53 protein-coding genes and 2 pseudogenes (2 of these 55 running past the window's edge) are annotated in these 56,016 nt (G+C 71.1%); 24 read left to right on the top strand and 31 right to left on the bottom strand.

All coding sequences use genetic code 11. From position 1 onward, the window contains the following. From IEY17_RS11320 to IEY17_RS11305, 4 genes are all read right to left on the bottom strand, one after another. Window positions 1–498, bottom strand: partial view of a pentapeptide repeat-containing protein gene (locus IEY17_RS11320; RefSeq protein ID WP_373289870.1) — the 5' portion only. It extends 342 nt beyond the left edge of the window; only the first 498 of its 840 coding nucleotides appear in the window; the start codon lies at window positions 496–498; its stop codon lies off the left edge, out of view. Window positions 499–731: 233 nt separating this feature from the next. Then, window positions 732–1,310 (bottom strand): isopentenyl-diphosphate Delta-isomerase, encoded by a 579-nt coding sequence (gene idi / locus IEY17_RS11315; RefSeq protein ID WP_188987286.1) that lies wholly within the window; start codon window positions 1,308–1,310, stop codon window positions 732–734. Window positions 1,311–1,438: 128 nt separating this feature from the next. Then, window positions 1,439–2,419 carry a zinc-binding dehydrogenase gene (locus tag IEY17_RS11310; protein ID WP_188987285.1) on the bottom strand — a complete coding sequence of 327 codons (981 nt, stop codon included), beginning with the start codon at window positions 2,417–2,419 and terminating at the stop codon, window positions 1,439–1,441. Between the two features lie 133 nt (window positions 2,420–2,552). Next, entirely contained in the window at window positions 2,553–2,858 is a 306-nt protein-coding gene (locus IEY17_RS11305) for a hypothetical protein (RefSeq protein ID WP_188987284.1), read from the bottom strand. A 187-nt stretch (window positions 2,859–3,045) separates the two neighbouring features. Between IEY17_RS11305 and IEY17_RS11300 the strand changes: the two genes are divergently transcribed. Beyond that, a complete protein-coding gene (locus IEY17_RS11300; RefSeq protein ID WP_188987283.1) occupies window positions 3,046–3,513 on the top strand; it encodes an Imm1 family immunity protein in 468 nt (155 codons plus the stop codon). Window positions 3,514–3,739: 226 nt separating this feature from the next. Here the strand turns inward: IEY17_RS11300 and IEY17_RS11295 are convergent, their stop codons facing one another. Both IEY17_RS11295 and IEY17_RS11290 read right to left on the bottom strand, forming a co-directional pair. Continuing rightward, a complete protein-coding gene (locus IEY17_RS11295) occupies window positions 3,740–4,963 on the bottom strand; it encodes an MFS transporter (RefSeq protein WP_188987282.1) in 1,224 nt (407 codons plus the stop codon). Between the two features lie 249 nt (window positions 4,964–5,212). Further along, window positions 5,213–6,550 (bottom strand): NupC/NupG family nucleoside CNT transporter, encoded by a 1,338-nt coding sequence (locus tag IEY17_RS11290; RefSeq protein WP_229680038.1) that lies wholly within the window; start codon window positions 6,548–6,550, stop codon window positions 5,213–5,215. A 227-nt stretch (window positions 6,551–6,777) separates the two neighbouring features. Here IEY17_RS11290 and IEY17_RS11285 point away from each other — a divergent pair, with 227 nt between their 5' ends. After that, window positions 6,778–7,749 (top strand): M28 family metallopeptidase, encoded by a 972-nt coding sequence (locus IEY17_RS11285; RefSeq protein WP_188987281.1) that lies wholly within the window; start codon window positions 6,778–6,780, stop codon window positions 7,747–7,749. 80 nt (window positions 7,750–7,829) lie between these two features. Here the strand turns inward: IEY17_RS11285 and IEY17_RS11280 are convergent, their stop codons facing one another. Continuing rightward, complete coding sequence (locus IEY17_RS11280; RefSeq protein ID WP_188987280.1) at window positions 7,830–8,633, bottom strand: SAM-dependent methyltransferase; 804 nt, start codon at window positions 8,631–8,633, stop codon at window positions 7,830–7,832. Window positions 8,634–8,769: 136 nt separating this feature from the next. On the opposite strand from IEY17_RS11280, the gene IEY17_RS11275 reads away from it, so the two are divergent. Both IEY17_RS11275 and IEY17_RS11270 read left to right on the top strand, forming a co-directional pair. Continuing rightward, a complete protein-coding gene (locus IEY17_RS11275; RefSeq protein ID WP_188987341.1) occupies window positions 8,770–9,303 on the top strand; it encodes a GNAT family N-acetyltransferase in 534 nt (177 codons plus the stop codon). A gap of 372 nt (window positions 9,304–9,675) precedes the next feature. Then, the gene (locus IEY17_RS11270; RefSeq protein WP_188987279.1) at window positions 9,676–10,470 is read left to right on the top strand and encodes an SGNH/GDSL hydrolase family protein; all 795 of its coding nucleotides are present in this window, start codon (window positions 9,676–9,678) and stop codon (window positions 10,468–10,470) included. Here IEY17_RS11270 and IEY17_RS11265 read toward each other — a convergent pair. The 6 genes and pseudogenes from IEY17_RS11265 to efeU form a co-directional block, all read right to left on the bottom strand. Next, the gene (locus IEY17_RS11265; RefSeq protein WP_188987278.1) at window positions 10,460–11,179 is read right to left on the bottom strand and encodes a Mut7-C RNAse domain-containing protein; all 720 of its coding nucleotides are present in this window, start codon (window positions 11,177–11,179) and stop codon (window positions 10,460–10,462) included. The genes IEY17_RS11270 and IEY17_RS11265 overlap by 11 nt on opposite strands. 194 nt (window positions 11,180–11,373) lie before the next feature. Then, window positions 11,374–12,843 carry an amino acid permease gene (locus IEY17_RS11260; protein ID WP_188987277.1) on the bottom strand — a complete coding sequence of 490 codons (1,470 nt, stop codon included), beginning with the start codon at window positions 12,841–12,843 and terminating at the stop codon, window positions 11,374–11,376. Window positions 12,844–13,087: 244 nt separating this feature from the next. Beyond that, a complete protein-coding gene (locus tag IEY17_RS11255; protein ID WP_188987276.1) occupies window positions 13,088–14,239 on the bottom strand; it encodes a cation:proton antiporter in 1,152 nt (383 codons plus the stop codon). A gap of 3 nt (window positions 14,240–14,242) precedes the next feature. Beyond that, window positions 14,243–14,722: a cation:proton antiporter regulatory subunit gene (locus IEY17_RS11250; protein WP_188987275.1), complete on the bottom strand. Its 480-nt coding sequence runs from the start codon at window positions 14,720–14,722 to the stop codon at window positions 14,243–14,245. Between the two features lie 204 nt (window positions 14,723–14,926). Further along, window positions 14,927–15,271, bottom strand: a pseudogene (locus IEY17_RS11245) (cupredoxin domain-containing protein); the annotation flags it as partial. A 17-nt stretch (window positions 15,272–15,288) separates the two neighbouring features. Further along, a complete protein-coding gene (gene efeU / locus IEY17_RS11240) occupies window positions 15,289–16,134 on the bottom strand; it encodes an iron uptake transporter permease EfeU (RefSeq protein ID WP_188987273.1) in 846 nt (281 codons plus the stop codon). A gap of 552 nt (window positions 16,135–16,686) precedes the next feature. Between efeU and IEY17_RS11235 the strand changes: the two genes are divergently transcribed. From IEY17_RS11235 to IEY17_RS11220, 4 genes are all read left to right on the top strand, one after another. Beyond that, entirely contained in the window at window positions 16,687–16,941 is a 255-nt protein-coding gene (locus IEY17_RS11235; protein WP_188987272.1) for an acetyl-CoA carboxylase, read from the top strand. A gap of 57 nt (window positions 16,942–16,998) precedes the next feature. Next, the gene (locus IEY17_RS11230) at window positions 16,999–18,078 is read left to right on the top strand and encodes a J domain-containing protein (RefSeq protein WP_188987271.1); all 1,080 of its coding nucleotides are present in this window, start codon (window positions 16,999–17,001) and stop codon (window positions 18,076–18,078) included. A gap of 89 nt (window positions 18,079–18,167) precedes the next feature. Further along, window positions 18,168–18,572: a DoxX family protein gene (locus tag IEY17_RS11225; protein WP_188987270.1), complete on the top strand. Its 405-nt coding sequence runs from the start codon at window positions 18,168–18,170 to the stop codon at window positions 18,570–18,572. 307 nt (window positions 18,573–18,879) lie between these two features. Beyond that, on the top strand, window positions 18,880–19,047 hold the full coding sequence (locus IEY17_RS11220) for a hypothetical protein (RefSeq protein ID WP_188987269.1): 168 nt from the start codon (window positions 18,880–18,882) through the stop codon (window positions 19,045–19,047). A gap of 368 nt (window positions 19,048–19,415) precedes the next feature. Here the strand turns inward: IEY17_RS11220 and IEY17_RS11215 are convergent, their stop codons facing one another. From IEY17_RS11215 to IEY17_RS11200, 4 genes are all read right to left on the bottom strand, one after another. Next, window positions 19,416–20,582: an NAD(P)/FAD-dependent oxidoreductase gene (locus IEY17_RS11215; RefSeq protein ID WP_188987268.1), complete on the bottom strand. Its 1,167-nt coding sequence runs from the start codon at window positions 20,580–20,582 to the stop codon at window positions 19,416–19,418. Continuing rightward, window positions 20,579–22,012, bottom strand: a complete 1,434-nt coding sequence (locus IEY17_RS11210) for a sodium:solute symporter family protein (protein ID WP_188987267.1) — start codon at window positions 22,010–22,012, stop codon at window positions 20,579–20,581. The genes IEY17_RS11215 and IEY17_RS11210 overlap by 4 nt, the downstream gene beginning before the upstream one ends. 230 nt (window positions 22,013–22,242) lie before the next feature. After that, on the bottom strand, window positions 22,243–23,376 hold the full coding sequence (solA, locus tag IEY17_RS11205) for an N-methyl-L-tryptophan oxidase (protein WP_188987266.1): 1,134 nt from the start codon (window positions 23,374–23,376) through the stop codon (window positions 22,243–22,245). A gap of 53 nt (window positions 23,377–23,429) precedes the next feature. Beyond that, complete coding sequence (locus IEY17_RS11200; RefSeq protein WP_188987265.1) at window positions 23,430–24,143, bottom strand: GntR family transcriptional regulator; 714 nt, start codon at window positions 24,141–24,143, stop codon at window positions 23,430–23,432. A 46-nt stretch (window positions 24,144–24,189) separates the two neighbouring features. Here IEY17_RS11200 and IEY17_RS25345 point away from each other — a divergent pair, with 46 nt between their 5' ends. Then, the gene (locus IEY17_RS25345) at window positions 24,190–24,927 is read left to right on the top strand and encodes a CoA transferase (protein ID WP_308423974.1); all 738 of its coding nucleotides are present in this window, start codon (window positions 24,190–24,192) and stop codon (window positions 24,925–24,927) included. A 150-nt stretch (window positions 24,928–25,077) separates the two neighbouring features. Continuing rightward, complete coding sequence (locus IEY17_RS11190; RefSeq protein ID WP_188987264.1) at window positions 25,078–26,403, top strand: MFS transporter; 1,326 nt, start codon at window positions 25,078–25,080, stop codon at window positions 26,401–26,403. Between the two features lie 174 nt (window positions 26,404–26,577). Here IEY17_RS11190 and proS read toward each other — a convergent pair whose 3' ends face one another. From proS to IEY17_RS26070, 3 genes are all read right to left on the bottom strand, one after another. After that, window positions 26,578–28,017: a proline--tRNA ligase gene (proS, locus tag IEY17_RS11185; RefSeq protein ID WP_188987263.1), complete on the bottom strand. Its 1,440-nt coding sequence runs from the start codon at window positions 28,015–28,017 to the stop codon at window positions 26,578–26,580. Between the two features lie 101 nt (window positions 28,018–28,118). Next, window positions 28,119–29,258: a C45 family autoproteolytic acyltransferase/hydrolase gene (locus tag IEY17_RS11180; protein WP_188987262.1), complete on the bottom strand. Its 1,140-nt coding sequence runs from the start codon at window positions 29,256–29,258 to the stop codon at window positions 28,119–28,121. Window positions 29,259–29,335: 77 nt separating this feature from the next. Then, a complete protein-coding gene (locus IEY17_RS26070) occupies window positions 29,336–29,434 on the bottom strand; it encodes a UxaA family hydrolase (protein ID WP_229680037.1) in 99 nt (32 codons plus the stop codon). A gap of 217 nt (window positions 29,435–29,651) precedes the next feature. Between IEY17_RS26070 and IEY17_RS11165 the strand changes: the two genes are divergently transcribed. Continuing rightward, window positions 29,652–30,791 carry an FAD-dependent monooxygenase gene (locus tag IEY17_RS11165; RefSeq protein WP_188987261.1) on the top strand — a complete coding sequence of 380 codons (1,140 nt, stop codon included), beginning with the start codon at window positions 29,652–29,654 and terminating at the stop codon, window positions 30,789–30,791. 114 nt (window positions 30,792–30,905) lie between these two features. Here the strand turns inward: IEY17_RS11165 and IEY17_RS11160 are convergent, their stop codons facing one another. The 5 genes from IEY17_RS11160 to IEY17_RS11140 form a co-directional block, all read right to left on the bottom strand. After that, window positions 30,906–31,742 carry a dienelactone hydrolase family protein gene (locus tag IEY17_RS11160; RefSeq protein WP_229680036.1) on the bottom strand — a complete coding sequence of 279 codons (837 nt, stop codon included), beginning with the start codon at window positions 31,740–31,742 and terminating at the stop codon, window positions 30,906–30,908. Between the two features lie 156 nt (window positions 31,743–31,898). Further along, a complete protein-coding gene (locus IEY17_RS11155; RefSeq protein WP_188987260.1) occupies window positions 31,899–32,342 on the bottom strand; it encodes a GyrI-like domain-containing protein in 444 nt (147 codons plus the stop codon). 200 nt (window positions 32,343–32,542) lie between these two features. Beyond that, entirely contained in the window at window positions 32,543–33,031 is a 489-nt protein-coding gene (locus tag IEY17_RS11150; protein WP_188987259.1) for a SixA phosphatase family protein, read from the bottom strand. A 31-nt stretch (window positions 33,032–33,062) separates the two neighbouring features. Then, window positions 33,063–33,332, bottom strand: coding sequence for a hypothetical protein (locus IEY17_RS26065; protein ID WP_373289868.1), 270 nt, complete (start codon window positions 33,330–33,332; stop codon window positions 33,063–33,065). Window positions 33,333–33,459: 127 nt separating this feature from the next. Continuing rightward, the gene (locus IEY17_RS11140; RefSeq protein ID WP_188987258.1) at window positions 33,460–34,860 is read right to left on the bottom strand and encodes an Nramp family divalent metal transporter; all 1,401 of its coding nucleotides are present in this window, start codon (window positions 34,858–34,860) and stop codon (window positions 33,460–33,462) included. A 324-nt stretch (window positions 34,861–35,184) separates the two neighbouring features. Here IEY17_RS11140 and IEY17_RS11135 point away from each other — a divergent pair, with 324 nt between their 5' ends. From IEY17_RS11135 to IEY17_RS11115, 5 genes are all read left to right on the top strand, one after another. After that, on the top strand, window positions 35,185–35,628 hold the full coding sequence (locus tag IEY17_RS11135; RefSeq protein WP_188987257.1) for a DUF4383 domain-containing protein: 444 nt from the start codon (window positions 35,185–35,187) through the stop codon (window positions 35,626–35,628). Window positions 35,629–35,687: 59 nt separating this feature from the next. Then, a complete protein-coding gene (locus IEY17_RS11130) occupies window positions 35,688–35,879 on the top strand; it encodes a hypothetical protein (RefSeq protein ID WP_188987256.1) in 192 nt (63 codons plus the stop codon). A gap of 92 nt (window positions 35,880–35,971) precedes the next feature. Next, window positions 35,972–38,335: a xanthine dehydrogenase family protein molybdopterin-binding subunit gene (locus IEY17_RS11125; RefSeq protein WP_188987255.1), complete on the top strand. Its 2,364-nt coding sequence runs from the start codon at window positions 35,972–35,974 to the stop codon at window positions 38,333–38,335. A gap of 164 nt (window positions 38,336–38,499) precedes the next feature. Further along, window positions 38,500–38,973, top strand: a complete 474-nt coding sequence (locus IEY17_RS11120) for a carboxymuconolactone decarboxylase family protein (RefSeq protein ID WP_188987254.1) — start codon at window positions 38,500–38,502, stop codon at window positions 38,971–38,973. A gap of 146 nt (window positions 38,974–39,119) precedes the next feature. Further along, window positions 39,120–39,935, top strand: coding sequence for an alpha/beta fold hydrolase (locus IEY17_RS11115; protein ID WP_188987253.1), 816 nt, complete (start codon window positions 39,120–39,122; stop codon window positions 39,933–39,935). Window positions 39,936–39,941: 6 nt separating this feature from the next. Here IEY17_RS11115 and IEY17_RS11110 read toward each other — a convergent pair whose 3' ends face one another. Further along, a complete protein-coding gene (locus tag IEY17_RS11110; protein ID WP_188987252.1) occupies window positions 39,942–42,890 on the bottom strand; it encodes a GH116 family glycosyl hydrolase in 2,949 nt (982 codons plus the stop codon). Window positions 42,891–43,124: 234 nt separating this feature from the next. Between IEY17_RS11110 and IEY17_RS11105 the strand changes: the two genes are divergently transcribed. Then, window positions 43,125–44,462 carry an MFS transporter gene (locus IEY17_RS11105; RefSeq protein ID WP_188987251.1) on the top strand — a complete coding sequence of 446 codons (1,338 nt, stop codon included), beginning with the start codon at window positions 43,125–43,127 and terminating at the stop codon, window positions 44,460–44,462. Window positions 44,463–44,599: 137 nt separating this feature from the next. Here IEY17_RS11105 and IEY17_RS11100 read toward each other — a convergent pair whose 3' ends face one another. Then, entirely contained in the window at window positions 44,600–45,079 is a 480-nt protein-coding gene (locus IEY17_RS11100; protein WP_188987250.1) for an NUDIX hydrolase, read from the bottom strand. Between the two features lie 52 nt (window positions 45,080–45,131). Between IEY17_RS11100 and IEY17_RS11095 the strand changes: the two are divergent. After that, window positions 45,132–46,182, top strand: a pseudogene (locus IEY17_RS11095) (DNA polymerase IV). A gap of 16 nt (window positions 46,183–46,198) precedes the next feature. Here the strand turns inward: IEY17_RS11095 and IEY17_RS11090 are convergent. Beyond that, window positions 46,199–47,053 (bottom strand): helix-turn-helix transcriptional regulator, encoded by an 855-nt coding sequence (locus IEY17_RS11090; RefSeq protein ID WP_188987249.1) that lies wholly within the window; start codon window positions 47,051–47,053, stop codon window positions 46,199–46,201. A 101-nt stretch (window positions 47,054–47,154) separates the two neighbouring features. Between IEY17_RS11090 and IEY17_RS11085 the strand changes: the two genes are divergently transcribed. Beyond that, window positions 47,155–47,919, top strand: a complete 765-nt coding sequence (locus tag IEY17_RS11085) for an SDR family oxidoreductase (protein ID WP_188987248.1) — start codon at window positions 47,155–47,157, stop codon at window positions 47,917–47,919. Here IEY17_RS11085 and IEY17_RS11080 read toward each other — a convergent pair. Further along, the gene (locus tag IEY17_RS11080) at window positions 47,916–48,539 is read right to left on the bottom strand and encodes a TetR/AcrR family transcriptional regulator (RefSeq protein WP_188987247.1); all 624 of its coding nucleotides are present in this window, start codon (window positions 48,537–48,539) and stop codon (window positions 47,916–47,918) included. The genes IEY17_RS11085 and IEY17_RS11080 overlap by 4 nt on opposite strands. Before the next feature lie 110 nt (window positions 48,540–48,649). On the opposite strand from IEY17_RS11080, the gene IEY17_RS11075 reads away from it, so the two are divergent. The 3 genes from IEY17_RS11075 (at window position 48,650) to IEY17_RS11065 (ending at window position 52,310) form a co-directional block, all read left to right on the top strand. Continuing rightward, window positions 48,650–49,453 carry an oxygenase MpaB family protein gene (locus IEY17_RS11075; RefSeq protein WP_188987339.1) on the top strand — a complete coding sequence of 268 codons (804 nt, stop codon included), beginning with the start codon at window positions 48,650–48,652 and terminating at the stop codon, window positions 49,451–49,453. 195 nt (window positions 49,454–49,648) lie between these two features. After that, the gene (locus IEY17_RS11070; RefSeq protein WP_188987246.1) at window positions 49,649–51,364 is read left to right on the top strand and encodes a TIGR03767 family metallophosphoesterase; all 1,716 of its coding nucleotides are present in this window, start codon (window positions 49,649–49,651) and stop codon (window positions 51,362–51,364) included. Window positions 51,365–51,431: 67 nt separating this feature from the next. Then, complete coding sequence (locus tag IEY17_RS11065) at window positions 51,432–52,310, top strand: universal stress protein (protein ID WP_188987245.1); 879 nt, start codon at window positions 51,432–51,434, stop codon at window positions 52,308–52,310. A 251-nt stretch (window positions 52,311–52,561) separates the two neighbouring features. Here the strand turns inward: IEY17_RS11065 and IEY17_RS11060 are convergent, their stop codons facing one another. After that, window positions 52,562–53,335, bottom strand: a complete 774-nt coding sequence (locus IEY17_RS11060) for a maleylpyruvate isomerase family mycothiol-dependent enzyme (protein WP_229680035.1) — start codon at window positions 53,333–53,335, stop codon at window positions 52,562–52,564. Window positions 53,336–53,584: 249 nt separating this feature from the next. Here IEY17_RS11060 and IEY17_RS11055 point away from each other — a divergent pair, with 249 nt between their 5' ends. Then, window positions 53,585–53,782: a hypothetical protein gene (locus IEY17_RS11055; RefSeq protein ID WP_188987244.1), complete on the top strand. Its 198-nt coding sequence runs from the start codon at window positions 53,585–53,587 to the stop codon at window positions 53,780–53,782. 3 nt (window positions 53,783–53,785) lie between these two features. Here the strand turns inward: IEY17_RS11055 and IEY17_RS11050 are convergent, their stop codons facing one another. Beyond that, entirely contained in the window at window positions 53,786–55,078 is a 1,293-nt protein-coding gene (locus IEY17_RS11050) for a flavin monoamine oxidase family protein (protein WP_308423973.1), read from the bottom strand. Between the two features lie 193 nt (window positions 55,079–55,271). Here IEY17_RS11050 and IEY17_RS11045 point away from each other — a divergent pair, with 193 nt between their 5' ends. Further along, window positions 55,272–56,016, top strand: the 5' portion of a protein-coding gene (locus IEY17_RS11045; protein WP_188987242.1) for an LLM class flavin-dependent oxidoreductase. 173 nt of this gene lie beyond the right edge of the window; 745 of the gene's 918 nt are visible here — the first part of the coding sequence; its start codon is at window positions 55,272–55,274; the stop codon falls past the right edge of the window.

The following is a 56,016-nucleotide window of genomic DNA, read 5'->3' as shown; positions in this document are numbered from 1 at the left end:
GCTCACGCGGCCCAGCAGCTGCCCGACCTCCTGCCGGTATGCCGCGCCGTCGAAGGACTCCAGCTCCGCCGCGGGCGCCGACACCAGCCGCGCCGTGCGTTCCAGCGCGGCCGACACCTCATCGCGCAGCGGGCCCCGGGGCAGCAGCTCCAGGCTCTCGGTGAGGTACCAGCGCAGTTCCTGCAACTGCCGCATCACCGTGAACACCGCGAACATCGACGGCGCCAGGCCGGGTTCGTCGCGCCACGTCCGACCGCCGAAGGTGACCTGGGTGACCTGTTGGCCCGCGCCGAAGCAGTCGAACACCACGCAGCCGAGGAAACCGCGGTCGCGCAGCCGGTCGTGGATGCCGCAGCGGAAGTCCGCCAGCAGGTTGCGGCACGGCTGTCCGGCGGGTTTGTCGACCGCGAAGTCCGCGGAAGCGGTGAACGCGGGCACCACGCAGCACAGCCCCGCGCAGCGGCCGCAGTCCGCCCGCAGGTCCTGACGCCCCGGCATCGGGTCGCCCCGGTCGGACATTGGCCTTCCCTTCCGTCGAACCCCACCCAGGCCAGGGACAGCGCCCGGCCCGGCGCGCGGGTGGTCGCGTTCCTGGTGCGGGCGCAGATCGCCAGCCTGCCACATGCGCGGTTCGGTCGCCGGGTCCTGACGCGCACCTGCGGTGCCGGGCCGGATGACGCCCGTGCGCGATCCCCCTGGAGATCGCGCAGTGCGCGTCCTCTTGGGACTTCTCAGTCCAGGTGTGCGGCTGGGGGCAGGTCCTCGCGTGCGCCACGGGGCCACTGCGCCGGTTCCGGGCCCAGCTCGGACAGCTGGCGGACCTGCAGCGCGCACCACGGGGACACCTCCGCCGAGCCGGCGAGCACCTCGGCGCTGAACTCCTTCCAGTCCACCCAGCGGGTCTCGGCGACCTCGTCCGGGTTGGGCTGCGGGGTGGCGTCGGTGAAGGCCGCGAACACCGGGCACTTCTCGTTCTCCACCACGCCGTTGTCCATCACCGCGCGGTACTGGAAGCCCGGCAGGGCCAGTTCCAGGGCGTGCACGGTCAGCCCGAGCTCCTCGCCGAGCCGCCGGGTGATCGCCGCACGCATGTCCTCGCCGGGCGCGGGGTGGCCGCAGCAGGTGTTGGTCCACACCCCCGGCCAGGTGCGCTTGTGGTGGGCGCGTTGGGTGAGCAGGAACTCGCCGCGGTCGTTGAACACGTAGCACGAGAACGCCAGGTGCAGTGGCGTGTCCTCGTGGTGCACGACTGCCTTGTCCTCGACACCGATCGCCTGGCCGGCGTCGTCGAGCAGAACGACCTGTTCCACCGGGTGTACCTCCACGTCCTGCTGGACCTCCGACCGGGTCGGAACCCTACGACAAACCGGGCGGCGGCCGCCAGCCGACCTTGATCACCTTCCGCACCAGGCTAGGCGAGCACCGCCCGTTCGGCACGTCACGGTATGAGCACGACCTTGCCGTAGGTCTCCCGGTTCTCCAGCGCCGCGTGCGCCTTCGCGGCGTCGGCCAGCGCGAACGGCGGGTTCACCAGCGGGAGCAGGCTGCCGTCGGCCAGCGCGGCCAGCGCCTGATCCTCCAACGCGCGCATGCCTCCCGGCACCTTCAGCAGGTTCGGCCCAAGGGCTGTGGTGGCGGTCACCGACCGGGCCACCAGATCGTCGGAGGTGAACCGGTGCTCGCCGAACTCCCTGCCGTACAGCACGATCCGCCCACCCGGCCCGAGCAGGTCGAACGCCGCCCGTCCGGAGGCGCCGCCAGCCCCGTCGAGCACCAGGCTCACCGCACGGCCGTCAAGCGCGGACCGCACCTGCTCACCCCAGTCGGGCCGGGTGTAGTCCACCGCGACGTCGGCGCCGAGACTCCGCACCTTCTCGACCTTGGTAAGGCCACCGGCGGCGCCGACGACGGTGGCACCGTTGTTGCGGGCGTGCTGGACCAGGAGGGCGCCGAGGCCACCGGCGGCGGAGGTGACGAGCACGACGTCGTCGGCGGAGACCTGGGCGATGCGCGCGATGGCCATCGCGGTGCGGCCGGTGCCGATCATCGCCACCGCGGCGGCGAGGTCGGTCCCCTCCGGCAGCACCTGAACCGCCTCGACGTCGCGCACCGCGAGCTCGGCGTAGCCGCCGCTGGTGGGCCCCAGGTGCGCGACCACGCGCCGGCCGAGCCACTCGGCGGCGACGCCCGCGCCGAGTTCGTCCACGATGCCCGAGACCTCGCGGCCGGGCGTCATCGGCAGCTCCGGGAGCGGGAAGGGCCCGCCGTCGATGCCCTGCCGGATCGTCGTGTCGATCACGTGGACCCCGCTGGCGGCGACTCTGATCCGCACCTGCCCGGGCCCGGGATGCGGGTCGGGCACCTCCTCGTAGCGGAGGACCTCGGCCGGACCGAACTCGTGCTGCCGGATGGCGAACATGCCGTGACTCCCGTCGTCGTACCGCGCGCTGACCTGCGCACACGCTAGAAGTTTGAGCATGCTGGAGGTCAAGGGTGTCGAAATCAGCGGGGCCGCCCGGTGTTTGCCGGACGGCCCCGTGCGCGTCACGCGTTCAGCGCCCTTCGTCTTCCCAGGGGTTCTGCCAGCCCTGCTCCTGCCAGTTCGGCTGCAGCCAGGACTCGCTCTCGTCCGGGGTCTGGGTGACCCACCAGCCGTTCTGGCAGACGCGTCCCTCCGGGTCGATGTCGCCTTCCTGGTACTCGCCGAACCCGGTCGTCTCGCCGTTGGGGCCCTGGCCCCAGCTCGTGTAGTAGTAGCGGCACCCCTGCTGGGGTTCCGCCGACGCCAACGGCGTGACCACGAGTCCGGCACCCAGCACGCACATCCCCGCGAGCGCGGCGCGCATCAGCTTGCCCATTGATGTCTCTCCTCTCGATCTCACGGCCGCGGACGCGGCCACCATGGGGCCTACTGAGCGCGGACGGGAGGTGCAGGACCAGTGCGCTGAACGACTGACACTCCGACGAGTGCCCGGCGGGGCCGCAGCAGTGTTGTTCGGCTGGTGAAGCCACCCAACCGATCGTGATTCGAGGAGAAGCGAGACCATGAACCACAGCGGTGACGCCGGGATTGTGGTGACCGGCATCCTGGGCCGGGAATGGCGCTACGCCCGCACGCCCGATGAGATCCGCGACCTGGTGGAGGCGATCGTCAGCGAGAAGCCCCGCCAGTTCTCCCAGGTCTACGTCTGGGATCGCCCGTGCCGTCAGTCCAAGGACGGCACGATCAACGAGTTCCCGGACCACCGTCTGCGGGTGACCACCTACAGCCAGGACGGGTGGGGCGCGGTGAACTGGATGCACCCCGGCGCTCCGGACGGCGCCTTGGCCGACTCGCGCAACCCGGACGCTACGGAGGACACCCCGCCACTGCTGTCCGATCCCGAGGGCGACCTGTGGTTCCCCGCTTCGGCGTCCCTGCCGCTGGAGAAGGTGCGCGAAGCGGTTGCCGAGTACTGCCGCACCGGTGCACGGCCGACGTGCGTGCAGTGGCAGCCCGGCGAGTGGTCCTGAACCGGGCCTCTCGCAACAGGCCCCGCTTCAGGTGCATCCACCCGGGCTTCGACGGCCTCGCCGTAGTGGTCGCGCCACTGCTCGGGATTGGGATCTGGGGTGATGCCGGCCGTCGGGTTGATCTCGTCCGGCCAACACGGCAGTCACCAGCGGGGCGCCCTCGGGGCGCAGGAGCACCTGGCGCTCACGCCCGGCCGGGTCGCGGCGGTGTTGTCTGGCTTCGGGTTCAGCGCCTTTCGCCGATCAGTGCGGCCGTGGTGGGGGTTTCGTGTTTGCCGGACATGAAGCGCAGGTCCGTGGCCAGTAGTCCGGCGGAGATCAGGCACAGTGCCGCGCCGACCGCGAACGGGGCGTGCTGGGAACCGAGCCATTCGGCGATGTGCCCGACCAGGGTGGCCGCGGCGGCGCCGCCCAGCCAGCGGCAGAAGTTGTAGCCCGCGCTGGCCACCGGGCGCGGCGCGTTGCTGACGCTCATTGCGGAGCCGGTGAACAGCGTGTTGAGCAGGCCGGACGCCAGGCCGCTGAGGATCACCGCGACGACCACGACGGGCTTGGAGCCGATGGCCATCACCCCCAGCAGCATCGCGTAGATCAGCACGGCGAGCACGGTGCCACCGACCTCGCCGAGGCGGGCGGCGACCCGGGGTGCGAGGGTGACCCCGGCGACCGCGACGCACACGCCCCAGCCGAAGAACACCAGGCCGACCGCGATCGCGCCGAATTCCAGCACGAACGGCGACCAGGCCAGGACGATGAAGAACGCCGCCGTGTAGCAGGCCGAGCCCAGCGAGGTGCGCAGCAGGCCGCCGTGCCCGAGTGCCCGCAGCGGGTCGAGCAGCCGGACCTTCGGGCGCGCGGCGCGGTCGGTGTCCCTGGGCAGGAACCCGGCGGCGAGGACCAGGGCGATCGCCATCAGCACGGCCGTTCCGGCGAACGGTCCGCGCCAGGAGATGGTGCCCAGCAGAGCGCCCAGCAGCGGTCCGGTGGACAGGCCGATGCCCAGCGCCGCCTCGTAGAGCAGGATGGCGGCCTGTTGCCCACCGCTTGCTGCGCCGACGATCACCGACAGCGCGGTGGCGATGAAGAACGCGTTGCCGAGCCCCCACACCGCGCGCAGCGCGACGAGCTGGCCGATGGTGCCGGCCAGTGCGCAGACCAGGGTGGACAGCACGATGAGCACCAGGCCGGTGACCACGGTGCGTTTGGGCCCGAAGCGGGCGCTGAACGCGCCGGTGATCAGCATCGCCACCACCTGGACGCCCAGGTAGGACGCGAACAGCAGGGTGACCTGCTCGGGACCGGCATGCAGGGACTCGGCGATGGACAGCAGGATCGGGTCCACCAGTCCGATGCCCATGAAGGCGATCACCGCCGCGAACGCGGTGATCCACACCGCCTTGGGCTGTCCCCTGAAAACGTCGAGTAACCGAATGTCGTGCCCGGCGCTCATCGGCCGCCATCTCCTCGCTGCGACGGAAGCAGTTCGTTTGCGATACTAACAATTAGTGCTTAGCGCACCAAACGAACCCACGGCAGCGAACCGGGCACCCCCGATGCCGAAGATCACTCTCAGATGTCGGAGACCCCCAGCAGGTGCTCCCCGCCGGCCCGACTTCCACATTTGCCTGAACCTGGGGCCCGGCTTCCGAACTTGCCTGAATCTGGGCTCCCGGCGGGGACGTCAGGCCGGGGGAGGGCGTCAGACCAGGATTCCGGCGATGGTGGCGCTGAGGAGGTTCGCCAGCGTTCCCGCCAGGATCGCTCGGATGCCGTCGCGGGCGATCCAGCCGCGGCGGGACGGGACCAGGCCGCCCAGGCCACCGAGCAGGATCGCCAGCGAACCGAGGTTGGCGAAGCCAGTGAGGGCGAAGGTGATGATCGTCGCGCTCTTCTCGCTGAACTGCCCGATCTGCGGGCCGAAGTCGGCGAACGCCACGAACTCGTTGATCACCAGCTTCTCGCCGACGAAACCGCCTGCGGCGACCGCCTCGTCCCACGGCACGCCGATCACCCACATCAGCGGCGAGAACGCGTAGCCGAGGATCTGCTGCAGCGTCAGGTCGGGCATCCCGAACAGCCCGCCGATCCCGCCGACGAGCAGGTTGACCAGCGCGATCAGCGACACGAACGCGAACAGCATCGCGCCGACGTTCAGCGCGAGCCTGAGCCCGTCGGAGGCGCCGGTGGCGGCGGCGTCGATGACGTTGCGCGGCTTGGGTTCCACGTCCTCGGAACGCTCGGCCGCCACGGCGGCCGGTGTGCCCTGTCTGGACGGCTCGCCCGCGGTGGCCGGCGACGCGTCATCTGGCGGATCGATCGCGACCGCCTCCCCTCGATCCGACGTCGCGGCGGTCTCCGCCTCGCCGGCCGGGGCGGCATCGGTCCGCTCGGTCTCCGGCATCACGATCTTGGCCATCAGCAGCCCCGCCGGTGCGGCCATGAAGCTGGCCGCGATCAGGTTGTCCAGCTTCGCGCCGAGCATGGAGTAGCCGACCATCACGGTGCCCGCCACGGTGGCCAGCCCGCCGACCATCACCGCGAAGAACTCCGAGCGCGTCATGCTCGCCAGATACGGGCGGATCACCAACGGGGACTCGGTCTGGCCGAGGAAGATGTTGGCGGTCGCGTTCAGCGACTCGGCCCGCGTGGTGCCCAGCACCTTCTGCAGACCGCCGCCGATGATCCGCACCACCCACTGCAGGATGTTCCAGTGGTAGAGCACGGCGGTCAGCGATGACACGAAGATGATGATCGGCAGCACCTGGAAGGCCACCACGGTGCCCTGGGACGGCAGGATCGGGCCGACCAGGAACTCGATGCCCTCCTTGGAGGAGTCGATCACCCGCTGCACCCCGCCGGCGACCGCGGCCAGGGCCTGCCTGCCCATGTCCCAGCGCAGCACGACGAACGCGAAGACGATCTGGATGGCCAGCGCGCCGAGCACGGTGCGGAGGCTGATCGCGCGTCTGTTGGTCGACATCGCGAACGCGAGCAGCAGCACCACCAGCATGCCGCCGATGCCCCACAGGACCTGCACCTGAACCCTCCCTCGACTCCGCCGTCCCCGCGGCGTGCTCCATCGATCCCGGGGATGCTCGCATGCAGCTCAGCGGGGCCGCGCAACGGCCTTCCGGATGTGATCGAGGTCTCGCGCCGAACCGGGAAAAACGGGACGGCGACTTCCCGTCAAAGCACCCACGAGTCGATCTCGTCTCGTTACGTTCCGCTCACGCGTCGGGGGCGGAACGACGAGAGGTGCGTGGCATGCGGAACCGATCACTCCTGGCGACCGCGGCGGCGATGGCGGTGGTGTCCGGCCTGCTGCTGCCGACGACGGCGGCGACGGCCGAGCCGGTCACCGGGATCGCGGCGGTGCAGGAGCACTTGCGGGAGCTGCAGCGGATCGCCGAGGCCAACGGCGGCAACCGGGCGGTCGGCCAGCCCGGGTACAAGGCGTCGCTGGACTACGTCAAGGCCCAGCTCGACGCGGCCGGGTTCACCACCCAGGTGCAGGAGTTCAACGACCTCGGCGTCATCACCTACAACCTGCTGGCCGAAACGCCGGGCGGGGACGCCAACCGCGTGGTGATGTTCGGCGCCCACCTGGACAGCGTCAGCAGGGGCCCGGGCATCAACGACAACGGCACCGGGGCGGCAGCGATCCTGCAGGCGGCCCTGGACTACGCGGGCAGCGGCGCGACGCCGAAGAACAAGCTGCGCTTCGCGTTCTGGGGCGCGGAGGAGGAAGGGCTGGTCGGTTCCACGCACTACGTGCGGACGCTGCCCGACGCGGAGAGGCAGAAGATCGTCGCCTACCTGAACTTCGACATGGTGGGGTCGCCGAACGCGGGCTACTTCACCTACGACGGCGACGATTCCGACGGCGAGGGAGCGGGCCCGGGGCCGGAGGGGTCGGCGCAGATCGAGAAGCTGCTCAACGATGCGCTGGCCGCGGCGGGGGTGCAGACCGAGGGCACCGACTTCGACGGCCGCTCGGACTACGGCCCGTTCATCGAGGCCGGCATCCCGGCGGGTGGCACGTTCACCGGTGCCGAGCAGGTCAAGACCGCGGAGCAGGCGCAGAAGTGGGGCGGCCAGGCGGGCGAGGCGTTCGACCCGTGCTACCACCGGGCGTGCGACACGGTGGACAACGTGGACACCCGAGCCCTGGACCGCAACCTGCAGGCGATCGCGGAGGCGGTGAAGGTCTACGCGGAGCAGTTCCCGCAGCCGTAGCGGTTCGTGCTGCGCGCCGAACGCGTGGAGGAGAAAAGGCGACGGTGGGGCGTGCGTGCGCCGCACGCCCCACGCATCCCTCAGGGCTTGGTGGCGACGCCGCCGAAGAAGATGTGGTCCTGCGGGTTCACCGGGGTGGCGCCGTCCGGGCGCCACTCGGGCACGAACACCGCGCCCGGCTCCACGAGCTCGAACTCGCCGAACAGGCTGGTGATCCATTCCGGCGACCGGGCCACCGCGGGATTGCTGCTCGTTGCGTACAGGGCCTCCAACGCGCGCATTTCGTCGGGGCGGGCGGCGGCGGTGGCGTGGGTGATCGCCAGGGCGCTGCCCGGGCACACCCGTTCGCGGTAGGCGCGCACGATCTCCGCCGGCTGCCGGGCGTCCGGAATGAAGTGCAGCAGCGCCAGCATGAGGACCATCACCGGCTGTTCGAAGTCGATGAGGCCGAGGGTCACCGGGTGATCCAGCACGGCCTCCGGGGTGCACAGGTCGGCCTGCACGATCGCGGCCCGGTCGTTGCCGCTGAGGATGAGTTCGCTGTGCGCCGTGGCGACCGGATCGTTGTCGACGTACACCACGGAGGCCGACGGGTCCACCGCGTGCACCACCTCGTGCACGTTGCCCACGGTCGGTATGCCCGAACCGAGATCCAGGAACTGGCGAATCCCCGCCTTTAGCCCGAACAACACGGCGCGGCGTAGAAATGACCGGTTTGCCCGGCAGGCCGCGCCGACACCAGGGAAAACCTCCTCGGCCTGCCTGGCGAACCGGCGGTCCACCTCGAAGTTGTGCGCCCCGCCGAGGAACGCGTCGTAGGCACGCGCAGCGCTGGGTTTGGTGATGTCGACGTTGTCCGGCACCCAGTCGAGTCGTTGGGCCATTGCACACCCTCCCGATCCGATCAACAGCGGACCGTGACCCTAACCGAGGGCGGTGCCGAACCAAAGCGCAGCCCGCGAATTCCCCGGGCGCAGAACGAGTCGCGCGCCCGCGCCGGACATTGCCAGGATGGCTGTCATGACCGAGGTGCGCACCGCGCATACCGCAGACCTGGACGACGCGGCGATCAAGGCAGCGCGGAACCTGCTATGGGACGTGTTCGACGACGACATGACCGAGCACGACTGGGAACACGCCCTGGGCGGTATTCACGCCCTGGCCTGGAACGGTGATGATCTCGTCGGCCACGCGTCGGTGATCCAGCGGCGCCTGCTGCACGGGGGGCGGTGGCTGCGCACCGGTTACGTCGAGGCGGTGGCGGTCCGCGCGGACCACCGGCGGCAGGGCATCGCGGGCACGATGATGGCGGAGCTGGAGCGGGTGATCCGCCGCGCGTACGACCTGGGCGCTCTCGGGGCCAGCGACGAGGGAGCGGCGTTCTACGCGTCGCGGGGCTGGCAGCGCTGGCAGGGCAGGACCTACGCCCTGAGCCCCGCAGGCATCCAGCGCACGGAGGATGAGGACGACTGCATCTACGTCCTCCCGACCGCGGTCCCGCTGGACCTCGCGGGCGATCTCACCTGCGACTGGCGCGACGGCGACGCCTGGTGACCCAAACACGCCGCCTGGCCGTCGATGTCGCCGCGGTCGTGCGCGCCGTCGAGGCTGGGCGGTTCAGGCGCTGACCCCGTTCGCGCCTTCGGGTCGCGGTTCCACCTCACCGTGATCACGTCGAAACGCGGGCCGGCCGGGCCGGGCCGCATTGGGCTGTCCGGCGTACCGGCGCTGTGGCCGAACAGTGCATCCCGGAGTAGTCCACTGTGGCTGGACCACAATTCCCGAAAACCGGCCAAAAGGCGGATTTCGCGGAATCGCTCGCCATGCCGTTTTTCGGTGTTACTGGCGGGTATTCGCCAAATTGACCGCAGTTGCGCGCATTCCTCCTTCAATGGTGACGCCTTTCACTCTTTGATCGGAGGAAGCATGCGCTTACGGCACAATGTCGGTGCCGCCGTGGCACTGGCGATGGCGAGCACGGCCCTGGCCGCTCCGGCTTTCGCCGCGCCCGCCGCCGAGAACTACGCGGCGATGGGCGACTCGTACGCATCCGGGGTCGGCACCCGGGAGTACTTCGACGACAGCGGGGACTGCAAACGCAGTCCCAAGGCATACGCCCAGTTGTGGGCCGATTCCCACGACGTCTCCAGCTTCGCCTTCGTCGCCTGTTCCGGGGCCGTCACCGACGACGTCAACTCCGGACAGCTCGACCAGCTCAGCGCCGACACCACGCTGGTCACCATCTCCATCGGCGGCAACGACATCGGTTTCTCCAGCGTCATCCGAGACTGCCTGCTGGGCACCGACTCCAGCTGTGACTCGGCGGTCAGCGCGGGCGAGGAGAAGGCCCGCAACGAGCTGCCCGGCAAGCTCGACACCACCTACGCCAACATCCGCCAGGCCGCACCGAACGCCAAGGTCGTGGTGGTCGGCTACCCGCGCATCAACGAGATGGGCAGCTGCGGCATCCCCGGCTACACCGAGGCCAAGCGCCAGCGCATCAACGAAGGCGCCGACGTGCTGGCCGAGGTGATCGCCGACCGCGCCGCGGCCGCCGGGTTCACCTACGCCGACACCCGCGACGCGTTCGCCGGGCACGGCGTGTGCGCCTCCGACGAGTGGATCAACGGTCCGAGCAACCCGCTGATCGAGTCCTTCCACCCGGACGTCGACGGCCACGCCAAGGCGTTCCTGCCGGTGCTCAACGACATCACCGGCTGATGCCCGGGTGGGCGCGGCGCGCGGCCTGGATGATCCGGTCGATCCGCCGGGCGTGCGCGCCGCGCCAGTACACCCGGGCGCACGAAGCGCAGCGCGCGTACTCCTCGTAGTGGCGCCGGGTGCCCGCCTCGATCTCGTCCAGAACGTCCTGTTTGGACATCGGAACGAGGGTGCCGTTGCAGGCGGTGCAGCGGGTCCACGGGGCCAGCGGCGGCGCGAAGCGGCTGACCACGTCGACCAGTTGCTCCGCCGGGTCCGCGCCTCGCACGTAGGCGCCCGCCCACAGCGCGCGGCGGCGCAGTATGCCCCGGTCCTGCGTCAGCAGTACCCGCCGTTCCCGCTCGGCCTGCGCGATCAGCTCGTCGTCGTCGGCGTCGTTGCGGTACGCGGTGTCGACCCCGAGCAGCCGCAGTCGGCGGGCCAGCTTCCCGAGGTGTACATCCAGCACGAAGCGCGACGGTAGCGGCTGCGGACGCGCGACCGGTGCGATGTCGATCGCCGCGCCGGGGCGGGGCTGGTGGGAGGCGGCCGCGGCGACTCCGTCGACCCGGAACCCGCCCACCTCGGTCAGCGGCACGCCCAGCGACTCGGCGAGGTGCCCGAGCGTCGCGGTGCCGTCGTGGCGCAGCTCGAACTGCCCGACCCGGTGCGACACGGCGACGAAGAACCACAGCTCCGGGTCGAGGCGCACCTGCACCGTCGAGGCCACCTGCTCATGGTCGCCCCTGCCCGACAGCAGTGCGCCCCGCGCCGGTGGACCGACGCGGGGCGACTACGCCGATCCGGGCACTTCCCCTACCCGGAACGGCCGTGCGTGACGGGTGCTCACGCAGTAACCATGCTAGACCATACGTTCGAACGGGCGCCAGGGGTTCAGCCGAGCGCCGCGACCCTTCGCCTGCCCTACGGGCGGGTGGTGTCGAGTTCGGCGGGGGACGGCTGGGCCAGGCGGGACTTCTTGATGCCGTAGGTGAAGTAGACGATCAAGGCCAGCGTCATCCAGACCGCGAACATCGCGTAGGTCTGCCACGGGAGTTCCCAGATCAGGTAGACGCAGGCCGCGATGCTCAGCAGCGGCACCACCGGGTAGCCCGGCACCCGGAAGCCGCGGTGCAGGTCCGGACGCGTCCGGCGGAGCACCACCACGCCGGTCGAGACCACCGCGAAGGCGACCAGAGTGCCCATGCTGGTGAGGTCGGCCAGGGTGCTCAGCGGCACCACCGCCGCGAGCACGCCCACGAAGGCCGACACGATCAGGGTGTTGCGAACCGGCGTCCGGCGCGTGGGGTGCACCGCGTGGAAGACCGCCGGGACCATGCCGTCGCGTCCCATCGAGAACAGGATCCGCGTCTGGCCGTAGATCGTGGTCAGCGTGACGCCGAAGATCGACACCACGCCCCCGGCGGCCAGTGCGATCGCCGGCCAGCCCGAGCCGGTGAGGTTGCCCAGGATCGTCGCCAGGCCCGCTTCCTGGCCCTCGAACGCCTGCCACGGCTGGGCGCCGATCCCGGCGACCGCCACCAGGACGTAGACGGCGGTGACGATCGCGATGCACCAGAAGATCGCCAGCGGCAGCGTCCGGCGCGGGTCCCGCACCTCCTCGCCCGCGGTGGAGACGGTGTCCATCCCGATGTAGGAGAAGAACACCGTGGCGGCGGCGGTGCCGATGCCCGCGATGCCGAACGGCGCGAACGGGGTGGCGTTGTCCGCGTTGAACGCGGTCAGCGCGACCGCGACGAACAGCAGCAGCACCAGCAGCTTGATGCCCACCGTGATCGCGTTGATTGTCGCCGACTCCTTCGCGCCCCGCACCAGCAGCAGGCAGCACGCGGTCACCAGCACGGCCGCGGGCACGTTCAGGACACCGCCCTCGCCCGGGGGTGCGCTCAACGCGGCGGGCACCTGCCAGCCGAAGACGTCGCCGAGCAGCGCGTTGAGGTACTCCCCCCAGCCGACCGCCACCGCGGACGCCGCCACCCCGTACTCCAGCAGCAGGCAGGCGCCCACGAGATAGGCGACGATCTCGCCGAGCGTGGCGTAGGCGTAGGTGTAGGACGCGCCGGCGACCGGGATCGTCGAGGCCAGCTCGGCGTAGCACAACGCGGTGAGTGCGGCGGTGATCGCGGCGAGCACGAACGACACCACCACCGCGGGCCCGGCCTCCGGCACGGCCTGGTTGAGCACGATGAAGATCCCGGTGCCGACCGTGGAGCCGACGCCGATCATCGTCAACCGGCCCACCCCGATCGACCGGCGCAGCTCACCGCCGCCGGTGTCCGCGCCGCTCTCGGCGACGAGCGTGCTGATCGGTTTGCGCCGCAGCACCCGCCGCCAACCGACAGTGGGGCCAGGGCTGGGCGCGGAACCGGACATGCGTGCTCTCCTGTCGATCGTGCGACGGCCGTTCGTTCGCGGCGGGGAAACATGGTGGAGCACCGACCGAGGAGCCCGGGAACCGGGTCCCGCCGACGCGCCGGTTCGGTCCGAGCCGAAATGTAGGGACGGCAAGATCGACTGTCAACGCGACCGAGCAAAGGAAATCCTTCGTCTGTCGGGCAAGTCCTGCGTGTTCTCTTCCGGTCGCCCGCGGTGTGGTCGGCGGCACGCGACCCGTGGATCACGGGGTTCGGGCCGACTGCACCGGGCGGCTGACCCACCAGGTCAGCAGCGGCCCCGTCACCGCCAGCAGCAGCACGTAGCAGGTCGCCAGCGGCCCCAGCGGCCCCGTCGGGCCCGCCACCAGCCCCACGATGACGATCGAGAACTCCCCGCGCACGACCAGCACGCTGCCCGCGCGCAACCGGCCGCGCACCCCGGAACCACCGCGGGCGGCCGCGTACCAGCCGGTCGCCAGCTTCGTCAGCGCCGTCACCACCGCCAGCGCCAACGCCGCCGGCAGCAGCGGCAGCAGGCTCGCCGGGGGCACCGCGATGCCGATGGCGAGGAAGAACGCCGCGGCGAACAGGTCGCGCAGTGGGGCCACCAGCGACCGCACCCGGTCGGCCAGCGGGCCGGTCAGCGCCAGGCCCACCAGGAACGCGCCGACCGCGGCCGACGTCCCGGCCAGCTCGGCGACCGCCGAGATCACCAGGGCCAGGCCCACGATCCGCAGCAGCAGCTGCTCGGTGTCGCCGTCCTCCACCAGGTGCCCCACGCGGTGCCCCCACCGCCGCGACACCCCCAACGCCAGCAGCAGCACCCCGACCGCCACCGTGACGCTGGCCATCCCGTGCAGCAGCGTGCCGCCGGTGGCCAGGACCGCCAGGATCGGCAGGTAGACCGCCATCGCGAAGTCCTCCAGCAGCAGGATCGACAGCACCGCCGGCGTTTCCCGGTTGCCCAGCCGATGCAGGTCGTCCAGCAGCCGCGACACGATCGTCGATGACGACACCCAGGTGATCCCGGCCAGCGCCACGATCCCGGTGACGTCCAGACCCAGCAGCCACCCCGCCACCGCCCCGGGCGCCGCGTTGACCACCATGTCCACCAGCCCGGAGGGCACGTGCTGGCGCAGCGTCACGGTGAACTCCTCGATGGAGAACTCCAGCCCCAGCGTCAGCAGCAGGAGAACCACCCCGATCGACGCCCCGAGCTCCACGAAGTCGCGGGCGGCCGGCAGCGGTGCGATGCCACCCTCGCCCACGGCCAGGCCCACCAGCAGGTAGAGCGGGATAGGGGACACCCCGAAGCGCCGGGTCACCGAACCGACCGCGCCGAGCACGATCAGCACGATCCCCAGCTCCAGCAGCAGGGCGATCGAGGTGTGCACGGCTCATCCCGCCAGGATGCGTTCCACCCCGGTGATGCCCTGCTGTGTGCCGATCACCACGAGGATGTCGCCGGCCTGCAGCGTCTGGCTCGGCCCGGGCGAGGCGATGACGTCCTCCCCGCGCACGATGGCCACGATCGACGCGCCCGTCCGGGTGCGCGCGCGGGTCTCGCCGAGCGTGCGCCCGTCGAACGGCGACCCCGCGGTGACCTCGACCTGACCGGCGTTGAGGCCCGGCACCTCGCGGGTCAGGTCGGCGAACCGCTCGGCGATCCGCGGCGCGCCGAGGATCTCGGTGACCGCGTCGGCCTCTTCGGCGCTGAGCCGGAACAGCACCCGGGTCTCGTCGGGATCATCGCCGGGGTAGGTGACGAACTCGAAGTCGCCGCGGCGGCGGGCCACCACCCCGATGCGCTGACCGTCGGTGGTGGTGAACTCGTACCGCAGCCCCACGCCTGGCAGCAATACTTCGGTGACGTCCATGCGTTCATCATCGCGCCGGAGTGCGGCACCCGCCGGTTCGCGCTTCGCGGGGGTCCGCGAGCCCCGCGCGGCGAACTGTTCCGCGTCCACTAGGCCAGAAAGACCACTGTGGACAGCACCTGGAGCGCTGGAAGCTCGCCCCGGCGCCGGCCGCGGGCACCGGTCCCCGGACGCGCCCGGAGCCTGACGGAGGCCAGGGGACTAGCCGGTCACGGTGAACTCGCCGCGGATGCCTTCGCCGCGCATACCGGGCTTGCAGGCGGTGGTGTACCGGCCGGCCTGCGGCACGTCGGCGATGAGCGTGCGGGTCAGGCCGGGGCCGATGTTCTCGACCTCGCCGATGATTTGGTCGCCTTCGCCGTAGAGGTAGAACTCGGTGACCTGGCTGCCGGTGTTGGTGATGTCGAACCGGACGGTGCCCGCCGGGGCGGAGGTCGCCGACAGCGTGCACACGGTGTCGCTGGCCTGCACGGTGATCGCGCCCGGCGCGGCGGGCTGCCCACCGCAGGCCGCGGCGAGCAGCGCGGCCGCGCAGACCGCGGGCAGCAAGGTGCGGGGGTGGGGGGTCACGTCGGCTTTCCGGTGCGGGTCTCGGCGGGCCGGATGGCACCGCGGTGGAGACGGAGGAACAGCGCGAGCACGACCACGACGTAGCCGACCCAGACGGTCGCCTCCAGAACCGTGGTTTGCGGGGAGAAGTTGAGGACGCCCTTCAGCAGTGCGCCGTACCAGGACGTCGGCGGCACCGCGGCGCTGACGTCGAAGGCGAGGGTGTGCAGGCCGGGTAGTATCCCGGCCTCCTGCAGGTCGTGCAGGCCGTAGGCGAGTACCCCGGCGGCGACGAAGACCAGCAGCACGCCGGTGACGGTGAAGAACTTCGACAGGTTGACCCTGATGGCGCCGACGTAGAGCAGCCAGCCCAGCAGCACCGCGATCGCGATGCCGATCAGGAACCCGGCCAGCGGCAGCACGGTGCCCCCGCCCGCGGACCGCACGCTGGAGAAGAAGAACACGGCCGTCTCCAGGCCCTCGCGGGCCACGGCGAGGAACGCCACGGCCACCACCGCGGCCGGGCCCAGCCGCAGCGCCTCGGCGAGCTGGCCGCGCAACTGGGCGGCCAGCGTGCGGCCCGCCCGGCGCATCCAGAAGATCATGCCGGTGACGAACACGACGGCCACGATCGAGGCGATGCCGCCGAAAGCCTCCTGGGCCTTGAAGCTCAGGGTGGCCGCCGTCCAGGTCAGCAGCGCGCCCACCCCGATTGACAGGGCGACCGCGACACCAACGCCCACCCACACCAGCGGCAGCGCGCCGCGCCGCTCGGTGCGGACCAGGAATGCGACCAGAATGCTGACCACGAGAACGGCCTCCAGTCCCTCGCGCAGTCCGATGAGCGCATTGCTGAAAAGCATTCGCAGCTACTTCCGTCGTGCTCCGACACGGTTCTGCGGGCAACCAGGTAAGGCTCACCTTGGTGGCAGGCGTGTGGAGACCATGACATCGATCCGCGAAGAACGCCACCGGGAGGTTCGCACAGGTCCGTGTTCGCGTCCGCGGCACGGCAGCCGTCGGTTAAGATGTCATCGATCTCGGCGGGCTCCGCGCCTGCCGACCACAGGACCTGGCAGTGCCGGGCGATCTGGCTGGCGCATCCCGCGCGTCCAGCCCGCGAACCCGGCGGTGAACCGCACAGCGAGCCGAGCCGGTTCTCAGGCGCCACCAAGGACCGAGCCCGGCTGTTCCGGGTGGTCAAAAGGGAGGGGCGGTCGCCCAGATCGCCTCGGCCGCCCGCGTGGAAGAGCCCGCTGGCCGATCGGTCAGCGGGTTTTTTCGCATCCGGCATCCGGCTATTGCTTCTGCCCGCGGCGGACTCCCGGGGGCGTGGCGCAGGCCGGGCGGATTTCTTCAGCGATATCAACTCGGACGAGTGGCGATCGGGCGTGGAACGGGGCACGGTACCCGATATGTCCACCGTCAAGGCCCAGCAACCAGGTGTGTTCTACCGGCGTCCGGCCCCTGAGGCGGACCCCTACGTGCATGAAGGCGGCCACGTCGACCCAGGCCAGACCATCGCGATCATCGAGGCGGTCAAGACCTACAACCCGGTGCGGGCGGACACCGCCGGCACGGTGACCCGATTCCTGATCGACGACGGGGCTCAGGTCGCCCCCGGGCAGGCCGTCGCGGAGGTCGCTGACGAAACGCCGCACCGCGGGTGATCTTGCCTCCCGCGCAGGTCCTATCATGACCGCGCAGTCGTGGGAGGTGGCGAGGTCGTGCGCGGGGTCGACTACTACGAGCTGCTCGGCGTGTCGCGCGACGCGACGGCGGCGGAGATCAAGTCGGCGTACCGGTCCCTGGCGCGCACGATGCATCCCGATGTCGGTGGCACCGCCGGGACCTTCCGGCTGCTGCAGGAGGCGTACGAGACGCTCAACGACCCGGTGCGCCGTGCCAGCTATGACGGCAGCCGCCAGGAGGAGCTCCGACCCAGGCGCCCGCAGCGGCGGCGCCCCCGCTGCGACTTCGGCGACGACCCGAACTACGTGCCGCGTCTGCCGCGGCTGCGCGTGGATGACATCCCGTGGTGGGACGGCGTCGACCCCGACGCCCGCATCCGCTACGTGCCGGTGACCGGCCCGGAAGCAGCCCCCACGCTGACGCTGCTGGGCGGCTGGACGCTGCTGCTGCTCGCCGGGCTGGCCGTGGAGCTCAGCGCCGTGCTGCTGGCCGTGTGGCTGTCGCTGCTGGTCGCCTCCGGCGCGGTGATCCTGGCGCTGCTGCGGCGGCACATCCGCGCCCGCCGGACCGACCACCTGTTCGCCGCCGAGTTCGGCGGGCGGCGGATCTTCGGCCTTCCCGACGCGCAGGACGAGCGGGCCCAGCAGCTGACCGCCGAGCTGTGCGCGAAGTACCTGACCCGCATCCCCGGGGTGCGGGTGTTCCACGGCCTGGCCTGGCCGGACTCGGTGTTCGAGGACATCCACCACGCGGTGCTGTGCGGGCGCCGGCTGGTGCTGGTGGAGTCCAAGAGCTGGCTGCCCGGCCACTACACCTCCGACGAGGACGGCGCCCTGTGGCGCAACGGCCACCCCTTCCGCGGCGGCACCACCCAGCTCCCCGAGGGCATCGCCGTGTTCGAGGACCTGCTGCCGGGTGTCGAGGTGCGCGGCGTGCTGCTGATCTACCCCAGTCGCGCCGGTGAGATCACCACCGTTGACCAGAGCGGCGACCAGGTGGCGCCGATGACCCCGGCGCAGTTCGTCCGCGACATCGGCCGCTGGCTGGCCCAGGATCCGGCGACCGTGGACCGCGACGTGTTCACCACCGTGCTGGACCAGGTCGTCTCGCACTGAGCGGCTCTCGTTCCGCCGGGACCGATGAGTTTCCGGCCGCTCGCGGGTCAGCATGGGTAACCGACCTGCTGTGGCGGAAAGGACGTGTCATGACGACTGCGACGAGCGCGCCGTCCCGGCGCCGGGGACCGCACGTGGCGCTGTGGGTGCTCCAGGTTGCGCTGGCGGTGTTCTTCACGCTGGCCGCGCTGCCGAAGCTGCTGGGCGACCCGACGGTGGTGCGGATGTTCGCTGTGATCGGCTTCGGGGACTGGTTCCGGTACCTCACCGGGGCCCTCGAACTGCTCGGCGCCGTCGGCCTGCTCATCCCGCGTCTGGCCGCGCTCGCCGCGCTCGGGCTGGCCGGGGTGATGGCCGGGGCGACGATCACCCAGGTCTTCGCCTTCAACGCCCCCGCCATGGCCGTCGTGCCCCTCGTCCTGCTGGCGGTGTTCCTGGGCGTCGCCTGGGCCCGCCGCCCGCGGCCGAGCATCGACCTGCCCGGCGAGGGCTGAGCGAGCCGGACCGGGGAATGCGAGCCGTCGGCGGACTTGAGCAGCCGAGTCGGTTCCGTTATCGAAGCGCGTCCTGCTCGTTGGGCTGGATAACACCGTCGGGTCATATGCATACGGACGACTTGTCAGGCCCCGCGGTACCTGTGCTTGGGTACTCCTCGCGTGGATCTCCGCATCCGTGGGATGAGTGGAAAGTGGCGGCGATCTCCGGAGTCGACGCCCGACGGAGAGAGGGGCGCCCGCCGTCGCCGTGCCGTGGAACACCCGCGGCGGTGGGCGTCGCCCCGGCAATCACGAGGAGTACGGCATGGGGGAGCAGTGGCCGGTCGTGGAGTGGACCGAGCAGGCGCCGATCTACGACGCACTCGCCGCGGAACTGTGTGACCCCGCCAGCACCGACTGGCGTTTCTCCGCGGCACCGACGTTCCTCGACCAGTTGACCGACGAGGAGCCAGGCACACCCCTTTCGAGCTAGGGCACGCGCGGGTGCCGAGTTCCCGCGGTGTTCGGCACCCGCCGCGGCGAAAGCTCCGGCCGGGCAGCCCGTGGCGGTCCGCCCGGCCCCACCGAGGTACTGCCCCCACCGGTGGAAAACGGGGCGGTGGCGGCCCCCTCTCACCCGGTACGCCACACGCCCCGTTCCCCCTGCCGCCCGGTTCCGCGCTGGTCGGGCGACATGGGAAGGCCCATGCTTCTCTACGACGTGTTGTGATCGGCAGATGCTCCGGACCGCTTTCACGCCAACGAGCTACCGCGCCTTCACACAGCAGGAGGGCAGATCGTTGGTCATCCCCACGATTACGAGTCGATTCCGGGAGCGGGACCCGCGCCCGGTCGCCCGCGTCACTGCTCGCCCGGGCGGCGGGCCGGTTGCAGGGGCGGGAGGTCATCGCGGCCGAGGAGGCGGTCCGGGCGGAATTCCGCCAGAGCCGGGGCCGGACTTCCGGTGACCAGCTCCTGGGCCGCCAACCTGCCCAGCAGCGGACCGAGGGTGATGCCACTATGGGTGGCGATCGCGTAGATCTTTCCGCTGCCGCCGAGGAATCCGGCGACGGTCAGACCGTCGGCGGGCATCGCGCGCTGGCCGACCCGCAGGGACTCCAGGCGGACGTCTCCGGTGCCCGCCAGCAGGTCGGTCAGGCGTCGGCAGAGTTCGTCGGCGAGCGGCCCATCCGGCGCGGGCGGGGCCGCCGGGTCGGCGTCCGCGTCGAGATCCAGCCCCTGCAGCACGAGGCGACCGCCACCGTCGGGGCGGACGTTGAGCCGCGGCGTGGTCAGGACCCTATCCAACCGGACCGGCAGTGGGGTGGTGTACCCGAGGAAGCCCACCGTCGCCGAGCCCGCGGCGTCCGGGTCGGCCATCGGGATGCGGTGGCCCGCCGCCGCGGTGAGCGGCTCCGTCCAGCGTCCGGTGGTGATCACGGCGGCGTCGAACGTGTCGGTATCGCCCGGTGTCTCGACCCGGACGCGACCGGCCACTTCGGACAGTCCGGTTACCTCGGCGGGACAGCGCAGTTCCGCGCCCAGATCGCACGCCTCGCCCCACAGCCGGGCCAGCAGCAGGGCCGGGATCACGTGCCCTTCGGTGGGGTAGTAGGCGATTTCTCGCACCTGGTCGGGGATTCGCAGGTCCGGGACGAGCTCGCGCGCCCGCGCCGGGCTGATCCACTCCACCGGGTAGTCGCGGTCGAGCAGTTCGGCCACCGACGCCGCCAGCCGTTCGGCGCCCGCGTCGTCCTCGGCCCACTCCAGGTTTCCGGTACCCGCGAACCACGCCGGGACCGGGCCGGGGGCGGCGGCCAGCTCGGCGTGCTCGGCCATCCCGGCGACGTTAAGGTCGTGGTAGGGGCGCGGGTTCTTGTGGTGCGAGTTGGTCCAGGCGAACGACGTGCCTGAGGTCCCGGCCAGCGGGCCGCGGCGTTCGTACACTGTCACCTCGGCGCCTGCCAGGGCCAGCGAGCGCGCGGCGCTCGCCCCCAGCACGCCGAGACCGATCACGGCGATATTCATGAGTTCCTCACCAGTTCCGTGCGGATTTCTGCCACGCGCGGGGCCGGGACGGCCAGCGCCAGTAGCACGACAGCCGACGCCGCGATGCCATACACGGCGTAGGGAACGGTCGTGTCCAGAGCGTGTGCGACCGCGCAGCCGGCGATCCCGGCGAGCATGCTCGCGATGGCCGCGGCCGGGCGCAGGCGCCGACGCCGGTGCAGCAGGTAGCCAAGGAAGATCGGCGCGGCCAGCGCGGCCGCCGAGTAGGCGTACGTGGCGACCAGCCAGGTCAGCGCGCGCGGGAACAGGATCGCCAGCACCGCGGCCAGGATCGAGACCCCCACCGTGATCAGCCGCGACAGCGCCACCGCCTGGCGCTCCTCCTGCGCCCGGCCCGCGATGTTCTGGTAGACGTCGCGGGTCAGGTTGGCCACCACCGACTGCAGCGCGGCGCCCGTGGTGGACACGATGGTCGACACCAAAAACGCGCCGAAGACGATCAGCAGCCACGACGGCAGCCGCGTGAGCAGCCAGCCCGCGGCGTCCTCCTCGTTGGCCAGCCCGGGATTCATCGAGTGCACCGCAAGTCCGATGCAGCCGGCGTAGACACCGCCGATGAGCATCGTCAGCCCGGACAGGCCGAGGCCGCGCCGGGCATCGGAGATCTTCTTGGTGGCGAACACCCGTTGGTAGTACAGCTGGTTGGTGAGCGTGCCCGGCAGGATCGCCGCGACCCACAGCCAGATCTGCTCCCAGCCGACCGCCGTGACGCCCTCCCAGCCCCACAGGCGTTGCGGCACGGTCTCGGTGATGTGGCCCCAACCGCCCGCCAGGTGGATGGCGTAGGCGGCGACCCCGATGGACATGGTGATCATGAACAGGCCGAACACGAAATCGGTCCAGGCCACCGAGGTCAGCCCGCCCGGCAGCACGAACAGCAGCGAGGCCACCATGATCACCAGCACCAGCGCGGTCGGCGGCAGCCCGGTCAACTGGCCGAAGAGCTGCGCGAAGGCGACGAACTGGGTCGCCAACCAGCCGAACGGGACCACCAGTGCGGCCAGCGCGGCGATCGCGGTGACCAGTTTGTGCTCACCGAACAGGCGGGTGATGATCTCCGGCACGGTGGTGAACCGCTGCTCGCGCAACCACTTCGCGATGAGCATCAGCACCAGGAAGCCGACCAGTACGCAGCCCTCGTAGACGAAGACCGACCAGCCGGACCGGTAGCCGATGCCGACGTGGGCGATGAGCACCCCGCCGCCGGTGGCGGTGGCGAACTGGGTGACGATCACGACCAGCAGCGGGAGCGACTCGCCCGCGGAGAGCCAGTCCTGTGCACCGCGCGCTCTTCGTCCGAAGTAGACGGACATGGCGATGCCGGAGCCGATCACAATGAGGCTGGCGATGACGATTCCGATGATCTGACCTGGGGAACCTGTGGGCATGGCTGCCTCCAGTTCGGGGGAAGAGTGCCGCAGAAGCCTTTTTCGAACTCGTTCTGCATGGGGGTCGTCTGGCGGAGCCTCAGCCGCCACCCGGACTGCGCCGACTCCGCCATGTCCGATGCGCGGTGTCGGCGTTGTCCTTGCCGGTCGGCGGCTGAAATTCCGTAGGTGGTCGATGTGTTCGGGTGTGCTGAGCGGCTACGCCGCTTCGAAGGTCAAAGCCGGGGACCTCACGTGCTGAAGCGACCGGGTTCCAGTGCGGCGATGTCGTGGTTGGTGGTGCCCCGCAGGACGAGATCGGCGCCGATCTCGCCGAACACCGGGGCGAGCTTGAAGCCGTGGCCGGAGAACCCGGTCAGCAGCGTGGCGTTGTGGTGCCCGGGTAGCGGGCCCACCAGGGCGTGCCCGTCCGGGGTGAACCCCTCGGCGAAGGTGCCGATGCGGATCGGGTGCGGAGTCACCCCGGGCAGCAGCCGTGCGACGGCGTCCGCGGCGGCCCGGGCGAACTCGGGTTCGGCGCTGCGCGGCAGATCGGCCGGATCGTCGAGCACGGGCCAGCCGAGGTGGTGCGGCACGATCTTGATCGAGACGCCGTCCAGTACCGGGAAGCAGGAGAACGCCGCGTCGCGGTGTCGGCGGATGGCCACCGGCAGCCGGTCGGGCTGGTGCGCGGCGGGGTCGCGCGCGGCGAACCAGCACGCGGTGATGCGGCGGATCTCGACCGGCAGGTCCCGCAACGGGGCCAACCGGCGGGCCCACGGGCCCGGGGCGAGGACGAGGTGGTCGGCGTCGAAGTCCGCGCCGACACTGATGATCCGCCAGCCGTTGCCGGTTTCCTCGACCGCGTCCACCGGGTGGTGCGGCAGCAGCGTCGCGCCGTCGCGCGCGGCCGCGCGGAGGGCGGCCTGCACCGCCGGTTCGGGCCGCAGCACCCCGGCCGCCGGGTCCAGCACAGCGATGTCGTCGTCGTCGAACCGGTGTTGCGGGAACCGCTGTCGCGCCTCCGGGGCGTCGAGGACCTCGTGATCGAGTTGGTGTTTCTCGGCGCAGTGCCGCACCGCGAGCACGTCGGGGTGGTCGGCCGGGCCGATGGTCAGGCCGCCGCACATCGTCAGCAGCGCGGTGGACGTGGTGGTTTCCAGGTCCCGCCAGAGCCGGCCCGCCCGCCGTAGGAGCGGGACGTAGTAAGAGCCCTCCTTGTAGGCGGTGCGGAAGATGCGGGACTCGCCCGCGGACGCGCCGCGGTCGTGCCCGGGGGAGTAGGTGTCGAAGGCGAGCACGCGGGCGCCGCGCCGGGCGAGCTGCCAGGTCGTCATGGCACCGATGACGCCGGTGCCGACGACCGCAACGCGTGGTGGGGTCATGGGCGCTCCTGGGAGTTGTCGCCGGATGTGGCCGAGGTGGAGCGGGAAGTTTCCTACGTGGACAGGACGGACTGCTCGATGAAGAACTCGACGAGGTCCGGGCGGATGATGTGCCACATCGCCTCGGCGAGCCCGCCGTCGGCCAGCCAGGTCAGCCGGCGCAGCCGGATCACGGCCTGACCGGGGGTGGTGCGCAGCTGGTCGGCGGTGGGCCGGTCGAGCAGGACCGGGTCGAGGTAGACCCGGGACTTCGCCGCCGGGATGCCGTGCCGGGCGAAGTAGTCGTGCACCGTCAGGTGCTCCAGGTCCTCCTCGAGGAGCCGGGGGGCGAGCGCGAAGGGGATCGCGGACAGCTCGACGGCGATCGGGTTGTCGTCGACGTCGAACTTCAGGCGCCGCAACTGGTGCACCGGCGCGTCCGCGGCGATGCCGGGCAGGTCCACGTCGGCGTCCCCGGCGGGCACCACGGTCGCGGTGTCGACCGCGTGCCGGCCCGGGATCTCCGGGCCCCGCAGCGTCGGGTTCACCAGGCGCAGCAGGTTCTCCTGCCGGGCGCCCGCGGCGACGAACGTGCCCCGTCGCCGGTGGCGTTCCACCAGCCCGGCCTGAGCCAGTTCGGTGAGCACCCGCTGCGCGGTGGTCCGGCTGACGGAGTACTGCTCCTGCAGCTCGGCCTCGGTGGGCAGGCGGGTGCCCGGTGGCAGCGCACCGGAGCGGATCTGCTCCTCCAGTTCGGTGCGGATGCGCAGGTAAGCCGGGATCGCCATGGGCGCAATCTAGCCTCGGCTCATTTGACCGGTCAATACGCTTTTTGTGCGAGTAATATTCGCGTTCGCCACCCGACAGCTCGCCGACCTCGGCGCCCGGGTGTTGGCGAACCGGGCGGAGCTGCGGGACGCCATCGAGGCGGTGTTCGCCGGGATGACCAGTGTGGAGATCGAGCAGCGCCTCGAGGAGACCGGCATCGCCCACGCGCGCATGCGCACGATGGCCGAGTTCGCCGACCACCCGCAGCTGGCGGCACGCGACCGGTGGCGCGAGGTGGTGGACTCCCCGGCGGGGCCGCTGCGCGCCCTGCTGCCGCCGGTGACGGTGGCGGGCCGCGAACCGCGCATGGACCCGATCCCGACGTGGGCCAGCACACCGAGGCGATCCTCGCCGAACTCGGCGAGGAAGCCACGGACTGAGCCGCACCGACACGCAGGGCTTGCACCGCGAGCACACCCCGTTCGAGGCTCAACGGAAACGCGCGCCGCGACCCGAGCTCATCACGCAAATGGCACCCCCCAAGAGAAGCCCCACGCAAGTTTCGGTCCTCACCACCGCCCACCCTTCGTCGGCTCCCACATTCCGGCAAACTTGGGAGATCTTGGATGTGGATGTTCCCAGGTTTCGGCAAACTTGAGAGCTCCCGTCGTCGGAACCCCGGACCCAGTCGGCACACCGCCGAAGTTTGAAAGTCCAGAGTGGACTCTTCGGCGTCACTGCGGGCCACGATTTTCGGTGTGCTGTCCTGGAAATCGTGCCGAATGTCGCGCGGTCGAGGCATGAGCGCGTCGCAGGCGCTCGGGTGCACGTCCGTGCGCGCCACCGGGTGTGGCGGAGTACACGTAATCCCGCGTCGCGCTGCGCCGACAAACCAGGTGAGTGACTGATCTTTCGCGATCATGTTCTTGGTACAGCTGAACAAGGAGGGTTTTTGTGGCTGCCGACCGACCGGAGCGTCGGGCCTGGTGGATCTGGAGCGCGGCGGTGGTCGCCTACCTCGCCGCGGTGTTTCACAGAGGCAGCTTGGGGGTCGCCGGGACGCAGGCGCTGGAGCGCTTCGACGTCGGTCCGGCCGCGCTGAGCGCATTCACCGTCCTGCAGGTCGGCATCTACGCCGGCATGCAGATTCCCACCGGTCTGCTGGTGGACCGGTTCGGACCGCGCCGGGTGATCACGGCCGCGGTCCTGTTGTTGGGCACCGGACAGGTGCTGTTCGCGATCGCCGCGTCCTACCCGATGGGCCTGGTCGCCCGCGCCGTGCTCGGCCTGGGCGACGCGTTGACGTGGGTGAGCATCCTGCGGTTGGTCGCGACGAGCTTCCCCGCCCGCCGCTACGCACTGGTGGCGACCGTGTCCAGCGCGCTGGGGGCGCTGGGCGGTGTGGCGGCCACGTTCCCGCTCGCGGCGGCGCTGCGGAGCCTGGGCTGGACCGCGACGTTCCTGCTGGTCGGCGCGCTGACGCTGGGATACGCGGTGATCACCTCGACGATGGTGCGCGACGCGGCCCCGGGGGACGCACCACCACGTCGCAGGGGCGCGGTGGTCCAGCAGGTGCGCACCGCGTGGTCGGTGCCAGGTACGCGGCTGGCGTTCTGGACGCACTTCTGCACGATGTTCACCTCCGGTGCGCTGACCCTGCTGTGGGGCTTCCCGTACCTGGTGGAGGGGCTGGGAGTGCCCGCGGCGACGGCGAGTGTGCTGCTGAGCGTGCTGATCATCGGCCAGGTGGTCGGCGGCCCGGTGGTGGGGGCGCTGATCGGCCGCCGCCCGGAGTGCCGGATGTGGATGGTGATGGGCTACCTGGGGGTCAACGCGCTGTCCTGGGCGCTGCTGCTGGGCTGGCCGGGAGGCCGGCCGCCGCTGGCCGTGATCGTCGCGACGTTCCTGGTGTTCGCCTTCGGTGGTCCGGTGTCGTCGGTGGCGTTCGCGCTGGTGCGTGACTACAACCCGGTGTGCCAGGTCGGCACGGCCACGGGCGTGGCCAACGCGGGCGGGCACTCCGCCACGGCTCTGGGGGTGCTGTGCGTGGGGCTGGTGCTGGACCTGGCGCAGGGCATGCCGGGCGGCTCGGAGTACCGGGTGGCGATGCTGACCCTGGTGGCGATGCTGCTGTTCGGCGCGTTCCGCACGGCGGTGTGGTGGCGCCGGGCGCGCGCGGAGGTGTTCGCGGCGCAGGCCCGCGGCGACGACGTGCCGGTGCTGCTGACCCGCCACCGCTGGGATCTGGACACGCCGCGCCGCACCCCCGTCGCGGCCTGACAACCCGTGGTGAGGGGCGCCCTCCGCCAAGCGACGTGCTGGAAGGGCGCCCCTGGTCTCTTCGCGGACAGGGAGTGCAGCGCAGGGCTTGCAGCGAGTCGGCGATCCAGGGCAACGCTGTCGGATCGCCGCCGCGCAAAGCCTGCCAGCGCTCGCCGTCGGTCTCGCCGTCGCCTAGTACGCGCGGCCGAACAACACCCGCCTTCCGTAGTCTCCTGGAAGACCACAACGGACACACTGTCCGGATTCTTCCGGGGCAGCAAGGGGAACGCATCGTGGTGTCGCGGCCGTGTCCTTCTTGATCTCCGCTTCGCACCCGACAGTGCCGCAGTGGAATGCGGCCGCCCAACCAACACCGACCGCGGCCGAGAACGCCGCCCAGTCATCAACCACCGCGGTGTGCGCGTCGCGGAACTCGGCGGCCCGGCGCAGCAGAAGCGCCTGGAAGTCCTCGAGCATGCCCGGCACGGCCTGGGGCACCGAGTCCAGCGGAAGTTGTTCCTTGCCCTCTCCGAGACGCCGTGCCACGGTGACGACCCCGACGGCAAGGTCGCGGGGTCCCAGCTCCAGCCGAACAGGCACACCTCGCAGTTCCCACTGGTTGAACTTGAACCCCGGGGAATGCTCGGTCCGGTCATCGACATGCGCGCGCACCGCCGCCGCCCGCAGCCGATCGCTCAACTCCTGGGCCGCCCACCGCGCCCGGTCCCCCTGCTCGCCACGACCGATCGGCACGATCACCACCTGGTGCGGCGCCAGGCGCGGCGGCAGCACCAAGCCGCGATCATCGCCGTGGGTCATGATCACACCACCCAGCATGCGGGTACTCATGCCCCACGACGTGGTGTGCGCATACGCGAGTTCGCCCGATTCGGTGGCGTAGCGGATGGCGAACGCACGCGCGACGTTCTCGCCCATGTAATGCGCCGTTCCGGCCTGCAGCGCCCGGCCGTCGCGCATCATGGCCTCGATGGTGAACGTGCGCACCGCGCCCGCGAACCGTTCGCCCGGCGTCTTCTCGCCCGCGACCACCGGGATCGCGGCGATCTCCCGCGCCACCTCGGTGTAGATGTCCAGGGCGAGCATGGTCTCGTCCATCGCGTTGGCGGCATCGGCGTGCGCGGTGTGGCCCTCCTGCCACAGAAACTCGCTGGTGCGCAAGAACATTCGGGGCCGCAGTTCCCAGCGGACCACGTTGGCCCACTGGTTGAGCAGCAACGGCAGGTCCCGGTGGGAGGAGATCCACTTGGCCATCATCTCGCCGATGACGGTCTCCGAGGTCGGGCGGACGACCAGCGGCTCGTCCAACGCCTTGCCGCCGGCGTGCGTCACGGCCGCCAGCTCGGGCGAGAAGCCCTCGACGTGCTCGGCCTCGCGCCGCAGGTAGCTCTCCGGGATCAGCAGCGGGAAGTAGGCGTTGTGGTGGCCGGTGCTCTTGATGCGCTGGTCGAGCTCCGCCTGGAGCAGCTCCCAGATCCGGTAGCCGTACGGTCGGATGACCATGGTGCCCCGCGCCGGTCCGCGATCGACCAGCTCGGCCTTGACGACCACTTCGTTGTACCAGGCGGAGAAGTCCGCGCTCTGTGGCGTCACACCACGTTCATCTCGTCCCATGCAGTGAGATTACCGGGCGTGTCCACCGAAATTACGCCGACGAGATCCGCGAGCCGGAACCGCACGCGATCACTCCATCCGGCGATCTTCCTCGCGTGCCGTCACCCCGTCGCGGGTGCTCCTGGGCCGTCGTGGAGGTTCCATGGCAGGAGCTGGTACTCCTCGGTGCACGGATTGCCCGCGGTCACGCGGTACTCACCCGTGGTGAGGTCGATGCAGTTGTGCAGCACCGTCGACCAGCGGCGCACCTCGGCGACGCGCTCGTCGGGGTGGGTACACACCGCGGCGGGGTAGCCGAAGTGGTCGGCGAAGGCTTCCCGGATGACCTGGCGCACGGCTTCGCTGGTGGTGGCTTCGCGAGCGCGGCGCAGCGCCGCGCTGATCCGCGGCACGCGGTACAGCGAGTCCACCGGCCGCGGGCGGTAGTCGGCGGCCAGCTGCGGCGGGACGAACGCCTGGTAGTGGTTGCCATGCACCAGGATTCCGCCCTCGGGGTACATCCAGCCGTGCGCGCCGGGGGTCGTCTCGACGTCGATGGCGAACCCGTCCCGGTGCGTCAGCAGGGCGTTGCTGGCGATCTGCTGGTCGGCGCGGCTGAGCACGTCCAGCGCCTCGTACACGGTCGCGGCGTCGAGGACCTTGCGGCGGATCAGCGGCTGCGGCAAGCCCCGCGTGGTGACGAAGCGGCCGCCGAGTCCGTTGGCGTTGAGCGCCAGGCCCGCCGAATTGGCGCCCTGGCGGCCGACCTGTCCGGCCTCCAGGTGCATCAGCACTGTCGGTTTGGGCGGCTGCACGATGCGGACCACGACGATCGTGTCGCTGATGCCGCACCGCCAGTCCCAGTTCTGCCCGCAGTACACGTGCCCGTCGCCGGTCGCCTCGGCCAGCAGCGCGAACGACGAGCAGCCGTCGGAGTCGAGGTCCTCGTCGGCGGGCAGGCGGTCGCGGACGAGTTCACCGCGCGCGTTGAGCGCCAGGATGTCGGTCAGCTCGACGCCCGCGCCCTCGGCGATGCCGGTCATCTCCTCGACCAGATCGGGCGCGAAGCGGCGGCAGGGTTCGAGCAGCCCGGCCACGCGCTCGGTGACCTGCGGCCAGCACAAGCCGGTCGCGGTGCCGATCGCATCGGCGTAGAACGCCAGCGCGCTGCCGATCTGGCCGCGCGCGAACTCGCCGTGCTGGCGGCCGCGCTCGCGCGCGCTGCCGCGCAGCTCGACAAAGGGAATGGTCAGGTCACGCATCGGACTCCTCGCAGGGGTGGCGACAGGTCCTCCCGGACCGCATCCGGGGTCGTGCGTCAGAGCACTGTGGACAGCTGTCAGGGGACGAACTCCTCTTCGCCGTAACCGAGTTCCTCGCTCTTGGTCCGCTCACCCGACGCCACCCGGAGGATGTGCTCGAAGATCCGCTGCCCCATCTGGTGAACTGATGCTAGTCCGCGGGCGCCGTGCTTGTCACCACAGACCGGCCCGCGCGGGCAGCGCCCCGACGTAGCAGGCATTGCGCAGCCGGAAACAGTAAGGAAGACAACGGGTAAAGGTCCCGGTCGTCAGCTCGTGCACCGCGGGCGGGTCCTCGCGGTGGTACCCGGCGATCGAGTCGTAGAGTCCGCTACAGGTGTAGAGGAGGGCGGGATGCGGCACGCGGTGGTGGTCGGTGGCGGGATCGGCGGGCTGGCCACGGCGGTCGGTCTGCACCGGATCGGCTGGCGGGTTTCGGTGCTGGAGCAGGCCCCCGAGTTCGGCGCGATCGGCGCGGGGATCACGTTGTGGCCCAACGCGGTGCGTGCCCTGGACGCGCTCGGGTTCGGCGACGGGGTGCGTGACCTCGGCAGCGCGCGACTGTCCGCCCGGCTCTGCGCGGCCGATGGCCGGTGGCTCACCACGCTGGACGGTGCCCGGATCAAGCGGTTGCTCGGTGGACCGGTGCTCCCGGTCCACCGAGCCCAGCTGCACCAGCTGTTGCTGGACGCCTTGCCTGCGGACGCGCTGCACGCGGGTCTGCGGGTGCGCGGGATTGGCCGGGACGGCTCCGTGCCGGGGTTGGACCTGCCGCCCGCCGACCTGGTCGTCGGAGCGGACGGCATCAACAGCCGGGTGCGCGCGCAGTACTGGCCGCGCGCACCGCGGCCGCGCTACGCCGGTCTTACCGCCTGGCGGGCGATCGCGGACCACCGCCGCGGGACCGACATCGTGATGACCTGGGGGCGCGGAGCCGAGTTCGGCGAAATCCCGCTGGTGGACGGGCGGACCTACTGGTTCTTCGCGGCGCGCGCCCCGGCCGGCGAACGCAACCCCGACGAGCACGCCCATCTCCTGCGCCACCTGGCTTCGTGGCACCCGTCGATCACCGAGCTGATCGCCCGAACCCCACGGGAAGCGGTGCTGCGCCACGACATACACCACCTCCCGGGACGACCGGATTCCTATGTGGATGGAAACGTGGCGCTGCTCGGCGACGCCGCGCACGCGATGACGCCGAGCCTCGGCCAGGGCGGCTGCCAGGCGCTGGAGGACGCTGCGGTGCTGGTCGCCGCCTGCGCGGCGCACCACGACGTGCCGACCGCCCTCGCGCGCTACGACGCCGAACGCCGCCGGCGCACCCGACTCGTCGCGCGCGCCTCCTATCTGGCTGGGCGCTTCGGCCCGTACCTGGCCAACCCCGCCGCCGTCGCCGCGCGAGACCTCGGGGCGCGGCTGCTGCCCCAGCGGCTGGCGATCCGCACGTTCCAGCACGTCAGCGACTGGACGCCGCCGCGGGTCGCGGCGGAGTAGGCCGCGGCCGAAGGGAGGAGGCGGCGAGTGGCGGATGCGGTGCGGTCGGGGCTGCTGCTTCCCGGAGGTGGCGTGGACCGAACGGCTGTACGTTGCCACCTCGGCGATCAGCCGTCAGGTGGCGAAGTACGGCCGCGAGTTTCCCGCGACGTCCCGCAGCACGGCGAGTACCCGGCGCCACGCGTCTGCCGCCGCCTCGGCGTGCTCGTGCTGGTGCGTGTCAAAGAAGCCGTGCGGCGCGCCGGGATACGTGACGATCTCGTGCGGCACGCCGTGCGCGGTCAGCGCCGCCTCGAACGCCGCCACCATGCTGGCGGGGATGTGCTCGTCCGCGCCGCCGAACAGCCCCAGGATCGGGGCTTGCAGCTCGGCGGCCAGCTGCGTCGGCCCGGGCGCGTCGCCGATCGGGTCGGTCACGCCGTAGAAGCCGATCGCGGCGGCCAGGCCGAACTTCGGCATCGCCGTCTGGAACGCCAACCGGCCGCCGAAGCAGAATCCCAGCGAGACGACCGAGGTGCAGCCGCCGGAGCGCAGGTGCTCGATTCCCGCGGTGATGTCGGCGTGCAGGGTTTCCCTGGTGAGCTTCATCAGGTGGGGCAGCAGCACGGCCATGTCGGCGAAGTGTGGGCGCTGCGCGTGCGAGATCCCCGCGGTGCGGCCGTAGTAGTCGAGCGCGACGGCGGCGAATCCCTGCTCCGCGAGCCGTTGCACGAGCTGGGCGTAGAAGTCGGACAGCCCGCGGTTGTCCGGCAGGACCACGACTCCGACACCGCGCGACCGCCCCGGTACGGCGGAATGAACGGCGAATCCGGTGCCGTCCGCGGAGGTGAGCACCAGCTGCGCCGTGGTCGCGCGGGTCAGCGGGGTGTCCTCGATCGGTGGCAGGGCGGTGGCGTCGTAGCACACGAGTGGCGGTTCCCTCCGCTCGAAAAGAACAGGATCGAGCGCCACGATACAACCAACACCTCGCAGTATATCAGAGAAACAAAAATTCCACAATGGATTTCCGATAACGGCTTCGTGTCGGTTTTCGAGTGCGGCCACTCCGGGCGAGGCGGCCGTCGACGAGGCGAGCCAGACCCCCAGGGCTGACACGCACGACCGACGTCAGCTCGCGAGGGTCAGGTTGAGTTCGGTACGTAGGTCGCGGGGATCCATGTCGGGTGTGGGTTTCGTCAGGTAGACCTCCCACCTCGTCGTTCCTGCATCGAGTCCCTGGTCGTGGACCCAGGTGTTCAGGCGTGCCCAGGACGCGGCGAGCCCGTCGAACCCACCGCAGTGCATGAGTCGGGCGATGCGTCCGCCGGGCAGGGAGCCGGCGGACGCATCGCCGGCATGACGGATCGCACGGTCCGTGGGGAATCCGACCTCGAGATCGACGGTTTTCGCGACAGGTCCGTGGTAAAGGCAGAACGCGGATCCGACGATGCCGATTTCCTGGGCAGAGATCGTCTCTTGCAGCGTGCGGAACGAGGTGTCGAAGAACTGCGCCAGATCGGTCGTCGAGATGACGCGGCGGATGGTCGCGGTGATCGATGGCTGGATCGTCATCAGGACAGGTTCGGTGGCGTCTGGTCGGCTCTCGGATGCACTATTGGTCACTTCGTCAACCTCCGGTCTGCATGTCTTTTCGATGGTGACCAGCAGGCAGCGTGAAACTCATCGCTCGGCTCCCAGACTGCCGCGTCTGTCGGGTCCGGTGCGGTCGACCGCGGCGTGCGCAATGCCTCGCCCGGTCGCCTCGCTGGGCATCAGCCGCGGGCTATCGCGCAGGCGGGGGCACCGGCCCAGTGCTCGCCCGCTTCGGACCAGGGCGCGTGGGTGCTCAGCATCGCGATCGCCGCGGTCTTGAGCTCAGCCGGCTTGCCGGTCAGCAGGTGGACCAGGTCTTCCAGGCCCGGGTTGTGGCCGATGAGCGCCGCCGTCATCACCAGGGGCGGGAGTTCGCGGATCACGTCCAGCAGTTGGCTCGCCGAGGCGGCGTAGAGCCGGTCGTCGTAGCGGACCGTTGGCCGGACCGGGATCTCCGGGGCCACCAGTTCCCAGGTCTCCCGGGTGCGGCGGGCCGGTGAGCACAGCACCAGTTCGACCGGCACGCTGTGCTTGCGCAGCCACCGGCCGACGACGGGCGCGTCGCGGCGGCCACGGTCCGCCAGCGGCCGGTCGAAGTCCTCGACGTCCGCCGGCCGCGCGGACTTCGCGTGCCGGATCACCACCAGTCTGCGCTGCGCTTCCGCCATGTCGTCCCACCTGCTCGCCGCGGTCGTTCGCCTACCACCGTAGAGCGCCGCGGCGGCGGACGCGATGCCCACCGGCTCCGGGACGCGGCAGCCCGATTCCGCAGTCCGGAACGTATGGATTCACGGCCGCTTCCCCCGCGCTGCGGTTCCGGACTACAAAGCCTTCTCGAACCAGTGCTCGGTTGGGGGCGTCGGCGATCGCCGAGTCGATCTCGGCTTCGGTGGCGGGGCGGCCGTAGTAGCGGCTGGCCACGTCGTCGGTGTACTCGCGCAGCAGGCGCATGGCGACGGAATCGTCCACATCGACCGCCGCGATTGTCCAGGAGAGGACCCGATCCCGATTATCGTCGTCCGTCCAGCGAATTTCGGCACACAGGCGCGGGCGCCACCGGCCACCCGGTCCGCGGTGCCCCGGCGCCTGGCCGCGGTCAGCCGAACTCGACGCCGAAGACGTTCAGCAGGCTGTAGAGGCCCAGCAGGCTGATGGCGATGCTGCTGATCACCAGCAGTGCGTTGAACGACCGGGAGCCGTGCAGTCGCCGGTCCACCTGGGTGTTGCGCAGGTACCACGTCGCGACCACGACGGCGGGCAGGAAGATCCCGGTCATGATGCCGCCAATCTGCACCATGATCACCGGCGAGTTGATGAACAGGTAGGCCGCGCCCCACAGCAGCGGCAGGCCCACCGTGAAGCCGCGGATCCACTTCTGCCGGGAGGCGGCGTTCTTCCAGTCCACCACGCCCAGTTCGGCCAGGACGTTGGTGTACATCCGGGCCCAGCTGGGAATCGACGCCCACAGGGTGGAGCCGAGTACCGCGATCGCGCCGATCAAAAACGCGGCGGCCGCCCACTCGCCGATGACGTCGGTGTACATCTGCGACAGCGTGGTGATCATCTCGTTGCCCTCGAGCACCAGGCCCTGCGGGTTCAGCACGGCCGCGCCCATGATGAAGAAGGCCAGCGTGCTGAAGGTGTAGATGACCCAGGACAGGAAGATGTCCTTGTACATCACCTTGATCCAGCCCCGGGCACGGCGGTGCCACTCCTCGCTGCCGTCGTTGGGGCCGACCCACCGCGCGTAGCCCTTCTCGACGCACCAGTAGGTGTAGAAGGTGATCTCGTCGGCGCCGACACCGGTGATGCCGAACATGGCGACCGCGGCCCCGATCGCCCCGGCCGGAATGGTGAAGGTGAGCCCGCTGAGCAGGTCGCCGCCGCCGTAGCCGAACGGGGTGAACGGCAGGCCCAGGGCGATCACCACGGTGGCCACCGAGAACACCGCGACCAGAGCGAACGCACCGCGCTCGATCAGGCTGTAGCTGCTGGTGTAGAGCAGCGCGATGCTGCCGACCACGACGATGACCGTCCACACCGTCAGCGAGGTGGAGCCGAGCGGGTCGTCGCCGACCGGCACGAGCATGCTCAGCGCGACCGCGGTGCCGCCGACGATGCCGCCCACCTGCAGCAGTTTGGACAGCGCCATCAGCATCCACAGCAGGTTGATCCAGCCGACCCGGCCGAGGCGCGGAGGGACCTGGTTGAACCCGGTCAGCGCGGGTTTGCCGGTGATGATGGTCCAGCGGGCCAATTCGGCCTGCACCGCGACCTTGACGGCGGTGGAGAGGATGACCATCCACAGCAGGGCGAAGCCGACCTGCGCGCCGAGTGCCGTGGTGGCGATGAGCTCACCGGAGCCGACGATGGAGGCGCTGACGATCAAGCCGGGGCCGAGGTATCGAAGGCTGGCCTTCCAGCCCCGCGGAGGCTCCTTGATGCCGTCCGCGGTGAGAACGTACGGATCGTCACCGGTCGCGACGGGTGTTCCCATCGGGCACTCCTTTGTGCGTCCCGGAATTTTCACATATGTGAAATACGACGTGTGGATGTGAAAGCTACCGTTGCGAACGGACCCGGTCAACGGCCGAAACGAGATGCGGTCGCCGATCGCCCCCCGTGCTCAGGCCGACCGCCGCGCGCACCGGTGCGGGGCGGAGGTGCGCGAGCCCTCCGGCGAGGTGTCATCTGCCTGAAGCAGTCGAGTGGTCGTGAGAAGTACAGCCGCGCCCCGTGCGGGCCAACGCGCCGTGGTGTTCGCACCGTGGTGTTTTCGACCGGTGGGTGCCGGGCACTCCCGGGGCGGAGGTGGCCGATGATGGCGACGCGGACTCGCGGGGCAGCCGCGTGGCAGGTCGTGCTGGTCGCGCAGGGGCTGGTGCTGGTGGTGCTCGGCCTGGCCGGGTTGGTCAGCGGCGGGTGGCAGACGTCGGGCGACTACCCGGCGCTGTGGATCTTCCAGTTCAACGCGGCGCACAGCAGCCTGCTGCTGGGCTGGGGCGTGCTGGCGGTGGTCGCGTCCTGGTGGCGGTGGAGCACTGCCGCGTTCGCTGCGGCGCAGATGGTCGGCGGAATCCTGCTGTTCCTCTACGGCACCGCGGAAAGCACCGTGGGTGAGAGCAGGACCGTGCTCTCCCTGGACCCGGCCGAGAACTTCCTGCACGCCGGACTGGCGGTGCTGGGTTTCCTGATCCTCTGCGGGGTGGCCTCGGCTCCGGCGCGGGGACCCCGGCCACGGCGAGCCGTCCACCATGGGCACTGAGGTGATGGGAACTCCCACGTGCACCGGTGGTCGCCGACCACAACGGACCTGAGCCCGGCATGCCGACCGGGCGACTGCTCGGGGGCGAGTGCCTCCCGCTGCTGGAACCGAACGCTGCGCACCGGTTCGGTGCCGCGCACCGTGAACTGCCCCGGGCGGCCGGTGTGCCCGGTGCCGCACCCCGGCGCCCGCTGTCCGACGTGGAAACCCTCCTGCGCAATGTGACCGGAGTGGACCTGGTGTCGGCGTGACGCGCGGGAATTTTCGCCGGGCGTTCGCCGTTGCCTCCGCAGCCGGTTTTCGTCGCTGCTTGGCGACCATACGACGAATAGGGTTTCGCAACATGGTGGGTTCATTGCTGGGGACCGAAGTCCAACGGGTCGAGGACCCGGAACTGCTCCGTGGTCGGGGCACCTACGTCGCCAACCTCCAGCTGGAGGGTGTGCTGCACCTCGGTTTCGTCCGGTCGCCGGTGGCGCACGCCAAGCTCGTCAGCGTCGACGTCAGCGCGGCCGCCGCCGCGCCGGGCATCGTCGCCGCGTTCAGCGCGGCCGAGCTGGACGTGCCGATCCCGCCACCGTTCATCGAGGTCAACCCGCGCTGCGCGCGGCCTCCGCTGGCCACCGACCGGGTCCGGTTCGTCGGCGAGGCGGTGGCCGTGCTCGTCGGGGAAAGCGCCGCGGCGGTCGCCGACGCGCTGGAACTGGTCGACGTCGACTACGAGCCGCTGCCCGCGGTCGCCGACCCGGAGCAGGCGCTGGAGCCCGACGCCGAACCGCAGTTCCCCGAACTCGGGTCGAACATCGCCGCCGGGTACCGCGACCCGGCGGGGGCGGACGTGCTGGAGGGGGCCGACGTGGTGGTGCGCGCCCGCATCGAGAACCAGCGCGTCGCGGTGGTGCCGCTGGAGGGCAACGCGATCGCGGTGGAGCCCGGCGGGCCCGACCAGGACTACGACGTCACCGTGCATGTGTCGACGCAGATGCCGCACGGCGTGCGGGATGGTGTGGTCAAGGCGTTCGGCCTGGACCCGGAGCGGGTGCGGGTGATCGCGCCGCACGTCGGCGGTGGGTTCGGCGGCAAGGCCGGGCTGATTTCGGAGTACGCCGTCGCCATCGCGGTCGCGCAGCGGCTGGGGCGGCCGGTGAGGTGGGTGGAGACCCGCTCGGAGAACATGCAGGCCATGCCGCACGGCCGCGCGCAGGTGCAGTACGCGGAGCTGGGGCTGCGCCGCGACGGCACCATCGTGGGGCTGCGCTGCCGCGTCATCGGCGACGCCGGCGCCTACGCGGGCTTCGGCGGCTCGCTGGCGCTCGGCTCGACGCGGACGATGGCACAGGGCGTGTACCAGATCCCGAAGATCAGCTACGACGCGGTGGCGGCGCTGACCAACACCACTCCGGTGGGCGCGTTCCGGGGCGCCGGGAGGCCGGAGGCCGCGGCGATGCTGGAGCGCATGATGGACCTGGCCGCGGCCGAGCTGGAGATGGACCCGGTGGAGCTGCGCCGCCGGAACTTCCTCCCGCCGGACGTCTTCCCGCACAAGACGGTGGTGGGCGCCCACTACGACAGCGGGAACTTCGACCTTCCGCTGACCGAGGCCCTGCGGCAGGCCGACTACGACGCGCTGCGCGCCGAGCAGGCCCGGCGCATCGCCGCCGGTGAGAAGGTGCTGCTGGGCATCGGGATCGCCGCCTACGTGGAGATCACCGGCGGTGGCGCCGGTGAGTACGCCGAGGTGGAGGTGCACGAGCACGGCGCCCGGATCAAGGTGGGCACCTCCGCGCACGGCCAGGGCCACGCCACGTCGTTCGCGATGATCGTGGCCGACACCCTCCGCATCCCGATGGAGTCGATCGAGTTCGTGCAGTCCGACACCGCCGAGGTGCCGCGCGGTTTCGGTACCGGCGGGTCCCGGTCGCTGCAGCTCGGCGGCAGCGCGGTCCGGCAGGCCGGGGAGCGGGTGCTGCAGCAGGCCAAGGAGCTCGCTGCGGCCCGGCTGGAGGCGTCGGTGGACGACATCGAGCTCACCGACAGCGGCGAACTCGGCGTGGCCGGGGTGCCGAGCGCGACGATCCCCTGGGCGGAGCTGGCCCGTGCCGCCGCGCAGGACGGCGACCGGCTGGCGGCGGAGGTCGACTTCGCGCCGGACGGCGCGACGTTCCCGTTCGGCGCGCACGTGTCGGTGGTCGAGGTGGACGTGGAGACCGGGTTGGTGCGGCCGGTGCGGCACATCGCGGTGGACGACTGCGGCCGGGTGCTCAATCCGCTGATCGTGCGCGGCCAGCAGCACGGCGGCGCGGTCCAGGGCATCGCGCAGGCCCTGTGGGAGCAGGTGACCTTCGACGCCGAGGGCAACCCGGAGACCGGCACCCTCGCCGACTACACCATCCCGTCGGCGGCCGACCTGCCGTCCCTGGAGGTGTTCAACACGCAGACCCCAAGCCCGCGGAACCCGTTGGGCGCCAAGGGGATTGGCGAGTCGGCCACGATCGGCTCGACGCCCGCGGTGCAGAACGCGGTGGTCGACGCGCTGCGCCACCTCGGGGTGCGGCACATCGACATGCCCGCCACGCCGGAGCGGGTCTGGAAGGCGATCCAGGAAGGCGCGAACGCCCGGTACTGGCAGGAACCGCCGGCGGTGTTCGCCACCCTCCCGGTCCGCGGGGCGAACACCCCGGACGACGCGGACGAAGCCGTCGTCTGACCCGGTGCGCGAAGGGCGCCTCCGGCCACGTGGTCGGAGGCGCCCTCGCGTTCGGTAGAATCGGGGTGGCGCACGTCACATCCCTTCGGCTCGTCGGTCGGTCACATCGCTGCGCGCCCACTCGTCAGTGCTGTGTCAGGGTCGAACACAGCAAGGAGATCAGCATGCAAGCGCGTCTCGACTACGCGAGCAGCCCGGTCGCGGCCAAGGTCATGAAGCACATCGTCGCGGCGGGCAAGGCCGTGGCGGACTCGACGCTGCCGGCCGCGACGCAGCACCTGGTGGAGATCCGGGCCAGCCAGATCAACGGCTGCGGCTTCTGTATCGACATGCACACCAAGGACGCCGCGCACGCCGGGGAAAGTGCGGTGCGCCTCAACCTGGTCGCGGCCTGGCGGGAGGCCACGGTGTTCACCGAGGCCGAGCGCGCCGCCCTGGAACTGGCGGAACAGGGCACCCGCATCGCCGACGCGGCCGGTGGCGTCACGGACGAGGCGTGGGCGAACGCGGCCAAGCACTACGACGAGGACCAACTGGCCGCACTGGTGTCCCTCATCGCCCTCATCAACACCTGGAACCGTCTCAACGTCATCGCCCAGCGGCCCGCCGGTGACTACCAGCCGGGGCAGTTCGGCTGATCGGGAGCACCCGGGCCCGGGCACGCTCCGGGCCCGGGCGGTGGCCGCCGGTGTCGGCCGGGGTTTCCCGCAGCGGTTGCGGTAGGTGCGCATGTGTGGCGTGCTCCGTAGCGGGAATCAGCGTCGATTCGGTAGTGGAGGGCATGATGGGATGGGAAGTGCCCGAGCGGTACGAGTCGCCGCACGGAACGGTCCGGTGGGCCGTCCTCGGGGACGGTGATCCCGTCGTGCTGCTGCACGGCACGCCGTTCTCCTCCTACGTCTGGCGGGACGTCGCCGCCGTGCTCGCTGCGCGGCACCGGGTGTTCGTCTGGGACATGCCCGGCTACGGCCGATCGGAGATGCGCGACGACCAGGTCGTCTCCCTCGCCGCACAGCAGGAGGTCTTCATCGGTCTGCTGCGGCATTGGGGCCTGTCGGCCCCGGCCGTGGTCGCGCACGATGTCGGCGGTGCGGTGGCGCTGCGCGCTGCCCTGCTCGACGGAGCCCGCTACGCACGCCTGGCGCTGGTCGACGCGGTCAGCGTCCGGCCGTGGGGATCGGAGTTCTTCCGCCTGGTGCAGCAGCAGGCGCCGGTTTTCGCCGCGCTGCCGCCGACACTGCACGAAGCCCTCATCCGCCGGTACATCACGACGGCGGCGCACCGGGAACTGCGCGCCGAGGTGCTGGACGCCCTGGTGGAGCCGTGGCTGGGCGAGGTGGGCCAACCGGCGTTCTACCGCCAGATCGCCCAGGCCGACGAACGCTTCACCCGCGAGGTCGAGGACCGCTACGCGGACCTGGACTGCCCGGTGCGCATCGCCTGGGGCGTCCGCGACGAGTGGCTGCCGCAGGACCGGGCCCGCGACCTGACCCGCCGCATCCCGCACGCCGACCTCACCTGGATCCCCGAAGCCGGCCACCTCGTCCAGGAGGACAATCCCGCCGCCCTGACCGCATTCCTCATGAGGTTCCTGGGATGACGGCGGTCAGAGTCCGATGTGGAGGATTTGCCCCGCGGTGATGGTGAGCCCGCCCGGGAACTCCAGGCGGGTGCGTCGCGGGGCTTCGGCGACGGCGTGGACCTCGATCGGTTCGCCGTCCAGGGTGGCTCGCGGGTCGTCGGTGGGGGCGTCGAGGGCCAGGGTTCGCAGGTGCAGTCTGCCATGGCGGATGTCGATCGTGCTCGTGCGCTCCGCCTCGGTGCGGCGCTGGTGGTAGCGGCCCCAGGCTTGCGCCGTGGTGAAAGCCGCCGCGAAGTCCTCGGGGTGGAGTTTCGGGGCGAAACCCAGGTGGCCCTTCGGGGCGTGGTGCTCGTAGCCGAGCAGGCTCAGGTACGTGCCGAAGCTGGCCATCGACCGCGCGTAGTGGTCGCTGCACTCGATCTCGTTGTACGGGTTGCGGCGCAGCGGGTCATAGCGATCGTGCACCGCGCGGGCCACCGCCAGGCCCTCGGTGACCATGCCCTCCGCGATCAGGTGCGCGGCCACCTGGTACTCGATGCCGTGCCACGACTCGTTGAAGTAGCTGACCGACCAGTTCTTGCCCACCTCGTCACCGCCACCGCGTGGCCACGTGCACATCACCAGCGCGGGCAGATCGGCGTCGTAGAAGATCCGGCCGCCCTCGATCGGGCTCTGCTCACGGTACTCCAGCGGCCGGGGCATGAAGTTGTACCGGATGATGCTGCGCAGCGCCGTGCGGGTCTGCTCCCGCGGCAGGACGCGGGGCAGACCCAGCTGCCAGGCCCAGCTCTGGCCGAGCAGCTGGTCCGCGAAGCAGCCCCGGTTCGTGTTCACCGAACCCGGATGCGCCGGGTCGACCTCGTGCACGAAGTACTCACCGTTGAACAACTCGCGCACGATGGTTCGTGATCCGCTGTCGGCCAACTCCGCGCAGCGCCGGGCGAACGTGTCGTCGCCGACCTCGACCGCCATGGCCTCCGCCGCCCGCAGCGCCGCCACGTACAGCCCCGACAGCCAGCTGTTGCGCCCGAACCACGTGGCGTCCTGGGTGTTCGGCTGCGCCCCGTCGAGCACGCCGTCCGGTTCGGCATCGGAGGTGATCAGGTGCTCCACGGCCCGCCGGGTGCGCGGCCAGACCCGCCGCAACCAGCCGGAGTCCGCGGACATCTGGTGCTCCCGGTAGATCCGCAGGATCGTGCCCGCCTGCCCGTCGACCGCCGGGCCGCGGTCGGCCTCCCCGCGCATGCTCACCTGCCCGGTCGCCGCGTGGAACCCGATGCCGAGGTCGACCCGTTCCCGGGTGTCCCGCTCCACTTCGGGGAACAGCCGCGCCAGCGCGTGCGCGTAGTGCCACACGTGCGTGCAGGTCCCGGCGCAGCAGTACGCGCCCTCCCAACCGTAGAAGCGGCCGTCGGCGAAGCGGTAGCAGGTCGACGTCGACAGGGTCGCCGTGTTCGCCGCGACCCGCTCCAGCAGCCAGTGCGGCACCGTCGAGTCCTCGTACCACGTCCGCACCCACGTCCGGGTGCGCTCCATCAGCTCGGGACGGGACGCCACGTGCACCGCCACGTCCTGTGCGTCGGCGAAGCGGGTCGCATAGTGCCGCAGCAGTTCGCGGCTGCCTTCCAAAAACGCCAGTCCCTCGCGGTCGGGAACCGGGAAGTACCACGCCAGCACGAACCGGATGGTGCGCTGTTGGCCCGGCCGGAGCGTCACCGCGGCGGACACCACCCCGGCGGAGCGCTCGGAGATCCCGTTCACCGTGGCAGGACCCGGCGTCGGGGACAGGACTTCGTCCGGCGTCGCCCACGTCGATGTGGCCGGGCAGATGCGTACCCGGTCGCCGACCACGGCCAGCGCCACGCTGCCGTGGTCGGGCAGTTCCGGCAGCGGGAGTTGCGCGGGGGCGTGGTCGGTGAGCCGGATCTGGTCGACGCCGATGTGACCCCACGGTCCGGTTTCGGCGTCGACGATCTCGATCACCGCCTCGCGCCCCCGCCACGGTCCCAGGAACAGCACCCGGTCGGCCAGCTGGTCGCTGAACGAGCCGGTCGCGCTCCCGACGACCTCGCCGTCGACCAGCACGTTCAGGCAGCAGGTGCCGGGGAACCGGCCTCCGCTGATGCGGAACCGCAGGAAGTTGCGCTCGATGCGGAACGGTTCGCTGCGCAGCGTCCCGGTGGCTCGGTCCCGCGCCGCCGCATCCGAGCCGGGGGCGCTCGCGTGCGAGTCCACCATGCGCGTACCGAACGCTCCGGCCTCGCCCTGGTAGCCCGGGCGGTCGAGGGTGCGCACAGGTGCCGTGCCGAACGCATCGCCGGTGGTGGACCAGCCCGCGTAGTCGGGTTTCTCCCAGTCTTCCAGCACGATGTCCGGCCGCGCCGGGCCCGCCACGGTGCCCTCGGCGGCGGTGAACCGCACGCCGCGGGTGCCGTGCTGGGCGAACTCCTCGCCGCGCAGGCGCATCGGCCGGGTGTGCCGGCTGGTCAGGCACACCGGGTTGGTGAGGAACCCGGCGATCTCGACGTCCACTGTGTCCGGTCCGGTGTTGGTGGCGGTCCAGTCCAGCACGACCGCCGGGTAGGAGCTCTCGTCGATCTCGGTGGGCACGAACGGCGAGCAGGCGTGCAGCCGGATCCGCACCCGCTCGCGCGGGTCGGCGTAGTCGACCTCGGCGGCGGGCGGCCGGCCGGTGAAGGCGACGTCCGGGAAACCGCGGGCGTCCAGCCAGCGGGCGCGGCCGCCGGCGACGCGGACCGCGAAACCGTGGTCGAACGGCGAACTCGGCCGCGGCGGCCGGGTGTAGTGCAGGTCGTTGATGTTGGCCGGAGCGATCCGGTTGTCGATGTCCCACAGCCACAGGCGGCCGTCACCGCCGAGGTAGAGCTGCCCGCAGCCGATCCCGCCAATCGGCATCCCCACAAACGCCAGCTGCTCACCGCGCAGCGGCTCGGGGCGTTCCTGTTCTGTCACGGCGCACTCCTCGACCACGCTGCGTCGACGCCCGACTCCGGAAGGGAACCAGCCAAGTTTAGGGATCTCCCGTCGCGCGGCGGACGTCGCGGCGCCATGATCATCCGGACGGGCGAGCGGCGAGCGTTACCTCCCGCGAGGAGGTCCACTGTGTGGGAATCGCGTCTCGGTACGTGGTTGATCACAGGTTAGAGTGCTGTAGTCCGTTCGTGTTACCGAGGAGGTTTCGGCGCCATGGCTGTCGGTCACGCCCCAGCACCCGGAGTGCGGGGTTCCGGACCATCGGGGGATCCCGCCCCGCGGAACTCGACCCGGCAGGTCGTGCTCGCCAGCCTCGTGGGCACGTCGATCGAGTTCTACGACTTCTACGTGTACGCGACCGCCGCGGTGCTGGTGTTCCCGCAGCTGTTCTTCCCGGCCGGGGACGCCACCGCCGCCACCCTGCAGTCGCTGGCGACCTTCGCCATCGCCTTCGTCGCCCGCCCGGTCGGCTCCGCACTGTTCGGCCACTTCGGTGACCGCATCGGCCGCAAGTCCACCCTGGTCGCCTCGCTGCTGACCATGGGCATCTCCACCGTGGTCATCGGCCTGCTGCCCGGCTACGAGCAGATCGGCATCCTCGCGCCGCTGCTGCTGGCGTTGTGCCGGTTCGGCCAGGGTCTGGGTCTGGGCGGCGAGTGGGGCGGCGCGGCGCTGCTGGCCACCGAGAACGCGCCCGCCCGCAAGCGGGCCTTCTTCGGCACCTTCCCGCAGCTGGGCGCGCCGATCGGGTTCCTGGTCGCCAACGGGCTGTTCCTGGTGCTGTCCGAGGTGATGGACGACGCCACGTTCGCCTCCTGGGGCTGGCGGGTGCCGTTCCTGGTCTCGGCGGTGCTGGTGGTCGTCGGCCTGTGGGTCCGGCTGAGCCTGCACGAGACCCCGGCGTTCGCGAAGGTCGTGGAGCGCGACGCGCGGGCCAGGGTGCCGTTCGCGCAAGTGTTCCGCACCGATCTGAAGGCGCTGGTGCTCGGCACGTTGATCATGCTGGCCACCTACGTGCTGTTCTACCTGATGACGGTGTTCTCGCTGGCGCACGGCACGGCGAAGAACGGCCTCGGCTTCGAGCGCTCCCAGTTCCTGGTCATGCTGCTGGTCGGCGTGGTGTTCTTCGGCCTGACCATCCCGCTGGCCGGGTGGCTGGCCGACCGCTACGGCCGCCGCCCCACCCTGATCACCACCACGATGGCGATCATCGTGTTCGGACTGCTGCTGGGTCCGTGGTTCGGCGCCGGGTCGATGCTGTCCACGGTGTCGTTCCTCGTGGTCGGTCTCGCCCTGATGGGCATGACGTTCGGTCCGATGGGCGCGATGCTGCCCGAGCTGTTCCCGACCGCGGTGCGCTACACCGGGGCGTCGGTGTCCTACAACCTGGCCAGTCTGCTGGGCGCGTCCGTCGCCCCGTACATCGCGACCTGGCTGGCCAGCGCCTACGGGCTGGGCTGGGTCGGCGGGTACCTGGCGGTGGTGGGCGTGGTCACGCTGCTCGCGCTGCTGGCCGCCCGCGAGACCCGCGAGGCGTCCATCGACGACTGAGCCGAGCCAGCTCGCCCGGCAGGGGCGGCGAGGTCGCCGTCCCTGCCCCACCGCGGCTGGTGGACGACCACGTCCAGCGACTCGACTGCCCGCTCGATCTTCACGGGCGAGCCGATCCGGGGTCCTTTGTGGACTGATCAGGGGATTCGGCCCTGGGCGCGCAGGAGTTCGAGCAGGCGGTCGACAAAGGCGGTCTGGGCCGGGTTGAGCTTCTCCCGCGCCGTTTCCGCGTCGCACCACAGCGCCCGGTCCACCTCGGGGAAGGACTGCCGCCGACCCGACCTCGGCGGCCACTCCAGCTCGAACTCGTTGCTGCGTAACGACCGCTCGTCGAAGTCGCCCTCGACCGCCCACGCCGTCACCAGCTTGCCGTTGCGCTGCCGGACCTCGCCGAGCGGCATCAGCTCGTGCTCGGCCAGGGACATCCCGGTCTCCTCGGCGAACTCCCGCATCGCGGCGGCGCGCGCGTCCTCGTCCGGCTCGTACTCGCCCTTCGGCACCGACCAGGCGCCCGCGTCCTTGTTCTTCCAGAACGGGCCGCCCGGGTGCACCACCAGGACCAGCGGCGTCGTGTCGGACACCCTGAACAGCAGGATCCCTGCGCTGCGCTTGCTCACCCCACCAGTGTCGCGCACCCCGCCGCTCTGGCGGATTTCGCGGATCGCGCCGATGCTGGGCAGTGTGGAGCGGGTCGTGCTGCACGTGGATCTGGACCAGTTCATCGTCGCCGTGGAGCTGCTGCGCCATCCCGAGCTGCGCGGGCGGCCGGTGCTGGTCGGCGGCTCCGGTGATCCGACGCAGCGGGGCGTGGTGGCCGGGGCGTCCTACGAGGCGCGGCGGTTCGGCGTGCGCTCGGGTACGCCGCTGCGCACCGCTGCCGCCCGCTGCCCGGAGGCGGTGTTCCTGCCCGCCGACCGGGAGACCTACCTCGCCGCGTCCGAGGACGTGATGGCCGCGCTGCGGGAGGTCGGCGGCATCGTCGAGGTGGCCGGGTGGGACGAGGCGTTCATGCTCGTCGACACCGACGACGCCGAGCGGACCGCCCGCTTCGTGCAGCAGCACGTCCGGGAGCGCACGGCCCTGGCCTGTTCGGTGGGCATCGGCGACAACAAGCTGCGCGCGAAACTCGCCTCCGGCCTGGCCAAACCCGCCGGGGTCTTCCGGCTGGACGTGTCGAACTGGGTCGAGGTGATGGCGGACCGGCCCACCGACGCGCTGTGGGGCGTTGGCGCCAAGACCGCGAAGAAGCTCGCCACCCGCGGTATCGCGACCGTCGGCGAACTGGCCGCGACCCCGATGGCCGACCTCGCCGGTGAGTTCGGCCCGAACATCGGGCCGTGGCTGGTGGCACTCGCCCACGGCTACGACTCGACGCCGGTCACCGACGAGCCGTACCAGGCGCGCTCCCACGGCCGCGAGGTCACCTTCCAGCGGGACCTGCACGACGTCGCGGCGGTGCGCGCGGAGATCGCCCGCCTGTCGCGGACCGTCGCCGACGACCTTGCCGCGGACGACGGCCCTGGCCCGCCGCGTGGTGGTCACGGTGCGGGACTCGCGGTTCGCCACCCGCACGCACGGCGTCTCCCTGCCGGAGCCGACCCGCGACGCGGCGGCCATCGCGGCCGCTGCCCGCACCGCGCTCGACCGCTTTCCGCTGGACCGCCCGGTGCGGCTGGTGGGGGTGCGCGCGGAGATCGACCGCTCCGGGGCAGCGAGGTGAGCCCGGGGCCGCCGTGTCAGCCGGGCTGCACGTCGGCGCGGAACCTCTCGTGCCCGAGGACGCCGAGCAGCTGAAGCTTCTGGAAGTCCTCCGAGCGCGGGTCGGCGGTGAGCACGAGCAGCGCCTGGGACTGGTCCTCGGTGAACAGCACCTGGCAGTCGACCTCGATGGCGCCGAGCTCGGGGTGCAGAAGCGTCTTGTGGTCCGCGAAGCGCTTGGCCACCTCGTGCCGCTCCCACAGCTCGGCGAACTCCGCGCTCTTCTCCTGCAGCGCCCGCACGATCTCACCGGCCCGCGACCGCAGTTCCGCCGACCCGTAGGCGGCGCGCAGGTTCGCGACCTGGGCCCGGCTCTGCCGGTCGTGGTCCTCGGCCGGGTAGCGCAGCCGCTCGGCGGGATCGGTGAACCAGCGGTAGATCTCGCTGCGGGCCAGGCCCGTGAAGCCGGACCTGTCGCCGAACAGGGCCTCGGCCATCCGGTTCTGCACGAGCGTCTCGCCGAGGTTGGACAGGATCAGCGCCGGGGTGTCGTGGAGCCGGTCCAGCACCCGCAGCAACGCGGGGGCGACGTGGGTCGCGGCCGACGCGGAGGCGGGGGCGTTGCGCCCGGCGACCTGGAACAGGTAGTCGCGTTCGTCCTCGGTCAGCCGCAGCGTCCGGGCGAGCGAGGAGAGCATCTGCTCGCTCGGCCGCGGACCGCGCTGCTGTTCCAGCCGCGTGTAGTAGTCGGTCGACATCGCGGCCAGCGCCGCGACCTCCTCCCGCCGGAGCCCGGTGGCCCGGCGCCGCGGGCCGCGGGGAAGCCCGACGTCCTCCGGTCGCAGGGACTCCCGGCGGCGGCGCAGGAAGGCCGCGAGCGCTGCACGATCCATGGTGCCCAGTATCGGACCGCGCGCCGGACCCAACCAGGGATCGCGGATCCCCCGATGAACGCTCTCTGCACGTGCGCCGCCCCGCCGCGCACGCTCGGGGTATGAAGATTTCCGGCAACACCGTTTTCATCCCCGGCGCCACGAGCGGCATCGGACTCGCTCTTGCGCTCGAACTGCAGGGCAGGGGCAACACCGTCATCGTCGGCGGGCGGCGCGCCGCGCTGCTTGAGCAGATCGCCGCGGAGCACCCCGGCATCGACACCGTGTGCATCGACACGACGGACGCCGAGAGCATCGGCGCCGCCACGAAGAAGGTGCTGTCCAGGTACCCGGACCTCAACGTGCTGGTCGCGATGGCGGGCATCATGCGTATCGAGGACTGGCACGCGCCGGAGACCTTCCTGGCGTCCGCGGAGTCGGTGATCACGACCAACGTGCTCGGCCCGATCCGGCTGATCGCAGCGTTCATCGAGCACCTGCGGGCGCAGCCGGACGCCACGATCATGACCGTCTCCTCGGGACTGGCGTTCGTGCCGCTGAAGGTCACCCCGAGCTACAACGCGTCGAAGGCGGCGATCCACATGCTCAGCGAGTCGATCCGGCTGCAGCTCGCCGACACGGCGGTGCGGGTCGTGGAGCTGGTGCCGCCGGCCGTGCGCACCTCGCTGTTGCCCGGGCAGGACAGCAGCGAGTTCGCGATGCCACTAAACGAGTTCGTGGCCGAGGTCGTGGCGCTGCTGGAGTCGCAGCCCGACGCGAAGGAGATCCAGGTGGAGAACGTCAAGTTCCTGCGCCACGCCGAGGCGAGCGGCAACTACGACCAGGTGGTGGCGGTGCTCAACGCGTTCGACCCGCACGGGAACTAGGTCGGCGGCTGGGCGGCCAGGGCCAGGAAGATCTCGGTGCAGCGGTCGACGAGTTCGCGGTCGTCGACCCGCAGCGTGCCGTCCAGCCAGGCCGTGAGGGTCTGCGCCAGGCCGCCCACGATGAACTGGGTGGTCAGCTCCAGGCGGGTGCTACCGGGGATGCCGTAGAAGTCCTGGACCTGCCCGCCGAGCAGGGCGGCGAACAGCCGCGAGGAGTCCAGGCGCCGTTGCGCCAGCAGCGGGCTGGTGAGGGTCACCGAGAACAGCAGCCGACCGCGCCGTGGGTCCTCCGCGATGGCGCGCACGATGTTGTGCAGTCCGGCGCGGATTTTGGCGTGCTCGTCCGCGGCGCCGTTGACCGCTTCCAGGGTCGTGGTGGCGATGTGGTCCACGACGTGGTCGTAGACCGCCGCCGCCAGCGCGTCGCGGTCGGCGAAGTTCTCGTAGAAGTAGCGCGTGGCCAGCCCAGCCCGCTGGCAGGCGCCGCGCACCGTCAGCGCCGGGGTGCCGTCCGCCGCGCCGAGCAGGTCCAGGCCGGCCTCGATGAGCTGCGCGCGGCGCTCCGCCTGGCGGTCGTCGCCCCGCACCCCGCCGTAGACCCGCAGTGGTGATGTGCTCACCACTCCATCTTGACAGGTCGCCGGAACCACTGTTCGCTATCTGAAAACGTGCGTGTGCAGATATGGCCTTGACGCGGGGGTGGCGAACGGTGGCGGTCACGGCGCAGCGGATGGAGCGGATCTGCGACGCGGTGGTGGGTGTGGGGCTGCTGGCGGGCAACGCGAACGTGATCATGCAGCTGGCGCGGCCGGAAGTGGGCTACGGAGTGGTGGAGAGCCGGGTGGACAGCGGCCAGCTGTTCCGGCATCCGATCAAGCGGACCCGCACCACCCTGGCATACCTCGCGGTCGCGACGATGGGCACCGAGCGGGAGCGGGAGCTGTTCCGGCGCGGCGTCAACCGCGCGCACGCGCAGGTGCGGTCCACCGAGCGCAGCCCGGTGTCCTACAACGCCTTCGACGTGGACCTGCAGCTGTGGGTGGCGGCCTGCCTGTACAAGGGTTTCGAGGACCTGCACCGCCTGTTCTTCGGTGAACCGGACGAGCAGACCCGCGAGGCGTTCTACCGCGACGGGGCGGTCCTGGGCACCACCCTGCAGGTGCCGCCGGAGGCGTGGCCCGCTGATCGCGAGGTGTTCGAGAAGTACTGGAACGACCAGGTGGAGCGGATCTCCATCGACGACGCGGTGCGCCGCTACCTCGACGACGTGACGATGCTGGCCTGGCTACCACGCCCGGTGTCGCTGCTGCTGGGCCGCTTCAACAGGTTCGTCACGACGGGCTTTTTGCCGGAACCGTTCCGCCGCGAGATGCGCCTGCCGTGGACCGACCGGGACCAGCGCCGCTTCGACGCGCTGATGTCGGTGCTCGGGGTGGTGGTCCGCGCACTCCCCGGGGTGCTGCGCCGCTTCCCGTTCAACGCGCTCCTCTGGGACGTGCGCCGCCGAATCCGCACCGGCCGCCCCCTTGTCTGACCGCCGCACCGGATTACGGCGCTGTCATCGCGAGAACGCTGACCGCTGACGAGCGTCGCGGTCCCTCATGGCGTGGCTGGGCGCCTGAGCCGGCCGGATTTCGCAGGACCGTCACCCCACCGGCGGTGGACTGATCGACTGAAACATGAAATATTTTCGGGTCGGTTGGTGGTGCCGGACGCACGGGGACGTCACATGGCTCGGATCGACAGGCGCGGATTCCTGCGCGCCGCAGCCCTCACCGGAACGCTGCTGGGCAGCGGGCTGCTCGGCACCGGTTTGGCCCTCGCCCGGACCCGCGCGTGGGCCGTCAACGGTGCGGGCACCACCCTGGAGGCGGTCGCGACCCCGGTGCCCGGCGAGGGCTACCGGCGCCTGGTCGCGGGGCCGGGATGGCCCATCGTGGTGCGCACCGACCTCGTCGACGCCGACCCGAAACGCGACGACCGTCGCGACGCGATCGCGGCCTTCATCCAGTTCACCGACCTGCACCTGGTCGACGCCCAGAGCCCGGCGCGGTTCGAATACGTGCACCCCCTGCTGGGCGGGGCGTTCCGGCCGCAGGAGACCCTCGGCGCGCTGGCCGCCTCGCGCCTGGTGCGCCGCGTGAACTCACTGCCCGGGGCGCCGGTCACCGGGCGGCCGATGGACTTCGTCATCACCACCGGGGACAGCACCGACAACCACGAAACCGCCGAACTGGACTGGTACTTCGGCGTGCTCAACGGTGGTCGCGTCGCGCAGAACACCGGCGATCCCGCGGTCTACGAAGGCGTGCAGAACTCCGGCTCCGCGCTGTACTGGCACCCCGGCGGCGAGGTCACCGACCGGTTCCGGGACAAGGGCTTCCCGGTGCTGGAAGACCTGCTCGCCGCGGCGATCCGGCCCTTCGACAGCGAGGGCCTGCGGGTGCCCTGGTACGCCACCTTCGGCAATCACGACAACACCGTCGTCGGCACGCTGCCCGACCACCTCATCCCGGGCCTGGCGGACTGGTACACCGGCTCCCGCAAGATCATCGTTCGGGACGAGCGCGGCACCCGCGAGGTCGCCGCCCTGCTTCGGGGCCACCGCACCGCGGAAGGTCTGCTCGACGGCGGCATCATCCGCACCGTCACTCCCGACGAGCGGCGCCGCCCCTTCACCACCGGCGAATTCGTCCGCGCCCACCTCGACCCGGCCAATACCGGGCCCGGCCCGGTCGGGCACGGTTTCACCGAGGACAACGCCGACGGCGTCGTCGCCTACTACACGTTCCGCATCGCGCCCGGCGTCACCGGCATCAGCCTGGACACCACCAACACTTCTGGCTTCGCCGAGGGCTCCCTCGGCCTGGCGCAGTACCAGTGGCTGGAGCAGGTGCTCATCCGCGGCAGCTCCCGGTACTACGACGCGTTCGGGCGCAGGCGGCGGCAGCACGTCTCCGACGAGCTGTTCGTGCTGTTCAGCCACCACACCAGCAGCACCATGTCGGCGCTGCTGCCCGACTCCCGCCGGCCGGGCGAGACCCGCGTGGACGGGGCGACCGTGGTGCGGCTGCTGCACCGCTTCCCGAACGTGCTCGCCTGGGTCAACGGGCACTCGCACCGCAACGCGATCACCCCGCACCCGGCCGACGACCCGGACTGCGGCTTCTGGGAGATCAACACGGCCTCCCACGTGGACTTCCCGCAACTGGCCCGTATCGTCGAACTGGTGGACAACGGCGACGGTACCCTGTCGCTGTTCACCACGCTGATGGAGGCCGACAGCCCGTACCAGGTCGACCACGACGACCGCGGCCCGGACACCCTGGCCGCGCTGTACCGGGAGCTGTCGTGCAACGATCCGCACACCGACCACACCCGGCTGGGCACCCCGGCCGACCGCAACGCCGAACTGCTCGTGCCGGGGCGGCTGCCGATCAGGTGAGCCGCTCGGGGTGCGCGGCGCGGCCCGGTCGACGACCCTGGTGTCCTGCGCGGAAGGGGGATCGCGGGTGAACGGTGCACCGGTGGTGGTGGGCATCGACGGCTCGGCCGTCGCGGAGAACGCGGCGCGCTGGGCGGCCCGGGAAGCCGCCCGGCTCGGCACCGGCCTGCGGATCGTCTACGCCGATGTCACCGAGGCGCCACTGCTGCCGGAGATCCCCGGCCTGCACTGGCCGAAGGAGCACCGCGGCCACGTGCGCGAGCAGGTCGCCCGGTACCTCGACCGCAACGCCCGCAGCGCCCGGCAGCAGGCCCCGCAGGTGTCGGTGGAGGTCGCGTGCGAACCGGGATTCCCGGACAAGGTGCTGATCGAGGAGTCCCGGACGGCACGGGCGGTGGTGGTCGGCGACCGCGGGTTCGGCGGCTTCACCGGCCTACTCGCCGGGTCCGTCGCGGTGCGGGTCGCCACGCACGCGCACACCCGGGTCGTCGTGGTGCCCGACGTCGGCGACCCGCCCACCTTCCCGGTGACGGGCCCCGTCGTGGCGGGCGTGGACGACGCCACCTCGGCGGTGCCGGTGCTGGCACACGCCTTCGAGGTGGCGGCTGACTGGGACGCACCGTTGCACGTGGTGCACACCTGGGAGGTCATCGGCACCGACGTGCGGCGACTGCTGTCCCGCACGGCCGCCGACCAGGTGCAGGAACGCGAGGAGGGCTTCGTCGCCGACCTGCTCGCGGACTGGAGCCCGCGGTTCCCGGACGTCGAGGTCCACTCGTTCGTCGCGCACGGCTCGCCGAGCGCGGAACTGCTGACCCGCGCGAAGGGAGCGCAGCTCGTGGTGGTCGGAGCCCGCGGCCGCGGCGGCGTGTCCGGAGCCCACCTCGGAACCACCAGCCACAAGCTCCTGCACCACTCCCCGTGCCCGGTCGCCGTGATCCGCTGACCACCACGTCCCGCCGCCGTCTCCCCGGAGTCCACCGGGGAGACCGGAGAGGGCCCGACCCGGCATCACGCCCCCGGCACAGCGGCAAGCTTGGGAACCTCGTTCCGACACGCGTGGGCGTGCCGGGCCCCAACTTTGGAGGAATCCGCGATGTCACCAACAGTCGTCGCCCCCCCCCCCGCCGGTGCGACGTCGCCGAACGCGGCGGTCAGTACGTCCGCCACCGTGTCGCCCATCGGTGCCCCTGACGGCTACTGCAGCCAGTAGCTGAGCCGGTCCCTCCAGTCGTCGAACAGCGCGCGGTCGCCGTTCACCGCCACGGTTCCGGCCGGGACTCTGCGGTAGACCGCCAGCAGCAGATCGACGACCGCGCCGCGCACGGCGACCGCCGCCTCGGCGCGCTCGCGACGCCAGGTGATCGGCTCGTCGGTGAGGTCCACGAACCGGTCGGCGGCGGTGTCGGTGGCGTGGAAGTGCAGGCTGCGGCCGGGCCCGAGCAGGTCGCGGGCCTGCGGCTCCTCCTCGAAGAGCTGCGGTAGGGCGCCGAAGTCCAGCCACTCGTCCAACCCGTCCGCGGCGACTTCGGGATCCAGGGAGTACGTCGCGCCCGCGGCCGCGGCGGCGTCGAAGCGGTGCACCGCGGTCTCCTGCGCCATGCGACGCGCCCAGAAGATCGCGGTCCCGTCGGGCGGCGGGGTCCACACCGGGGTTTCGGGACCGGCGGTGCGCAGGGCGTCGGCCAGCCGCTTCGCGCCGTCGGCGAGCCAGTCGAGGAGTTCGGCCGGGTCGACGCGGGTGTCGTCGGAGACGTCGTTGACCTGGTCGTCCGGCACGGGTTCGGTGGCCCGGGTCCGCACGATCGCCGTCGCCCACCGGTGCGCGCCGCCGAGGTGCCGCACCAGGTGCGCGAGGTTCCAGCCGGGGCAGGTGGTCACCGGGGCGCTCAGGTCAGCCCCGGCGAGGTGGGAGCGGAGCAGTTCGGTCTGGGCGACGATCTCGTCGCAGTAGCGGTCGAAGCTCAGCACCGCCCCACGGTAGCGCGGTCGATTCGTGGTGACCCGTCGAATTTCCCGGTGGCTGCACCATGATCAGGGCGCGGCCAGCGGTTTGGCCGCATCGTGGCAGGGGATTCCCACCGCGCGGTTCCGGGTACGCCTGCGTGGCATGGCTCACCATGCCCGGCTGCTTCCGATCGCCGTCGATCCAGCGTACCCGTCGCGGTGGGGTTGGGGCGGTCGGCACAGGCCGCCGTATGCAGGAACGGTGGAACGGACATGGATGACCAGATCCGCCAGCGCCTGGCCGAGTTGCGTTCGTTGGCCGACGAGTTGCACCCCGAGCAGATCGAGGTCGAGATCGGCCGGGCACGCGTCGAGGCGTACCAGGCGGGCATGCGCTACGCGGCGAACTTCATCGAGCACGGGCCGCACCGCGGCGCGGCGGGCGGCATCCCACTGCCCCGCGAGCTGTGACCCTCACGGCCGTGGCGCGGCGGTGACCTGGGCGGCGGCGGTGAGGCCGCTTTCGATTGCGCCGTCGATGAAACCGGCCCAGCCGTTGGCCACGTCGGAACCGGCGAAGTGGACGCAGCCGTGCGGCCGCTGCAGCGCGGCCAGGTAGGCGGTGAGCTGACCGGGCCGCTGCATCGGCCACGTCTCGCGGGAGAACTCGTCGGTCATCCAGTTGTGCCCGGCGACGTCGACGACCTTCAGATCGTCCCGCCAGGCTCGCAGCGCCTGCGCGACGCCCGCCTTGTCGGTGGGGTCCAGGTCGGCGGCCCGGGTGCCGAACGCGACGAGCACCGTGTCACCATCCACTGTGTACTCGGTGCGGGCGAAGGTCAGCGGGTGGGTGTCGGGGGCGTAGGCGGTGAACGGCGGGATCTCGCCGCGCACCCGGATCCACGTCTTCAGGCCCTGCGAGGCGGTGCGCTCGGTGGCGGCCGACCGCTTCGCGGCGGGCAGCGCGGGCTGGAAGTCGATGGTGTCGAGCACGTTGAGCGGCAGCGTGCAGATCACCCGCTTGGCCGTGATCCGGTTGCCGTCGGCGGTGGTGACGACCGCGCCGCCGTCCTGCTGGGCAACGCCGACGACCCGGGTGCCCAGCCGGAGGTCGGCGGCGGTGTCGGTGGCGATGGCGCTCGCCAGCGCCGCGGTTCCGGCGCTGAGGCGACAGCCGGAGGTGGCCTCATGCAGCAGCCGCCAGTCGCCGGAAGCCGCCGCGCACCACCGCATCGCCTGGCTGAGCCCGGACACCGCGGCCGGGGCGTTGAAGTGCTCGGCCCACACCCCGGTGATCACCTCGCGTGCTGCGGGCGCGAGGTCGAGACCGGCGAAGTAGTCCGCGACCGACAGGGCGTCGATCCGGTCGAGGTCCGGTCGGCGCAGCGGTTCGTAGGGCTGCGGAAACCAGTGTCGGCTGTCGGCCGCCAGCCGGTCCATGCCGGGCGCGATCAGGGCGTCGAACTCCTCGGAGCTGCCCCGGTGCACCTCGCCGCCGGCGATCCAGTGGACGGACTCGGAGGTGGGGCTGGGTTCCACGGCCAGGCCGTAGCGGGTGATCTCGCTCCAGGTGTGCGGCTGCGCCCAGTGCACCCAGGTGCCGCCCATCTCCAACCGCCGACCCAGCCGTTCGTCGGTCCAGGTGCGCCCGCCGATGCGGTCGCGGGCTTCGAGCACCACGGTGGAGCGCCCGCGGCGGGACAGCTCCCGCGCCGCGACCAGCCCGGCGAATCCCGCACCCACGATGACGACGTCGTACGACTCCACGACGAAACAGCTCCCTGTGTCGACGGTCCGCCTGCCCAGCATTGTTCAGCGGACGGCCACCCGACTCGATCCGCCGATCGAGCGGTGCTGGTGCACCGCGTCGATCGTCCGCGGGATTGTTGTCCTCTGTGGAATCCTTTGTGGTGGCGGGCGGTCGGTGCCCGGGTGGGACCAGCGGCGTTAGGATCGCAGGATGAGGTTCGCGATCTCGATTCCGCAGTTCTACGCCGACGGCGAGTTCGACCCGGCAGCCTTCCGGACCTACCTGACGCGGGTGGAGGCCCTCGGTTTCGAGAGCGGGTGGACCCAGGAGCAGGTGCTCGGGTCGATGCCGCAGCTGGGGCCGATCGAGACGATGACCTACGCCGCCGCGTGCACCCAGCGGTTGCGGCTCGGCTGCGCGGTCTTCGTGACCACCCTGCACAGCCCGGTGCACCTGGCGAAGAGCCTGGCCACGTTGGACCAGCTGTCCGGCGGGCGGCTGGAGGTCGGGGTCGGAACCGGCGGTCGCGGGCGCATGTTCGGCGCCTTCGGCGTCGACCCCGAGCGGTTCGTCGCCCGGTTCACCGAGGGGCTGGAGGTGATGAAGTCGTTGTGGACACAGGACCGGACCACCCTCGACGGACGGTTCTGGCAGCTCACCGACGCGGCCATGGAACCCAAGCCCGCCCAGAAGCCGCACCCGCGGATCTGGTTCGGCGGCAGCAGCCCGGCCGCGCTGCGCCGGGCGGTCCGGCACGGCGGCGGGTTCTTCGGCGCGGGATCGTCCACCACCGAGCAGTTCGCCGACCAGGTTCGGGTGGTGCGCGAGGCGTTGGCCGAGGCCGAGCGGGACCCGGCGGACTTCCCGATTGCCAAGCGCGTCTACATCGCGGTGGACGACGACGCCGACCGCGCCCGCGCCCGCGTCAACGCGACGCTGGAACGCCTCTACGGCA

The organism is Saccharopolyspora thermophila (assembly GCF_014646075.1).
Taxonomy (GTDB): Bacteria; Actinomycetota; Actinomycetes; order Mycobacteriales; family Pseudonocardiaceae; genus Saccharopolyspora; species Saccharopolyspora thermophila.
The sequence above is the reverse complement of the archived record's forward strand: the minus strand, read 5'-3'. Positions and strand labels throughout refer to the sequence as shown.

Bases quoted from the DNA above. Each gene is read 5' to 3' on its own strand.
- IEY17_RS11165 (WP_188987261.1), top strand. From the start codon at position 29,652: ATGCGGCACGCGGTGGTGGTCGGTGGCGGGATCGGCGGGCTGGCCACG.
- IEY17_RS11200 (WP_188987265.1), bottom strand. From the start codon at position 24,143: ATGGCGATCCCGGCTTACCTGCGCATCCGCACCGAACTGGAGGAGCAG.
- IEY17_RS11135 (WP_188987257.1), top strand. From the start codon at position 35,185: ATGGCGACGCGGACTCGCGGGGCAGCCGCGTGGCAGGTCGTGCTGGTC.
- IEY17_RS11220 (WP_188987269.1), top strand. From the start codon at position 18,880: ATGGGGGAGCAGTGGCCGGTCGTGGAGTGGACCGAGCAGGCGCCGATC.
- IEY17_RS11070 (WP_188987246.1), top strand. From the start codon at position 49,649: ATGGCTCGGATCGACAGGCGCGGATTCCTGCGCGCCGCAGCCCTCACC.
- IEY17_RS11075 (WP_188987339.1), top strand. From the start codon at position 48,650: ATGGAGCGGATCTGCGACGCGGTGGTGGGTGTGGGGCTGCTGGCGGGC.
- IEY17_RS11295 (WP_188987282.1), bottom strand. From the start codon at position 4,963: ATGAGCGCCGGGCACGACATTCGGTTACTCGACGTTTTCAGGGGACAG.
- IEY17_RS11120 (WP_188987254.1), top strand. From the start codon at position 38,500: ATGCAAGCGCGTCTCGACTACGCGAGCAGCCCGGTCGCGGCCAAGGTC.
- efeU (WP_188987273.1), bottom strand. From the start codon at position 16,134: ATGCTTTTCAGCAATGCGCTCATCGGACTGCGCGAGGGACTGGAGGCC.
- IEY17_RS11180 (WP_188987262.1), bottom strand. From the start codon at position 29,258: ATGCGTGACCTGACCATTCCCTTTGTCGAGCTGCGCGGCAGCGCGCGC.
- IEY17_RS11085 (WP_188987248.1), top strand. From the start codon at position 47,155: ATGAAGATTTCCGGCAACACCGTTTTCATCCCCGGCGCCACGAGCGGC.
- IEY17_RS11235 (WP_188987272.1), top strand. From the start codon at position 16,687: ATGTCCACCGTCAAGGCCCAGCAACCAGGTGTGTTCTACCGGCGTCCG.
- IEY17_RS11270 (WP_188987279.1), top strand. From the start codon at position 9,676: ATGCGCTTACGGCACAATGTCGGTGCCGCCGTGGCACTGGCGATGGCG.
- IEY17_RS11055 (WP_188987244.1), top strand. From the start codon at position 53,585: ATGGATGACCAGATCCGCCAGCGCCTGGCCGAGTTGCGTTCGTTGGCC.
- proS (WP_188987263.1), bottom strand. From the start codon at position 28,017: ATGGGACGAGATGAACGTGGTGTGACGCCACAGAGCGCGGACTTCTCC.
- IEY17_RS26070 (WP_229680037.1), bottom strand. From the start codon at position 29,434: ATGGGGCAGCGGATCTTCGAGCACATCCTCCGGGTGGCGTCGGGTGAG.
- IEY17_RS11300 (WP_188987283.1), top strand. From the start codon at position 3,046: ATGAACCACAGCGGTGACGCCGGGATTGTGGTGACCGGCATCCTGGGC.
- IEY17_RS11275 (WP_188987341.1), top strand. From the start codon at position 8,770: ATGACCGAGGTGCGCACCGCGCATACCGCAGACCTGGACGACGCGGCG.
- IEY17_RS11215 (WP_188987268.1), bottom strand. From the start codon at position 20,582: ATGAATATCGCCGTGATCGGTCTCGGCGTGCTGGGGGCGAGCGCCGCG.
- IEY17_RS11305 (WP_188987284.1), bottom strand. From the start codon at position 2,858: ATGGGCAAGCTGATGCGCGCCGCGCTCGCGGGGATGTGCGTGCTGGGT.
- IEY17_RS11285 (WP_188987281.1), top strand. From the start codon at position 6,778: ATGCGGAACCGATCACTCCTGGCGACCGCGGCGGCGATGGCGGTGGTG.
- IEY17_RS11090 (WP_188987249.1), bottom strand. From the start codon at position 47,053: ATGGATCGTGCAGCGCTCGCGGCCTTCCTGCGCCGCCGCCGGGAGTCC.
- IEY17_RS11115 (WP_188987253.1), top strand. From the start codon at position 39,120: ATGGGATGGGAAGTGCCCGAGCGGTACGAGTCGCCGCACGGAACGGTC.
- IEY17_RS11280 (WP_188987280.1), bottom strand. From the start codon at position 8,633: ATGGCCCAACGACTCGACTGGGTGCCGGACAACGTCGACATCACCAAA.
- IEY17_RS11210 (WP_188987267.1), bottom strand. From the start codon at position 22,012: ATGCCCACAGGTTCCCCAGGTCAGATCATCGGAATCGTCATCGCCAGC.
- IEY17_RS11310 (WP_188987285.1), bottom strand. From the start codon at position 2,419: ATGTTCGCCATCCGGCAGCACGAGTTCGGTCCGGCCGAGGTCCTCCGC.
- IEY17_RS11155 (WP_188987260.1), bottom strand. From the start codon at position 32,342: ATGACGATCCAGCCATCGATCACCGCGACCATCCGCCGCGTCATCTCG.
- IEY17_RS11125 (WP_188987255.1), top strand. From the start codon at position 35,972: ATGGTGGGTTCATTGCTGGGGACCGAAGTCCAACGGGTCGAGGACCCG.
- IEY17_RS11140 (WP_188987258.1), bottom strand. From the start codon at position 34,860: ATGGGAACACCCGTCGCGACCGGTGACGATCCGTACGTTCTCACCGCG.
- IEY17_RS11225 (WP_188987270.1), top strand. From the start codon at position 18,168: ATGACGACTGCGACGAGCGCGCCGTCCCGGCGCCGGGGACCGCACGTG.
- IEY17_RS11250 (WP_188987275.1), bottom strand. From the start codon at position 14,722: ATGGACGTCACCGAAGTATTGCTGCCAGGCGTGGGGCTGCGGTACGAG.
- IEY17_RS11130 (WP_188987256.1), top strand. From the start codon at position 35,688: ATGCCGACCGGGCGACTGCTCGGGGGCGAGTGCCTCCCGCTGCTGGAA.
- solA (WP_188987266.1), bottom strand. From the start codon at position 23,376: ATGACCCCACCACGCGTTGCGGTCGTCGGCACCGGCGTCATCGGTGCC.
- IEY17_RS11105 (WP_188987251.1), top strand. From the start codon at position 43,125: ATGGCTGTCGGTCACGCCCCAGCACCCGGAGTGCGGGGTTCCGGACCA.
- IEY17_RS11260 (WP_188987277.1), bottom strand. From the start codon at position 12,843: ATGTCCGGTTCCGCGCCCAGCCCTGGCCCCACTGTCGGTTGGCGGCGG.
- IEY17_RS11150 (WP_188987259.1), bottom strand. From the start codon at position 33,031: ATGGCGGAAGCGCAGCGCAGACTGGTGGTGATCCGGCACGCGAAGTCC.